A 43,771-nucleotide genomic window follows, 5' to 3' on the forward strand; every position below is an offset into this window, starting at 1 on the left:
ACCACCCTCCACATCGGCTACTTCGACCAGCGGGTGCAAGCCGTCGTCACCGAGGAACCCCTCTTCGACCCCACCATGTCCCGCCTGCGCGGCTAGGGCCTGTCCGGCGGATCATGTCGGAGACGCGGGGCTTGGCACGCCTGCCTGCGGCGTTGTCGTCGGTTGCCGACTCCCCCCCGCTCGGCTGCGCTCGAGCGGGGGGACCCCCATCGCGTCGACGCCCTCCTCCGCCTTGCAGTCAGACGCTCCCCCACGCTCGAACGAGCTCGCGCGGGGGCACCCCCATTCGCCCCGCTCACTGCGTCGATAAGGTGCCGCTGCTTTCCTCCGACCTGATCCGCCGGACAGGCCCCAGCCGCCGTGAGCGTCCACTCCGAGGGAAGGAACACCGCCGGTGACCGCACAACTGCTTGACGGCAAGGCGACCGCCGCCGAGATTCGCCGTGAACTGGCCGAGCGGGTGGCGAAGTTGACCGCCACGACCGGTCGCCCGCCGGGCCTCGGCACCGTCCTGGTCGGCGACGACCCCGGCAGCCACGCGTACGTCTCCGGGAAACACCGGGACTGCGCGCAGGTCGGCATCGCCTCCATCCGCCGCGACCTGCCCGCCGACGCCACCCAGCAGCAGGTCGACGACGTCATCGACGAACTCAACGCCGACCCGGCCTGCACCGGCTACATCGTCCAGCTCCCGCTCCCGGCCCACCTGGACGCGAACGCCGTACTGGAACGCATGGACCCGGCCAAGGACGCCGACGGGCTGCACCCGGTCAACCTCGGCCGGCTCGCCCTGGGTGTCGACGCACCGCTCCCGTGCACCCCGCGCGGCATCGTCGAACTCCTCCGCCGTCACGAGGTGCCCCTCGACGGAGCGCGGGTGTGCGTGATCGGCAGGGGCATCACCGTAGGACGTCCCATCGGTCTGCTGCTCACCCGCAGGTCCGAGAACGCCACCGTCACCCTGTGTCACACCGGCACCAAGGGCCTGGCCTGGCACGTCCGCGAGGCGGACATCGTCATTGCGGCCGCCGGCTCGCCGGGCCTGGTCACCAAGGACATGCTCCGCCCCGGAGCCGCGGTCCTGGACGTCGGCATCACCCGCACCGACCAGGGCCTGGTCGGCGACATCCACCCGGACGCCGCCACCGTGGCCGGCCGGCTCGCGCCCATGCCCGGCGGGGTCGGCCCGATGACGCGGGCCATGCTGCTCGCCAATGTCGTCGAGGCGGCCGAGAAGAACGTCGGCGCCGGACCCCTGTGACCGTCATGCCCCACCCCACCACTCCTCCCCGCCCGGGTACGCCCGAGCTCCACCCGCACGGGCTGCCGCGTCCCGGCCGGAGGATGGCGCGGGCCGGCACGCCGTACGTGGTGATGCCCTGACGCGGACACGCCGTGGGCATGGAGGCGAACGCCCGCTACGGCGACGTGGTGACCGACGTGCTCGGCGAGCTGCGTTCGAGGATCGACGCCGCGCTGGAGGCGGGGATCGCGCCCGCTTCCCTGATCGTCGACCCCGGGCTGGGCTTCGCGAAGGAGCCCGAGCACAACTGGGAGCTGCCGGGCCGCCTGGGCGAGGTCCGTGCGCTGGGGCATCCCGTGCTCGTGGGCGCGTCGCGCAAGTCGTTCCTGGGCCGTCTGCCGGCGGACCGGGCGACGGGAGCGCCCCGCCCGGCACGGGAGCGCGACGTGGCGACCACCGCCGTGTCCGTGCTCGCCGCGGCGCAGGGCGCCTGGTGTCTGCGCGTGCACGATGTCGCCTCGACGCTCGACGCGGTACGGGTGACCGCGCGCTGGGGTGTCGACGCCATGGCGTCGGCGCTGTCGGCGTCGTCGTCGCCGCCGGGCTGAGCGCGCGGCGGGCCCGCCGGCCGGGTGCGCCCGTGCTCACGGTGCGCAGAGGTCCCGCGTTCCGCGGCCGGGCGGGGCTCAGCCCAGATGGCCCATCCGGTGGCTGATTTCCTGCGCGCCCTTGACCAGCGCGGGTGCGAGCGCGTGGATGCGTTCCTCGGTGAAGCGGTACGCCGGGCCGGAGGCGCTGAGCGCGGCGATGACCTCGCCGTCGCGGGAACGGATCGGGGCCGCCATGGCGTGCAGTCCGATCTCGAGTTCCTCCAGCGTCATCGCGTATCCGCGCTCCAGCGCCTCGGTGAGGTTCTTCTCCAGCCTCGTTTTCGCCGTCAGGGTGTGCGGCGTCAGCTTGCGCAGCCCGGACGCCGCGAGGACGTCGGCGCGTGCCTGCGCCGGAAGGTGGGCGAGCAGGATCTTGCCGCTGGACGTGGCGTGCAACGGGGTGAGCTGCCCCACCCAGTTGTGCGTGCCGACCGCGCCGGGGCCGCGTACCTGATGGAGGTTGACGGCGTAGTGCTCCTGCAGGACCGCGATGTTGACGGTCTCGCCGATCTCCTCGCTGAGTCGTTCGCACACCTTCCGGCCCTGCTGGGTGATGTCGAGCCGGCCCGTCACCGCGCCGGCCAGCCGTACGAGGCCGAAACCGAGCCGGTACTTGCCCCGCTCGGACGTCTGCTCGACCAGTCCCCGCGACTCCAGCGCTCCGAGCAGGCGGAACGCGGTCGACTTGTGGACGTCGATCTCGGCGGCGACCTCGCTGACACCGGCCTCGCCGCGCTGGGCGAGGATCTCCAGGACGCTGACGGCACGGTCGACGGACTGCACGCCGTTCCCCGCGCCCGCTGTTGCGCCCTCTGCCGCGTAGTTGCTCATAGCGCAACTATACGCAAGGGGTGATGTGTGGCGAAGGGGCACAGTGACCGGACAAGGGTCCGATCGGCCCCTTGACGCTGTCCGTCTCCCCCTTCCCGCACCCTAGGGCCGACCGTTCGTCAGCGGAAGACCACGGTGCACTTCCCGTTGACGAGCACGCGGCTCTCCATCCGGCCAATGGTGGTGACCCGGTGGTCAAGAGGTCAGGGCCGGCGGAGATGGCCCAGGCGTCCCGAGATCTCCGCCGCGGCCGCCCGTACCGCGGCGCCGACCTCCGGCAGCCGCTGCTCGGTCAGCCGGAACGACGGCCCCGAGGCGCTGACCGCGGCGACCACCTGCCCGTTGAAGGTGAAGACCGGTGCGGCCACCGCGTTCAGGCCCGGTTCGAGCTCCTCGACGGTGTACGCGCAGCCGTCCGCGCGGGCGACCTTCAGCTGGGCCCGGAGGGTCCCGGGGTCGGTGACGGTGCGTGAGGTGTAGCTCTGCAGCGGCTCCGTGAACCGGTTCATGAGCTCGTGCTCGGGCAGATGTGCCAGCAGGATCTTGCCGCTGGACGTGGCGTGCAACGGTGTGCGCCGGCCCAGCCAGTTGTGCGTGGTGACCGCCGAAGGGCCGAGCACCTGGTCGATGTTGATGGCGGCGTCCCGGTCGAGGATGGCCAGGTTGATGGTCTCCGCGACCCTGCCTGCCAGCAGTTCGCACACCGGGCGGCTCTGCTGGGAGAGGTTCAGCCGGACCGTGGCGGCACCGGCCAGGCGGATCAGGCCGAGACCCAGGCGGTACTTGCCCCGCTCCTCCGTCTGCTCGATGAGCCCGCGCATCTCCAGGGCTGTGGCGAGCCGGGACGCCGTGGACTTGTGCACCCCGAGTTCGGCGGCCATGTCCGTGACGCCCGCCTCCTCGTGCCGGCCCAGGAGTTCGAGGATGCTTGCCGCCCGGTCGACCGACTGCACTGGGGACTCCAGCTGCGCCGGGACGTCCATACCGTCGCTCATTGCCTCTTCCCGCTCTTCGAATGCCGTCTCTCTATGTAGAACAGGTATCGCATTATGCAACACCCAATTCGCTCGGCCAACCCCTTGACAGTGGGTGTCCGCGAGGAGACAGTTTGGGCGTGCGTTGCCTATCGTGAAGAGAGTTGCGGTATACGCAACAACAGGGAGAGTCGGGGGGATCGACCGTGACGCACGAGGTACGCGCCGTCGTCGCCCGGAGGCCTGCGGCGTCTGCCACACCGACCTGCACTACCGCGAGGGCGGCATCGGCGACGAGTTCCCCTTCCTGCTCGGCCACGAGGCCGCGGGCGTCACCGATGTCGCGCCCATCGCAGGCTTCGGAGCGCCGCTGCTCGACGTGTTCGGCCGCGGCGGCGCCCTGAAGTCCTCCTGGTACGGCGACTGCCTGCCCTCCCGGGACTTTCCCGCCCTGATCGACCCCCGCCGCGTGCGCGTCCGACCTCTCACGAAGGTGACACGATGACCATCACGAACCTGCCGCCCAGCCTGATCCCCACGCTGACCGGCGAGTACTACACCGACCCCGAGATCTTCGCCCAGGAGCAGGAGCGGGTCTTCGAGGCCATGTGGTTCTGCGTGGCCCGCTCGTCCGAGTTGGCCAAGCCCGGCGCGTTCCGCACGTACCAGGTCGGCCGGGAGAGCGTGCTCGTCTCCCGCGCGAGGGACAACTCCATCAAGGCGTTCCTGAACATCTGCCGGCATCGCGGCGCCAAGCTGTGCACCGAGGAGTCCGGCGAGGTCAAGCGCGCCTTCCAGTGCCCGTACCACGCCTGGACGTACGGCCTGGACGGCAAGCTCGTCGCCGCCCCGAACCTGACCTCGATGCCGGACATCGACCGGACCGAGTACGGCCTGATCAACGTCCACGTCCGCGAGTGGCTCGGCTATGTATGGGTGTGCCTCGCCGACGAACCGCCGTCCTTCGAGGCGGACGTGCAGGGCGCGGTCGTCGAGCGGCTCGGCGACCTGGAGTCGATCGAGCGCTACGACGTCGACAACCTCCAGGTGGGCCGCCGTATCACCTACGACGTGAAGGCGAACTGGAAGCTCATCATCGAGAACTTCATGGAGTGCTACCACTGCGCCACCATCCACCCCGAACTCACCGAGGTCCTCCCGGAGTTCGCGGACGGCTACGCGGCCCAGTACTACGTCGGCCACGGCGCCGAGTTCGGTGAGGAGATCCAGGGCTTCACCGTCGACGGCTCCGAGGGCCTGGACCGCATCCCCGGCGTGGCCGAGGACCAGGACCGCCGCTACTACGCGATCACCGTCAAGCCGCAGGTCTTCATCAACCTCGTCCCCGACCACGTCATCTTCCACCGCATGTACCCGCTGGCGCACGATCGCACCGTCGTCGAGTGCGACTGGCTGTACCTCCCGCACGTCGTGGAGAGCGGCAAGGACGTGGACCGCTCGGTGGAGTTGTTCCACCGGGTCAACCAGCAGGACTTCGACGCCTGCGAGCGCACCCAGCCGGGGATGAGCTCACGGGCGTACACCCAGGGCGGTGTGCTGGTGCCCAGCGAGCACCACATCGGCGAGTTCCACACCTGGCTGCAGAACAAGCTCGACGTGCGTCCCGCGCACTGACCTGCCCCCGAGACCGCCCGCCCGCCCGCTGTCGTGGTCCCTCCGGCAGGCGGACGGGCCTCCACCCTCTTGACAACCCCCGCGTCCCACCCAAACCATGTTGCGCATAACGGATGTCGTTGTGCCATGTGAGACAGCCAGTCTGGAGCCCGCATGAGGAGCATCACCGTCGTCGGAGCGTCGCTGGCAGGCCTGAGCACGGTCCGCGCGCTGCGCACCGAGGGCTACGACGGCGAGATCGTCGTCGTGGGGGAGGAGCGCCACACTCCCTACGACCGCCCGCCGCTGTCCAAGGACTTCCTCAAGGGCGACCTCGGCGCCGACGCGCTCGCGCTCGGTGACGCGGCCGAGTACGAGGACCTGGACGTGCAGTGGCTGCTCGGCGAGCGCGCGGTACGGCTCGACGCCGGCGCCCGGACCGTCACCCTGGCCGGAGGACGGCATGTGCGCACCCAGGGGGTCGTCATCGCGACCGGCGCCGCTCCCCGCACGCTCCCGGGCACGGACGGCCTGGCCGGCGTCCACACCCTGCGCACCCTGGACGACGCCCTGGCCCTGCGCGCCGAACTGACGAACGGCCGGCCCCGGATCGTCGTCATCGGCGCCGGCTTCATCGGCGCCGAGGTGGCCGCCACGGCCCGCGGACTCGGCCTCGACGTCACCGTCGTCGAGGCGCTCGACGTACCGCTGGAACGCCAACTCGGGCGCGAGATGGGGCTGCTGTGCTCCTCGCTCCACACCGATCACGGGGTTCGCCTGCTGTGCGGAACCGGCGTCGCGGGACTCACCGGCGAGGACCGGGTCACGGGCGTACTGCTGGCGGACGGGCGACTGCTGCCCGCCGACGTCGTCGTGGTCGGCGTGGGCGTCAGGCCCGCCACCGACTGGCTCGCCGGATCCGGAGTGCCGGTGGACGACGGCGTGGTCTGCGACGCCGGCTGTTCGACCGGTCTCCCGGGCGTGGTCGCCGTCGGCGACGTCGCCCGGTGCCCGCACCCGTTCACCGGACGGCACGCCCGCATCGAGCACTGGAGCAACGCCGGCGAGCAGGCGAGGACCGCCGCCCGCACGCTGCTCACCGGGGTGTCCGCCCCCGCTCCGCGCACCGCGCCGTACTTCTGGTCCGACCAGTACGGGGTGCGCATCCAGCTCGCCGGGTACGTCGCTCCCGGCGCCGAGCCCGAGGTCGTCGAGGGCGACCTCGACAGCCGTTCCTTCACGACCGTCTACCGGCGCGAGGGCACCCCCGTCGCCGTGCTCTCCCTCAACCAGCCGAAGTTCTTCAACCGGCTCCGCCGCACCCTCGTCCCCGCCGTCCCGGCCGCCGCCCACTGAGCCCCCACGCGAGGAAACGTCGATGACCCTGCTCAACCAGTCCCTGCACGAGCTCGACCCGGAGATCGCCGCCGCGGTCGACGCCGAGCTGAACCGCCAGCAGTCCACGCTCGAGATGATCGCCTCGGAGAACTTCGCTCCGCTCGCGGTCATGGAGGCACAGGGCTCGGTCCTGACCAACAAGTACGCCGAGGGCTACCCGGGCCGCCGCTACTACGGCGGCTGCGAGCACGTCGACGTGGCCGAGCAGATCGCCATCGACCGGATCAAGGACCTGTTCGGCGCCGAGTACGCCAACGTCCAGCCGCACTCCGGCGCCTCCGCCAACCAGGCCGCCCTGTTCGCGCTGGCCCAGCCCGGCGACACGATCCTCGGCCTGGACCTCGCCCACGGCGGCCACCTCACCCACGGCATGCGGCTGAACTTCTCCGGAAAGCAGTTCGACGTGGTCGCCTACCACGTCGACGCGGCCACCGGGCTGGTCGACATGGCCGAGGTGGAGAAGCTCGCCCTGGAGCACCGCCCGAAGGTGATCATCGCGGGCTGGTCGGCGTACCCGCGCCGGCTGGACTTCGCCGAGTTCCGCCGGATCGCCGACGCCACCGGGGCGTACCTGTGGGTCGACATGGCGCACTTCGCCGGTCTGGTCGCCGCCGGCCTGCACCCCAACCCCGTCGAGTACGCGGACGTGGTCACCTCCACCACCCACAAGACCCTCGGCGGCCCGCGCGGCGGCATCATCCTGGCGAGGAAGGACTTCGCGAAGAAGCTGAACTCCTCCGTCTTCCCCGGCTTCCAGGGCGGCCCCCTGGAGCACGTCATCGCGGCCAAGGCGGTCTCCTTCAAGGTCGCCGCCTCGGAGGACTTCAAGGAGCGCCAGCGCCGCACGGTCGAGGGCGCGCGGATCCTGGCCGAGCGGCTGACGGCGCCGGACGCCCGCGAGGCAGGCGTCAACGTCCTGTCCGGCGGCACGGACGTGCACCTGATCCTGGTCGACCTGCGCGCCTCCGAGCTGGACGGGCAGCAGGCCGAGGACCGGCTCCACGAGGTCGGCATCACCGTCAACCGCAACGCCGTCCCGAACGACCCGCGCCCGCCGATGGTCACCTCCGGCCTGCGGATCGGCACCCCGGCCCTGGCCACCCGCGGCTTCACCGCCGAGGACTTCGCCGAGGTCGCCGACGTCATCGCCGAAGCCCTCAAGGCGCCTTCCCCCTTCGGGGAGGCCGACGCCGAAGCCCTGAAGGCCAGGGTCCAGGCCCTCGCCGACAAGCACCCGCTCTACCCCGGTCTGACCAAGTAGTTCCCTGGTGGGGGTACCCGAAGGCGTGTGCCCCCACCCTCTCGGTAAGGAATGCCCGTGGCCATCTCCGTCTTCGACCTCTTCTCGATCGGCATCGGCCCGTCCAGCTCCCACACGGTCGGCCCGATGCGCGCGGCCGGCATGTTCGCGCGGCGCCTGCGGGGCGACGCCCTGCTGGACTCCGTCGCCTCGGTCCGCTGCGAGCTGTACGGCTCGCTCGGCGCCACCGGCCACGGCCACGGCACCCCCAAGGCGGTCCTGCTCGGCCTGGAGGGCGCCTCTCCGCGCACGGTGGACGTGGAGACCGCGGACGAGCGTGTGGAGCAGATCAAGGAGTCGGGCCGGCTGCGGCTGCTCGGCAAGCGCGAGATCCCGTTCTCCTTCGACGACGACCTGGTCCTGCACCGCCGCAAGGCACTCCCGTACCACGCCAACGGCATGAGCGTCCGGGCCTACGACGCCTCGGGCGCGGAGCTGCTGACGAAGACGTACTACTCGGTGGGCGGCGGCTTCGTCGTCGACGAGGACGCGGTGGGCGCGGACCGCATCAAGCTGGACGACACGGTCCTGAAATACCCCTTCCGCACGGGCGACGAACTGCTGCGCCTGACGCGGGAGACGGGCCTGTCCATCTCGTCCCTGATGCTGGAGAACGAGCGGGCCTGGCGCACCGAGGAGGAGATCCGCGAGGGCCTCCTCGACATCTGGCGGGTCATGCGGGCCTGTGTCTCACGGGGCATGTCCCGCGAGGGCATCCTGCCGGGCGGTCTGCGCGTACGCCGCCGCGCGGCCGTGACCGCCCGTCAGCTGCGGGCCGACGGCGACCCGCTGGCGCACGCCATGGAGTGGATCACCCTCTACGCGATGGCGGTGAACGAGGAGAACGCCGCGGGCGGCCGTGTCGTCACCGCCCCCACGAACGGCGCCGCGGGCATCATCCCCGCCGTCCTGCACTACTACGTCAACTTCGTCCCCGGCGCCGACGAGGACGGCGTGGTCCGCTTCCTGCTCGCCGCCGGCGCGATCGGCATGCTGTTCAAGGAGAACGCCTCCATCTCGGGCGCCGAGGTCGGCTGCCAGGGCGAGGTCGGCTCCGCCTGCTCGATGGCGGCCGGCGCCCTCGCGGAGGTCCTCGGGGGCTCCCCGGAGCAGGTCGAGAACGCCGCCGAGATCGGCATGGAGCACAACCTCGGCCTCACCTGCGACCCCGTGGGCGGCCTGGTCCAGATCCCCTGCATCGAACGCAACGGCATGGCCGCGGTCAAGGCCGTCACCGCCGCCCGCATGGCCATGCGCGGCGACGGCTCCCACAAGGTGTCCCTCGACAAGGTCATCAAGACGATGAAGGACACAGGCGCGGACATGAGCGTGAAGTACAAGGAGACGGCCCGGGGCGGGCTCGCGGTGAACATCATCGAGTGCTAGGAGAACGGGCCCTGACAGCACGCTTGCGAGTGCCGGTGGGCGAGGACGCGGAGCGATGGATCACACGCGTGGGCTGTCGGCGCGTCCTGTTCATCGTGCACAACGTGACGTCCGCGACCCGCCTGCTGGACGTACTTCCGCTGTTCCACGGCGATGTGCGGGTGCAGATGTTCGCCACCTGCACTGGGTCGTCCCCTTTCCTTGCCGGTGTACCGGAGTTGCTGGCGCGGGCAGGGCTGCCGTTACTCCCCTGGGAACAGGCCAAGGACACAACCTTCGACCTGGCGGTGACGGCGAGCTACGGCGGTGAACTCGGGGCGATCAAGGCCAAGTTGGCCGTGCTGTCGCACGGGGTTGGCTACAATAAAAGGCTGGCTACACCGGACACCGGACACCGGACACCGGACACCGGACGTCCGGTCTTCGGGCTGTCGCCGGAGTGGCTCCTGGAGGGCGGACGTCCGCTCGCGACCGCCACGGTCCTCTCGCATCCGGAACAGCTGGAGAGGCTGCGCGCGGCCTGTCCGGAGGCGGTGCCCACCGCGGTGCTCGCGGGGGACCCGTGCTACGACCGTGTCCTCGCCGCTCTCCCCCAGCGCGAGCGCTTCCGCCGAGCTCTGGGGGTGGGGCCCGGCCGACGGCTGATCGTCGTCAGCTCGACCTGGGCCCCGCGTTCCCTCTTCGGCGGAGCCGGCGAGGGCGACACGGATGATCTGCTGCCCTGGCTGCTGTCACGTCTGGCGGCGGAGCTGCCCGCCGACGAGTACCGGACGACTGCTGTTCTGCATCCGAACATCTGGTACGGCCACGGCCCCGGGCAGGTCCGTGCGTGGCTGGACAACGCGCGGCGGGCCGGTCTTGAGGCGATCGCGCCGCTCGACGGATGGAGACAGGCCCTGATCGCCGCCGACTGCGTCGTGGGGGACCACTCCAGCGTCACCTACTACGCGGCGGCCATAGGCGTCCCCGTCGTCCTCGGCGCCTTCCCGCAGGAGGACCTCGACCCGCTCTCCCCGGTGGCCGCCCTCGGCCGTACGGCCCCCCGACTCGTGCGCCGCGGCAGCCTCCGCGCACAGATCGACCGCGCGATCGCCTCGCACGAACCCGGCCGGTACAAGGAACTGGCGGAGCAGACCAGTTCGTCACCGGGAGAGTCGGCCGTCCTCCTGCGCCGTCTGTTCTACGGCCTCATGGACCTCCCGGAGCCCGAAGGCCACCCGGCGCTGCTCGACCCGCTGCCGCTGCCGCCGTACCTCCCCGCCCGCGTCACCGCCCCGATCCGGGTTCTCGCCCGGCTGATCGGCACGGATCCGCCGGACGTCTCCGTCGTCCGGTACGCCGTCGCCGGTGACGAGCCGGACCCGTCGGAAGACCGGGGGGTGCGGGCCGACACCGCGCACACGGTGGTCGACGAGGAGACACGGGAGACCGGCCGGCTGAGCGTCGCCGACGTCGTCGTACGGCATGCGGCCGGGGACGACCCGCGGCTGGGCCCGCCGGCCGCCTGGGCGTCGGAGGCGCTCGACCGCCACCCGTACTGCGGGCTGGCCGCCTACGTCGACGGACCGGACCGGTGTGTCGTACGCACCCGTGAGGGAGACCTCCTGCGGCTGGCCGCCGCCACGGATCCCGACGGGCGGCCCGACCTGTGCGATCCCGCCGTCTACGCCTCCGCGCTCTACGCCTGGCTGGCGAGCGGCGGGTCGCTGCCGCTGCCGGGCCGTGAGATCACCGTGCGTACGGGTGCCGCGGCGCACCGCGTCGCCGTCGGGCCGCTTGCCCCCTGAGTGGGGTCCTCACGCCTGCGCTTCGGCCAGTCGCGCCCGCACCCGTGCGAGACCGGCCTGGTCACCGTTCTCCTCGAAGCACGCGGTGGCGGTGCGCAGATCCTCCGCTTCCTCCGTCGGGCGGCCCAGGACGCGATGGCACTCGGCCCTCGTCACGAGGGCGTCGGCGAGTTGCAGCCCCGCGCCCGCGTCGGTCATGGCCTTGACGGCCTCGTCCAGGCATACGCGCGCGAGCTCGGCGTCGCCCGCCTCCAGGTGTGCGTCGCCCAGGCTCATGTAGACACGGCCCTCGTTGTAGGAGTCGCCGCCCGGCAGGGCACGGAAGCGCGCGAGGGCGTCGTTCAGCCGGGCGACGGCGGCGGGGAAGTGCCGCTGCCTGGTCCGGGCGCGGCCGATGTGGTGCTCCAGCAGGGCGCCGGCACGGGGCACGTCCTCCCAGCCGTCCTCACCCCGGCCGATACGGCCCAGAATCTCCTGCGCCTCCTCGAAGCACCGCTCGGCCGCCGCGAACTCCCACTGCCTGAGGTGCAGCAGCCCCAGCGCCTCGACCGCGGTCGCCTCCCCCCGATGATGGCCGCAGGCCCGATCCGCCGCCCGGGCCCGCACGAGGGCGGACTCGGCCTCGGCTGCCTGGCCGAGCCCCATATGGCCGAAGGCGAGCTGCGTCCCCATACGGCCCACGGCACGCGGGTCGCCGAACTCCGCCGCGCTACGCCGGGCGGCCTCGACTCCGAGCAGGTGCGTGTCGATCCACTGGGCGTGGAAGCCGAGCAGCAGATGCAGGCCCCACATTGCCTCGCACAGCTGCCAGACGAGGTCGTCGAAGCCGTGGTGCGCGGCGGCCCGGACGACGGCCGCGAGGTTCTCCCGCTCGCGGCGCAGCTCCGCCAGCGCGCGCCTGCCGTCCGCCGGGTCACGGTTGTCCGGGAGCGTGAGCCCCTGATAGGCGGGGCCGAGCCGCCAGCGCAGCGGCATGACGCGGAAGTCGGCGCCCGCCGCGAAGCGCAGCTGTGCGACGGCCACCCGGCGGACCGCGGCGGCCATGCGGCCGTGGCCGTCCTCGGAGGCCGCCAGTTCGCGGGCGTGCGCCCGGGTCAGGTCGTGGAACCGGTAGCGCTCCTCCCCGACCTCCTCCAGCAGGTGCGCTCGGGCCAGCTCCTCCAGGAGCGTGCGGGCTTCGGCCTCACCGACGCCTGCGGCCTGCGCGGCGCAGCCGACGGTCACGGTCGGCCACGCCCACACCGCGATCGCGCGGTAGAGGGAGGCACCGGCGGGGGTCAGTTCGCGGTAGGAGACGTCCTGGGCTAGACGGACGGGGTCGGCCGGGGTTCCCGACGCGTCGGGGCTTCCCTCTGGCACGGCGGTGCCTTCCTGGTCGTGGGCGTGGATCCGGTCGGACAGCCGGCGCGCGACGCGCTCCCAGGTCAGGTGCTCCCGTACGGCCAGGCCGGCGCCCGTGGTGCACACCGCGAGGGGGATCCCACCCGTGCCTTCCGCCACGGCCCGGACGACCGCGTCCGGGGCGGGCGGGCGGTCGCCTCCGACGACACGTCTGATCAGGCTGACGGAGTCCTCGGTCGACAGCGGCCCGAGGGGGAACGGCCGGGCCCCGTGACCGGCCACGAGGCGCCCCAGCCGGTGCCGGCTCGTCACCAGGACGAGACACCCCGGCGAGGCGGGGAGCAACGGAACGACCTGGGCGTCGTCGTGGGCGTTGTCCAGGACGACGATCATGCGCCGGTCGGCCATGCAGTCCCGGTACAGATCGCGCTGCCGCGCTTCGTCGCCCGGCATTGCGGCGGGTGGTACCCCGAGCCGTTCGAGGAACCGCGCGAGCGCGTCGGAGGGGTCGAGAGCGGTGGCGGCCGACGCGCCTTCCAGGTCCACGTACAGGGAGCCGTCGGGAAACCGCTCCCCCAGTTCGAACGCGCAGTGGACGGCGGCGGCGGTCTTGCCGATGCCACCGGGCCCGGTGAGGGCGGCGATCACCGGCGCACCGGGCGGGCGGTCGTCCTCGTCCAGCAGCGCCGTGATCCACGCGAGCACATCCGTGCGGTCGGTGAACACCGCGGTCGTCGGCGGCAGCATCCGTGGGCGGGAGGCGTCGTGCGCCACGGCGGCCACGGCCCGCGGCGCCAGCCAGGATGCCTCGCGCACCCACTCCGTCACCTCGCGCGCGAACTCCGGTGAGCTGTCGGCGAGTTCCATCAGCCGCGCCGCGGCCGCCGTCCGCTCGTGCTCGGTGACCGGCAGTGTGGGCGGACCCGGGTCTCCGCTTCCGGCCCCGGAGTCCGCCTCCCCGTCTCCGGCGCGGCCCCGCCTCAGCAGGTCGAAGAGCTTCTCGGAGGTCCGCCGACCCATCTCGCCGCCCGCTCCGGAAAGAGCACCCGAGGCGACCGTACCGACAGCGGCGACCACCATGCCCAACAACGGTTCCACTCCGGACTCCCCCAACTCGCCGTTCCCGCAATGGTATCGACGAGCCTAAAGGGGGCGTCCCCGTACGGGACGCCCCCCTTCCCTGGCCTACTTGCCCAGGTACGCCCAGAACTCGTCGAACGACAGGACCTTGTCGCCGTTCAGGTCGCGGGTCTTGATGATGGCCTCGGCGACCGACTCGGTGACGTTCCAGTCGCCCTCCTGGGCGAGGGCGGTCTTGAACTCGGCGGCGGTGATGAACCCGTCGCCGTCCGTGTCGATGCGCTGGAACTGCGTGCGTGCTTCTTCGATGTCGGCCACCGATCCGCCCCTTTTTTCGTCTCTTACGTCGTACTGACGCAGGTCAGATTAGCTGCCCGTGTGTGCCTCCAGTGCGGCGACCACCCAGGCGAACTCCTCCCGGTGGGCCGCCTCGGGCGCCTGCCCCTTCACGGTCACCAGCAACTCGCGGTAGCGGGCGACCTGGTTGTTCGACGGGGACGTCAGGCGTTCGAGAACCTGGGCCGGGTCCGCGTCACCGAGCAGTTCCCGCATCACCTCGGCCGCCTCCGGGGAGTCGGGGGCGACGCCGCGCTCGCGCGCCTGTGCCGCCAGCAGCACCATCCGCCGGGCGAACCACATCGACGCCCCGGCCGGCACGTCGGGCCCCCGGTCCGCCGCGTTGGACTCGGCGACCTGGCGCATCTGCGCCCGGAACCCCGGATCCTGGAGCAGCTCGGCCAGCTCCACCCAGGCGTCCACCTGCAAGGCCGAGGGCCCAGCTCGCGCAAGGCGCGGATCAGCTCCAAACGGGCGGCGGACTCGGCGTCGTAGAGCCGATAGCCGCCCGTGGAGCGGATGACGGGGGTCAGGACACCCTCGTCGGACCATTGACGTCCTCTCCTGCCCGAGGGCGGGAGATTCCGGCCCGCACCCTCCGGGGTGCCACCTTGGGTTCCTGTTTCACGGGCCACTGCCGACCGGTGAGAGTCGGTCTTACACGGCCTCCGCAGGCCTGACTTCCCGCCCGTCCGGCGGTAGGTCCGACAACTCCGCCCTGAAGGGTGGATCACTATGCAAGCGTTCGGTAGCGGATGGTGCGCACCGTCAGTCCGGTGGCGCGGGCCAGCTCGCCGATGGCGAAAAGGCCGGTGCCGTGGTCGATCATGTCTGCGAGTCTGGGCCTTCCAGTGGGTGGAGACTCAAGGAGCGGCGCGGTGGAGACCTTGCGGGACATTCTCGACGGGGTCGCGCACGGTGTCTTCCCGCCGGAGGACGGCCGCACGACGGTCGTACCGCAGCTGTCCCCGCGCGACGCGGGCGTCCTCGCCTTCACCGCGCACTCGGTGGTCTTCACCGACGAGGACCCGGCGTGGGTGTACGACGCATTGCGCGCCGTGGACTGCGACGCGCTCTCCGCCTCGATGAACCCGCGCTTCCTCGCGGCGCTCATGGACCGCACGGGGCGTACGGCCGAGACGATCGACGCGATGCTGGTGGGCTCCCCGCTGCCGGGCGGGCCGCCGCTGCCGCTGACGGAGATCGAGGACCGGGACCATCCCCGCATCCGCTACGCCCTGCGCCGGCGGCACGACGTGCGGGCGTGGTCGGCGGACGGCGGGGTGCTGGTGACGGGGCGCGGGATCGGCGGGCGGCTGGAGGTGTCGGTCGAGGTGGACGAGCCGCTACGGCACCGGGGCCTCGGGCGGCTGCTGGTGACCGCCGCCCGGCATCTGGCCGACGAGCCGGTGTGGGCCCAGGTCGCCCCGGGGAACGCCCGCAGCGTACGGGCGTTCCAGGCGGCGGGGTATGCGGCGGTGGGCGCGGAGCTGCTGCTGACCGCCAGGCTCTGACTACCTGAAGATGCCGGTGTGGCCGAGGGAGTAGCGGCCGGGCTGCGGGTACACGGCGAGGCCGTGCGGGCCGCTGCCGACGGGGATGCGGGCGAGTTGCCTGCCGGTGCGGGTGTCGACGGCGTACACCTCGGCGTCGTAGCGCCCGGAGAGCCACAGGACGTTGCCGTCCGCCGAGACGCCGCCCATGTCGGGGCTGCCGCCCTGGGGCAGCCGCCACTTCCTGGTGACCTCGCCCTTCGCGAAGTCGAAGACGGAGATCGTGCCCTCGCCCCGGTTGGAGACGTACATCTCGCGGGAGTCGCGGCTGACGTACAGGCCGTGGGTGCCCTTGCCGGTGGGGAGGAAGGACGGCTCGGTGAAGGTGTCGCCGTCGAGGATCCACATGCCGTCGGCCTTCATGTCCGCGATGTAGAACCGCCTGCCGTCGGGTGAGATCTTGACGTCCTGGGGCATGGCGCCCTTGAAGGGAAGTCTCTGCTGCCCGATCACCTTCATCTTCGCGGTGTCGACCTTCAGCAGCTCACCGCTGAACTCGCAGGACACGATGAAGTACCGCCCGTCGGGAGAGAAGTCGGCGTGGTTGACGCCGTAGCAGGTGACCGGTTCGGTCCTGATCCGCTTCATGGTGTGCGGGTCGCGGAAGACGAGTTCGCGGTCGAGGGAGGCCATGACGACGGCGTACTTGCCGTCGGGCGTGAAGTAGAGGTTGTACGGGTCGTGCACCTCGACCGGCTTGCCCGCCTTCCCGGTCCGTGGATCGACGGGGGTGAGGGTGTGGCCGCGGTTGTTGTTGACCCAGAGCGTCTTCAGGTCCCAGGAGGGCACGACGTGCTGCGGCTGCCGGCCCACGTGCAGGGTCCTGATCACCCGGTACGTCTTCGGGTCGATGACGGAGACGGTGTCGGACTCGGTGTTGGGGACGTAGACGCGGGACGGGAAGTCCTTGACGACCGGGGAGAGCTTGTTCGGGCGGTCGGCGGCGTAGACGTCCTTCGGGTCGAGGACGGGCGGCATGCCGGGCAGCCCGCTCGCGACCGGCTTCTTCTTCACCGGGGCGGGGACGGCGGCCTTGGTGGTGGCCCGGTCGGAGGCGTCCTGGGCCTGGCCACCGCAGGCGGCGACGGCGGTCAGGGCCGCGAGTGCGGTGCCGGTGAGCAGGGCGCGGGTGAGGAGTGTGGGTCGCATCAGCCGATCAGCTCCGTGGTGGTGACCGCGCGCAGTCCGCGGCGGGCGAGTTCGTCCAGTACGGCGGGGAGCGCGGCGAGGGTGTCCGCGTACCCGAAGTGCAGGCTCACGACGGATCCGTCGCGGACCTCGCGCAGGACGTTGGCCGTGACGGCGGGGGCGCCGGGTGAGGTGAAGTCGAGGGAGTCGACGTCGTAGGACAGGACGTGGGGATAGCCGGCAGCGCGGGCCAGCCGCTCGACGAGCGGGGAGGCCAGCGCGGTGCGGGAGGGCCGGAACCAGGTTCCGACCGACCCGGTGAGCCGTTTGAGCCGTAGCGCGCACTCGGCGATCTCGGCGCGCGCCTCCGCCTCGGCCATGGCGTTGATGTCGAGGTGCCGGTGGGTGTGGTTGCCGAGGTCGTGGCCGCCGTCGAGGATCCGGCGGGCAAGGCCCGGGTGCTCGTCGAGCCAGGTCCCGACGGCGAGGACGGTGACCCGCGCCCCGTGCCGCTCGGCCTCCGCCAGGAGGGCCTCGGCGAGGGCCGGTTCACCCTGCCCGTGGAAGGTGAGGGCGACCCGGGGCCGGCCGCGGGGGCCGTGGGTGATCTGGGCGGGCTGTCCGGGGAAGGCGCGGGGGGCCGGGGCGGGCCGGGGTCCGGCGGGGGAGGTGGCGGAGGCCGGTGCGGGTGACGGGGGCGAGGGCGGGCCGGGGGACGCGCCGGACGAGGGCCGGGAGGCGGAGCCGGACGTGGAGCACGCACCGGCGAACGCACCCCCGGCGACCAGCCCGGCACCCACCCGCAGCGCGGCACGGCGGTCGGTCGAAGTCACCCGCACCATTTAAGGGGCAAACAGCAAGAAACAGGCTCATTCCCCCGCGTGGCGGCCGGAGACGGCGTCGGCCGTGCCTCCCCGCGCCGCCCGGGGCGCGCATCCCCCTGCACCCCGCCCGGCCCGGCATGCCACCCTGGAGCCCCTCAGCGAACGGTGGTCCTCTTGAACTCCTCCGCTCCCCGCGCCGCGCAGAGCTCCGCACGGGGGTTCCGGCTCGGACTCGCGCAGCGCGTCCTCCCCGGCGCCCTCGGTTTCCTGACCGCCTCGGTGGTGCTGTACGTCGGCCTCCTCTTCACCGACGATCCGATGAGCGCGGGCGAGTTGGGGCGGATGGTCGGCTGGTCCCTCTTCGGCGTCGCCGTCCTGGCGCTGACGGGGCGAGGCCGCGGGGTGATCCTCACCGAGGACGCCCTGGTCGTGGTGCACGGAGAGCGCCGCACCTTCCCCTGGGCCGGCATCGAGCATCTGGTGGTCCGCCGCACCTTCGGGGTGAGCCAGGTCGTCGCGTACCTCAAGGACGGCCGCCGCGTGACCCTGCCCGCGCCGACGTCGTTCGCCGACGCGCGGTTCGAGGAGAAGGCCCGGGAGCTGACGGAGTGCTGGGAGGAGCGACGGCTCACCCCGCCACCCGCAGCAGCACCACCGCCCGCGCCGGCACCGTGACCGCCTCCCCCGCCCGGTGGACGACGCCCGGGGCCTCGCTCTGGTCCTCCCTGGACGTGTCGACGACCACCTCGTAGCGCTCCGCCCACGGCGGCCCCGGCAGGACGAAGCTCACCGGTCGGTCACCGGCGTGCAGCACCGCGAGGAAGCTGTCGTCGGTGATCGGGGCGCCCCGGTCGTCGCGGCCCGGGATGTCCCGCCCGGAGAGGTACATGCCGAGGGTCGCGGCGGGGGCGTACCAGTCGTCCTCGGTCATCTCCGCGCCCCGTGCCGTGAACCAGGCCAGGTCGCGCAGTCCGTCGGCCGAGTGGGCCCGGCCGGAGAAGAACGCGCGCCGCCGCAGCACGGGATGCCGGTGCCGCAGCGCGATCAGCCGGGAGGTCAGCTCGAAGAGCGCGCGCCACCCCGGCTCCTGAAGCAGGCTCCAGTCCACCCAGCCGGTCTCGTTGTCCTGGCAGTAGGCGTTGTTGTTGCCGCCCTGGGTGCGGCCCAGCTCGTCGCCCGCGACCAGCATCGGCACGCCGGTCGACAGCAGCAGGGTGGTGAGGAGGTTCCGCAGCTGCCGGCGCCTGAGCGCCCGTACCCGCTCGTCGTCCGTCTCCCCCTCCGCCCCGCAGTTCCAGGCCCGGTTGTCGTCGGTGCCGTCCCGGTTGCCCTCGCCGTTGGCCTCGTTGTGCTTGCGGTCGTAGGACACGAGGTCGCGGAGGGTGAAGCCGTCGTGGGCGGTCACGAAGTTGACCGAGGCGTACGGGCGGCGCCCGCCCCAGGCGTAGAGGTCGCTGGAGCCCGACAGGCGGTAGCCCATCTCCCGTACGTCCGGCAGCGCGTGCCGCCAGAAGTCGCGCACGGCATTGCGGTAGCGGTCGTTCCACTCGGTCCACAGGGGAGGGAAGGCGCCCACCTGGTAGCCGCCCGAGCCCACGTCCCAGGGCTCCGCGATCAGCTTCACCCGGCGCAGCACCGGGTCCTGGGCGATGACCGCGAGGAACGGGGAGAGCATGTCGACGTCGTGCATGGAGCGGGCGAGGGCGGCGGCGAGGTCGAAGCGGAAGCCGTCCACGCCCATCTCGGTGACCCAGTAGCGCAGGGAGTCGGTGATCAGCCTGAGCACGTGCGGCTGCACCACGTGCAGGGTGTTGCCGCAGCCGGTGTAGTCGGCGTAGCGGCGGGCGTCGGACTGGAGGCGGTAGTAGCCGCGGTTGTCGATGCCCTTCAGGGAGAGCGTGGGGCCGAGTTCGCCGGCCTCCGCGGTGTGGTTGTAGACGACGTCGAGGATCACCTCGATGCCGGCGGCGTGCAGGGCGCGCACCATCCGCTTGAACTCGCCGACCTGCTGTCCCGTCGTACCGGAGGAGGCGTAGCCCGCGTGCGGGGCGAAGTAGCCGATGGAGTTGTAGCCCCAGTAGTTGCGCAGGCCGCGGCGGAGCAGATGGTCCTCGTGGGCGAACTGGTGGACCGGGAGCAGTTCCACCGCCGTCACGCCCAGCCTCACCAGGTGCTCGACCGCCGCCGGGTGGGCGAGACCGGCGTAGGTGCCGCGCAGTCGCTCGGGGATGCCGGGGTGCCGCTGGGTGAAGCCCTTGACGTGCAGTTCGTAGATGACCGAGTCGGCCCAGGGCGTCTTGGGGCGGCGGTCGTCGGCCCAGTCGTCGTCATCGTGGACGACGACGCCCTTCGGGACGTACGGCGCCGAGTCGCGTTCGTCGCGCACGGTGTCCGCGACCTGCTGCTGGGGCCAGTCCCTGACATGCCCGTACACCTCGGGGGGAAGGTCGAACTCCCCGTCGACCGCGCGGGCGTAGGGGTCGAGGAGCAGCTTCGCCGGGTTCCAGCGGCCGCCGGTCCACGGGTCCCAGCGGCCGTGCACCCGGAAGCCGTAGCGCTGGCCCGGCATCACACCCGGGACGAAGCCGTGCCAGATCTCGTGCGTGAGTTCGGTCAGCGCGGCGCGTGTCTCACGGCCGGCCTCGTCGAACAGGCAGAGCTCGACCGCCTCCGCCCCGCCCGCCCACAGCGCGAAGTTGGTGCCCGCGACCCCGTCCGGGCCGACCCGGAAGCGGGCGCCGAGCGGGGTGGACGCGCCCGGGCGCACGGGCACGCCGGGCACCTTCTGGGACACCCCGTTCAGTCGGGTGTCCGGCGTGGCGCGTTCCTCCGCCACCGCCTCCTGCTCGGCTGCGCTGGACACCGTTCAGCCTCCCGCGGCTCGTGGGTACGACGTACGGGGGGGGGTGTACGGCGTCCCGGCCGCCGCCGCCTCGCGCTGTCGTCCTCCCCCTGTTCTGCCCAGAGCGCGCCTCGCACTCACGTTTCCCCGGGGCGCACCCGGTCGTTGGACATGCCGTGAGGCACGTACATGGGCGCGCACGGCGCGCGGGCGTCGCAGTGGCCGCCGTAGTGACCTGGGCCGGACTTCTGGCCGGGGCGGCGGGCTGCACGGGCGACGGCAGAAGCGGGGCCGACCGGATGCTCGGCAGACCGGCGGCCCCCGAGGACGTCATCCGGGTGATCCCCGACGACCGCGCGAAGGGCGTGCGCCCGGAGACGGGGCTGCTGGTCCGGGTGCCGGACGGACGGCTGGAGTCGGTGAAGGTGGTGCGGTCGCAGGACGCCCAGGAGACGAGGGTGCCTGGGCGGATCTCCGCCGACGGGCGCAGCTGGCGACCGGACGGCGACCGGCTGGCGCTGGCCGCGCGCTACACGGTCGACGTCGTGGCCCTGGACGGCGACGGCGACCGCTCGGCCCGCCACACCACCTTCACCACCCACGTGCCCGAGGAACGCTTCATCGGGTACGTCACCCCGGAGAACCGCTCCACCGTCGGCACCGGGATGATCGTCTCCCTGGACTTCAGCCGGGAGATCGAGAACCGGGCCGCCGTGGAGCGGGCGGTCGAGGTCACCGCCGAGCCGGCCGTGGAGATCCGGCCGCACTGGTTCGGCGGCGGCCGCCTCGACTTCCGCCCCGAGGACTACTGGAAGCCCGGCACCAAGGTCACGGTCGCGCTGAAGCTGCGGGACGTGGAGGGCGCGCCCGGGGTCTACGGGCTGCAGTACAAGACGTACTCCTTCACCGTCGGCCGCAACCAGGTCTCCCTCGTCGACGCGGAGAAGCACACGATGAAGGTGTGGCGCGAGGACGACCTGATCGCCACCGTGCCCATCACGGCAGGGGCGCCGAAGACGACGACGTACAACGGCAAGATGGTCGTCACCGAGATGCTCGAACTGACCCGGATGAACGGGGCCACGGTCGGCTTCAAGAAGAAGGACGGCAAGGGCGAGTACGACATCCCCGACGTGCCGCACGCCATGCGGCTCACCGAGTCCGGGACCTTCCTGCACGGCAACTACTGGGCGGAGCCGGACGTGTTCGGCACCGCCAACGTCAGTCACGGCTGCGTGGGCCTGAGGGACGTCAGGGGCGGCGGCTCGGACACGCCCGCCGGCTGGTTCTTCGACCGCTCGCTGATCGGGGACGTCGTCGAGGTCGTCCGCAGCAAGGACAAGGAGGTGTCGCCGGACAACGGGCTCGGCGGCTGGAACATGAGCTGGGAGGAGTGGACGGCGGACAGCGCCGAATAGCCTCCGGCAGTCCCCTGCGGCGGGCGTCCGGCAGCCGCTGACGATCCGCCCGGCAATCCCCCCGGTATTCCGCCCGGCATTCCGCCCCGAACGGCCTCTCCCCGCCGCGCAACCATCCTTCCGCGACCATGGTCCAAGTTGCGACGGAACGGTGACATTCACCTGACACGCCGCTCAAAACCGTGCGGTTTAGTATGCCCAAATGATCGCGCGGGATGCGCGGGGGTGGGGGCCTGACCAGGCCCTGGGAGGGGAGAACGACTTGAACGTGCGACCGATATCGGGGGCATCGATCGCGGGCCGCTCACGCGGCCGCAACAAGCGCCTTGCGTTGATCGTCGGCGGGATGCTGCTCGCCGTCACGGCGTGCGGCGGGGGCGGCTCGGACTCCGGGTCCGACGCCAAGGACAAGGACGGCAAGGGCAGCACGGCTGCCGCGAGCAAGCAGTCGGAGGCGGTCGTCACGATCGCCCCGAAGACCGGCGCCCAGGACGTCGACACGAGCGGCGTCCTGAAGGTGAGCGCCAGTAACGGCAAGCTGACCGAGGTCACCGTCAAGGACGACGACGGCACGGCGATCAAGGGCACGATCTCGGCCGACGGCACCGGCTGGACTCCCGCGACGCACCTCGCGGCCTCGACGAAGTACCAGGTGCACGCGGTCGCGAAGGACTCCGAGGGCCGTACGTCCGCCGAGGACTCCTCCTTCACCACGCTCAGCCCGCAGAACACCTTCATCGGCAACTTCACGCCCGAGGACGGCTCCACCGTCGGCGTCGGCATGCCGTTCTCGGTGCGCTTCACGCGCGGCATCACGAAGCCGGACGACGTGAAGAAGGCCATCGAGATCACGACCGAGCCGGCCGTCGACGTCCAGGGCCACTGGTTCGGCAACGACCGGCTGGACTTCCGCCCCGAGAAATACTGGAAGGCCGGCACCAAGGTCACCGTCAAGCTCAACCTGGACGGCGTCGAGGGCCGCAAGGGCGTCTACGGCGAGCAGTCCAAGACCATCTCCTTCACCATCGGCCGCAGCCAGGTGTCGATCGTGGACGCCAAGAAGCTCACGATGAAGGTCATGCGGGACGGCAAGCTCTACAAGACCATCCCGGTCACCACCGGCAAGGCCGGCTACGCCACCTGGAACGGCCAGATGGTCATCAGTGAGAAGTTCACGGTGACCCGGATGAACGGCGACACCGTCGGCTACGACGGCGAGTACGACATCAAGGACGTCCCGCACGCCATGCGGCTGACCAACTCCGGCACCTTCGTGCACGGCAACTACTGGGGCGGCGACGCCTTCGGCAACTACAACGCCAGCCACGGCTGCATCGGCCTGCGCGACGTGCGCGGCGGCTACGACAGCACCGTGTCCGCCGCGTGGTTCTTCAACAACTCGATCGTCGGCGACGTGGTGGACGTGAAGAACTCCACCGACCCGGTGGTCGACCCGGCCAACGGCCTCAACGGCTGGAACCTCTCCTGGGCGGAGTGGACCAAGTAGGCCCCCTTCGCCTCGGGCCCGGTGCTGTGACCAACGGCACCGGGCCCGCTGCCGTTAGTGATGGTTAACCTGCTGCCATGACCGTTCATCTCGAAGTCGCCGAAGGCGTCGGCACGATCCGCCTCGACCGCCCGCCCATGAACGCCCTCGACGTCGCCACGCAGGACCGGCTCAAGGAGCTGGCCGAGGAGGCGACCCGCCGGGACGACGTCCGCGCCGTCGTGGTGTACGGCGGGGAGAAGGTGTTCGCGGCGGGCGCGGACATCAAGGAGATGCAGGACATGGACCACACGGCGATGGTCCTGCGCTCCCGCGCCCTGCAGGACTCCTTCACCGCGGTGGCCCGGATCCCCAAGCCGGTCGTGGCGGCCGTGACGGGCTACGCGCTGGGCGGCGGCTGCGAGCTCGCCCTCTGCGCCGACTTCCGGATCGCCGCCGACAACGCGAAGCTGGGCCAGCCGGAGATCCTGCTCGGGCTGATCCCCGGCGCGGGCGGCACCCAGCGCCTCGCCCGGCTGGTCGGCCCCTCCAAGGCGAAGGACCTCATCTTCACCGGCCGGATGGTGAAGGCGGACGAGGCGCTGACCCTGGGCCTGGTGGACCGGGTGGTCCCGGCGGCCGAGGTGTACACGGAGGCGCACGCGTGGGCCGCGAAGCTGGCGCAGGGCCCGGCGCTCGCACTCCGCGCGGCGAAGGAGTCGATCGACACCGGCCTGGAGACGGACATCGACACCGGCCTCGCGGTCGAACGCAACTGGTTCGCGGGTCTGTTCGCCACCGCCGACCGCGAGATCGGCATGCGCAGCTTCGTCGAGGAGGGACCGGGCAAGGCCAAGTTCCTCTGACACCCGCCCTCTCGGCCATGTGAGGCAGATCTCTTTGAACACGGCCGTGTTCGGTTGCAATTGACGGGATGTCTCATCCGGGATGTCCCGTCCGGGTCCCTCGAAGGGGCGGTTCATGGGAACCTTGGGTCGACCCTGAGCCGCCTTGTCGAGGGAGACCGGCGATTGCCCGCACAGGATCCGTCACCGCAGGTCAACGCGGCTTTTCTGGACTCCGGCATGCCCCCGGCATATGCCGGGCGCACTCCGTGGAACGGGGTCGCCCAGGGGGCGTATTCCGCCGGAACGGCCCCCAAGGAGGCTCCGGGCGGCCATGATGGGGGCATGGCGGGGCTGGAGGGTATCGAACAGCCGCGGGGGCACGGGCGCGTGGCCGCGGCACGCTGGTCGCCTGCGGTCGAGGACGAACGGGCGCTCAAGGCGCTGGAGTTGTTCGGCAACCCCACGGAGGGCGAGATTCCGCTCCCCTCCCGCCCCGAGTCCGCCGCCACGGCCCGCCGCCTCACCCAGGTCGTCGTGCTCCGCCAGTGGGGACTGTCCCCCAAGATGACCGAGGACACGGTCCTCCTCGTCTCCGAACTCGTCGGCAACGCCGTACGCCACACCGGCGCCCGCGTCTTCGGCCTCCGACTGCGCCGGCGCCGCGGCTGGATCCGCGTCGAGGTCCGCGACCCCTCCCGCGGTCTGCCCTGCCTGATGCCGGTCCAGGAAATGGACGTCAGCGGCCGCGGCCTCTTCCTCGTCGACAAACTCTCCGACCGCTGGGGCGTGGACCTGCTGCCACGCGGCAAGACGACGTGGTTCGAGATGCGCGTCGCGGACCGCTGACGAAGCCCACGCGCACCCTCCTCAGATTCACCCGCAAGGGGCCACAACCCCCTCGAACGCGCAGGTCGTAGGTCCAGCGCCCGAGGGGGGACCGGTCGAAACTCGGTGGGCGATGTCAGTGGCGATCCGTAGGCTCGCTCCTGATGTCGACGACACGTGCAACCACCAAGGACCGGTCCGCGGTGCGGACGTTGCTGCGTTTGTGGCCGTATGTGCGGCCGGTGCGGATGCGGCTGTTCAGCGCCGCGTTCGTGGCCGTCGTCGCCTCCCTCGTGGGGCTGGTGATCCCGCTCGTCCTGAAGTGGATGGTGGACGGGCCGGTCGCCGACCGTGACCCGGCGGGCGTCTGGCTCGGGGCGCTGTACCTGCTGCTGCTCGGGCTCGTGGAGGCCGGGCTGTTCGGGCTGCGGCGCTGGCTGGTGGCGCGCCCGCTCTCGCATGTCGAGGCCGAGATGCGGGCGGAGCTGTACCGGCACCTCCAGCGGCTGCCGGTGGCCTTCCACGACCGGTGGGCCTCGGGACAGCTGCTGTCCCGGGCGACCACCGATCTGATGCTGCTGCGGATGTTCCTCGCCTTCCCGCTGACGTTCCTCCTGGTCAACGGCGTGACGATCCTCGTCGGCGTGATCATCATGCTGCTCCAGGACTGGTCCCTGGGGCTGGTGATCCTGGGGCCCGCCCTCCCCGTCATGGTGATGTGCGTGATCTTCGAGCACCGCTACGCGGTCGTGGCGCGGCGCGCCCAGGACCAGGTCGGCGATCTGACGACGGTCGTCGAGGAGAGCGTGCTCGGGATCCGGATCATCAAGGGGTTCGGCCGCCACCGCAGCCAGGCGCGGGCCTTCCGCGAGCTGTCGTCGACCCTGCGCGGGACCGAGCTGCGCAAGGCCCGGCTGCTGGCGACGATCTGGGCCGTCATCGTGACCCTGCCCGAGGTGGCGATCGGGGCGGCGCTGGTGCTGGGCACCGTCCAGGTGGCGGACGGCGAGCTGTCCGCGGGCACCCTGGTCGCCTTCCTGTCGACGGCCCTCGCGCTGCGCTGGCCCGTCGACTCCATCGGCTTCCTGCTGGCGATGAGCCAGGAGGCGGCGACGGCCACCGAGCGGTACTTCGAGGTGATGGACGAGGAGCCGGAGTCGGAGACGGTCGTCGAGAACCCCGGAAACGTGGACGCGGGCGACGGACTCCGGTTCGACGGAGTCGTCTTCCGCTACCCCGACGCCGACCCCGCCTCGCCCCCCACCCTGGACCGCGTCGACCTGCACATCCGCCCCGGGGAGTCCATGGCGCTCGTCGGGGCCACCGGCAGCGGCAAGACCACGCTCACCGCGCTCGTCCCCCGGCTGCACGAGGTGACCGCCGGGCGGATCACGCTCGACGGCGAGGCCGTCACCGCGATGACCCGCGAGGAGCTGCGCGCGAAGGTCGCCGTCGCGTTCGAGGAGCCGACGCTGTTCTCCGCGAGCGTCGGGGAGAACGTGCTGATGGGGGCGGACGACACGGCCGGGGCCGCCGAGTTGGAGCGGGCGCTCGGGGTCGCCCAGGCCGACTTCGCGCACGCGCTGCCGCAGGGCACCGGCACCCAGGTGGGCGAGCAGGGGCTCAGCCTCTCCGGCGGGCAGCGGCAGCGGCTGGCGCTGGCCAGAGCCGTCGTGGGGCAGCCGCGGTTCCTGGTGCTCGACGACCCGCTGTCCGCGCTCGACGTCCACACGGAGGCCGCCGTGGAGGCCGCGCTGCGCCAGGTCCTCGCCGACACCACCGCGCTGATCGTGGCCCACCGCCCGTCCACCGTGCTCCTCGCCGACCGGGTCGCCCTGCTCTCCGGGGGCCGGATCACCGCCGTCGGCACCCACCAGGAACTGCTGCGCGCCAACGCCGAGTACGCCCACCTCATGTCAGGAAACGGCCGCCAGGAGGACGACCGATGAGTGCCCCCGCCACCTCGTCCCCCACCACCGACGACCAACCCGAGGACCTGCCCGTCCGGGCCGCCGACGACCCCTTCGACAAGGACGTCCTGCCCACCCCGCCCGGCGCCACCGGCACCCTGCTGCGCTCCCTGCTCGCCCCCATGAAGGCACGGGTCGCCCTGACCACGCTCCTGCTGCTGCTCCAGCAGGCTGCCGTGCAGGCGGGCCCGCTGCTGGTGGCGTACGCCATCGACCGCGCGGTGCCGGCCTTCCGCGACGGCGACAACGGTCCGCTGGTCGCGGTGGCCGTCGGCTATCTGGTGTGCGCGCTGGCCTCAGGCGCCCTGCAGTACGCGTTCCTGATCGCGGCCGCCCGGGTCAACCAGGACGTGCTGCTCGATCTGCGCGGCCGTATCTTCCGCCACGCCCAGGCCCTCAGCGTCGACTTCCACGAGCGCTACACCTCGGGCCGGCTCATCTCCCGCTCCACCGCGGACGTGGAGTCCCTGCGCGAGCTCCTCAACGAGGGTCTGCAGGAGCTGGTGACCGTGGTGCTGTCGTTCCTGTACATCTCGGCGATGCTGCTCTGGCTGGACCTCGGGCTCGGCGCGGTGGCGGTCGCCTCCTTCGTGCCGCTGTACCTGCTGGTCCGGCTCTACCAGCGGCGCGCGCGGCGGGTGTTCACCGCCCGCTCCACCGCGATCGCCGCCGTGATCGTGAAGTTCGTGGAGACGATGAACGGCATCCGGCCGGTGCGCGCCTTCCGCCGCGAGGCCGTCAACGACGCCGACTTCCGGGTCCTCAACCGGCGGCACGAGCGGACGAACGGCGACGCCCTGCTGGAGATGGCCCGGTACGTCATCGGCTCGCGGATCGTCGCCAACACGGCCGTCGCCCTGATCGTCCTGTGGGGCGCCTACCGGGTGGCGGGCGGCACACTGGCGCTGGGGGTGCTCGCGGCGGCGGTGCTGTACCTGCGGCGGCTGTACGACCCGATCGACCGGCTCGGCATGTTCCTCAACTCGTACCAGTCGGCGGCGGCCTCGCTGGAGAAGATCGCGGGCCTGCTCGCGCAGACGCCGTCCGTGCCCGAGCCGTCGGTGCCGAAGGAGCTGCCCGCCCTCCGGGGTGAACTGCCCGGCCGCGAGGTCGTGTTCGACGAGGTGTCCTTCGGCTACCGCACCGGCGGCGAGGTCCTGCCCCGCTTCGGCCTCACCCTGCCCGCCGGGCAGACGGTCGCCGTCGTCGGCTCCACCGGCGCGGGCAAGTCCACCCTGGCCAAGCTGCTGGCCCGCTTCTACGACCCCTCCCAGGGGCGGGTGCTGCTCGACGGCGTCGATCTGCGCGACCTCGCCGTGCCCGAGCTGCGGCGCGGGGTGGTCATGGTGACGCAGGAGGCGTTCCTGTTCTCCGGTACGGTCGCCGAGAACATCGCCATCGGGCGGCCGGACGCGACCCGGGAGGAGATCGAGCGGGCGGCGAAGGCGATCGGCGCACACGAGTTCATCAGCGCCCTGCCCGACGGCTACGACACGGACGTCCGCAAGCGGGGCGGCCGTATCTCCGCCGGTCAGCGGCAACTCGTGGCGTTCGCACGGGCGTTGCTCGCGGATCCGGCGGTGCTGATCCTGGACGAGGCGACCAGTTCGCTGGACATCCCCGGGGAGCGGGCCGTGCAGCGCGCGATGTCGACGGTCCTGGAGGGCCGTACGGCGGTGGTGATCGCGCACCGGCTGTCCACCGTGGAGATCGCCGACCGGGTCCTGGTGATGGAGCAGGGCCGGATCGTCGAGGACGGCGCACCCGCGGATCTCATCGCGGGCAGGGGCCGTTTCGCGGACCTGCACCGGGCCTGGCGGGACAGTCTGGTCTGAGCCGTGTCCGGCGAGCAGCGAGGGGGCGTCACGCGGCGCCCCTTCTTTTTGTCCGTATATCGAACATGAATCCCCGGACAACGGACTGTTTCCGGCCAAATTTCTGACGCGCTCCTGACAGACAGCGCAATCCACTGCCACTCTTCCCACTGCTACTTCACAGCAACCCCACAGCCACACCGTTCTGCGTACCGCCTTTGTCGTGCCCGGACGGCCCACCCGCCGACCGGTCTCCCCTGGCCGCGTGATCCGCGGCCGCGCAGAAGGAGTCAGTGTTGAGAAGCAGTTCCTCTCGCAGACGCACCTCCCACACCCTGTCCCGCAAGGCCGCGGCCGTCGCCCTCGTCGGCGTCTCCGCGCTCATCGCCGCCGCCGTGCAGTCCGGCGCGGCCACCGCCGCCCCGGAGGGGGCACCGGCGGCCGGCCAGGCCCGCCCGGGCGCCGAGTCGGTCCGGCTCACCCCCGCCCAGCGCGCCGAGCTGATCAGCAAGGCCGACGCCGGCAAGGCGGCCACCGCCAAGAAGCTGGGTCTCGGCGCCAAGGAGGCGCTCGTCGTCCGCGACGTGGTCAAGGACGCGAACGGCACCCTGCACACGCGCTACGAGCGCACCTACGCCGGTCTGCCCGTCCTCGGCGGCGACCTGGTCGTCGAGACCGCGAAGTCCGGCGCGACGGAGGCCGTCACCAAGGCCACCCGCGCCACCGTCGAGGTCGCCTCGCTCACGCCCACCGTCACCGCGGCGAAGGCGGAGAAGCAGGCGCTGACCCTGGCGAAGGCCGACGGCGCGGAGAAGGCGGCCACGAACCGCGCGCCGCGCAAGGTGATCTGGGCGGCGAACGGCACCCCGGTCCTGGCGTACGAGACGGTCGTCGGCGGCCTCCAGGAGGACGGCACCCCGAACGAGCTCCACGTCATCACCGACGCGGCCACCGGCAGCAAGCTCTACGAGTACCAGGGCATCGAGACCGGCACCGGCAACACCATGTACAGCGGCACGGTGACGCTCGGCACCACGCAGTCCGGGTCGACGTACAACCTGACCGACGGGGCGCGCGGCAGCCACAAGACGTACAACCTCAACCGGGGCACCTCCGGCACCGGCACGCTGTTCTCCGGCTCCGACGACGTCTGGGGCACCGGTGCGGCGTCCAACACGGAGACCGCGGGCGCCGACGCCCACTACGGAGCGGCCCTGACCTGGGACTACTACAAGAACGTGCAGGGGCGCAGCGGTATCCGCGGCGACGGTGTGGCCGCGTACTCCCGGGTCCACTACGGCAACGCGTACGTCAACGCGTTCTGGTCGGACAGCTGCTTCTGCATGACGTACGGCGACGGCGCGAGCAACACCCACCCGCTGACGTCCATCGACGTGGCCGGCCACGAGATGACGCACGGCGTCACCTCCAACACCGCGGGCCTGAACTACTCGGGCGAGTCCGGCGGCCTCAACGAGGCGACCTCGGACATCTTCGGCACGGCGGTCGAGTTCTACGCGGCGAACTCCTCGGACATCGGTGACTACCTCATCGGCGAGGAGATCGACATCAACGGCGACGGCACGCCTCTGCGGTACATGGACCAGCCGAGCAAGGACGGTTCGTCGTACAACAACTGGACGTCCAGCATCGGCAACGCCGATGTGCACTACTCGTCCGGCCCGGCGAACCACTTCTTCTACCTCCTCTCCGAGGGCAGCGGCGCCAAGACGATCAACGGCGTCAGCTACAACTCGCCGACCGCGGACGGCCTCGCGGTCACCGGCATCGGCCGGGACAAGGCGGAGAAGATCTGGTTCCGCGCGCTGACCACGAAGTTCACGACCACCACCAACTACGCGGCGGCCCGCACCGGCACCCTCGCGGCGGCCGGTGAGCTGTACGGCACGACGAGCGCCGAGTACACGGCGGTGGCGAACGCGTGGGCGGGCGTCGCGGTGGGCACGCGGCCCGGCGGCGGAGGCGGTGGCGGCGGCACCTCCTTCGAGAACACCGCCGACGTATCGATTCCGGACAACGGGGCGGCGGTCACCTCGTCGATCACCGTCTCCGGCCGGACGGGCAACGCGCCCTCGAACCTCCAGGTGGGTGTCGAGATCGTCCACACCTACATCGGTGACCTCCAGGTGCAGCTGGTCGCCCCCGACGGCACGGCGTACACGCTGAAGGCGTACGGCACCGGCGGCAGCACGGACAACCTCTCCACCACGTACACCGTGAACGCCTCCTCCGAGGTCGCCAACGGGGTCTGGCAGTTGAGGGTCCAGGACAACGCGGCCATCGACACCGGCTACATCAACAGCTGGAAGGTGACCTTCCCGTAGGTCGCCGACAGGCTGCTCACAGAGTGCCGCCCCGGAGGACGCGTTTCTCCGGGGCGGCACCGTCTTTTTGCCAGCCGATTGCCCGCGACCTGTTGGCCCTTTACCGAGGTCAACTCGGTTTACATTCCGGCAATGTTCATTCGCCCGTCGATTTTCAGTCAACATCACAAGAGGGTCCTGACATGTACGCGACCTTGATGCGAGGCTTCGGGACAACCGCCGCACAACTTCACAACACTCCGGGCAGCATCCCCACGCCGCCCGGGCACCCCCCACTCCCAAGGAGCTTGTGTGACCTCCCTCTACGCGCGTCACAAGCGCACCACCCTGGCGATCGCCACCGCTGTCGCGGCCGGAGCCCTCGTCACCACCGGTCTGACCTCCGGTGCCGTGGCCGCCCCGACCGCCGTGGACTCCGCCGCCAAGCCGCTGGCCGTGCCGACCGCGCTGTCTGCGTCCGCCCGCACCGCGCTGATCCAGGACAAGCAGGCCGACGCGACCGCGACCGCGACGGAGATAGGCCTTGGCGCCAAGGAGAAGCTGGTCGTCCGGGACGTCGTCAAGGACGCGGACGGCACGGTCCACACACGCTACGAGCGGACCTACGCGGGCCTGCCGGTGCTCGGCGGCGACCTGGTCGTCCACGAGTCGGCCGCCGGCGTGAACAAGGGCGTCACCAAGGCGACGAAGGCCACCATCAAGGTCGCCTCCGTCAAGCCGGTCATCGCCGCCGCCAAGGCGGAGAAGCAGGCGCTGACCCTCGCCAAGGCCGCGGGCTCCGCGAAGACCGAGGCCTCCGAGGCGCCCCGCAAGGTGGTCTGGGCGGGCAACGGCAGCAAGCCGGTCCTCGCCTACGAGACGGTCGTCGGCGGCTTCCAGGAGGACGGCACCCCGAACGAGCTGCACGTCATCACCGACGCGGCCACCGGCAAGAAGCTCTACGAGTACCAGGGCATCGAGACCGGCACCGGCAAGAGCCTGTACTCCGGCACGGTGACACTGGGCACGACCCTGTCCGGTTCGACGTACCAGCTGTACGACACCACGCGCGGCGGCCACAAGACGTACAACAAGTCGCACACCTCGTCCTCGTCGGCGGGCACGCTGTTCACCGACGCCGACGACACGTGGGGCACCGGCGCCGCCTCCAGCTCCACCACGGACCAGACGGCCGCCGTCGACGCCGCGTACGGCGCGCAGACCACCTGGGACTTCTACAAGAACACCTTCGGCCGCAGCGGCATCAAGAACAACGGCGTGGCCGCGTACTCCCGCGTCCACTACGGCAACGCGTACGTCAACGCCTTCTGGGACGACAGCTGCTTCTGCATGACGTATGGCGACGGCTCGAGCAACACCCACCCGCTCACCTCGCTGGACGTGGCCGGCCACGAGATGACCCACGGCGTCACCTCCAACACCGCGGGCCTGAACTACTCCGGCGAGTCCGGCGGCCTCAACGAGGCCACCTCGGACATCTTCGGCACGGCGGTCGAGTTCTACGCGGCGAACTCCTCCGACGTCGGTGACTACCTCATCGGCGAGGAGATCGACATCAACGGCGACGGCACCCCGCTGCGCTACATGGACCAGCCGAGCAAGGACGGCGCCTCGGCCAACTACTGGTCGTCCTCGCTGAAGAACCTGGACGTGCACTACTCGTCCGGCCCGGCGAACCACTTCTTCTACCTCCTCTCCGAGGGCAGCGGTTCGAAGACGATCAACGGGGTGTCCTACAACTCCCCGACCTACAACAGCTCCACCATCACCGGCATCGGCCGCGCCAAGGCCGTGCAGATCTGGTACAAGGCGCTGACCGAGTACATGACGTCGACCACCACGTACTCGGGCGCCCGCACGGCGACCCTGAGCGCGGCGTCGGCGCTGTACGGCTCCAGCAGCACCGAGTACGCGACGGTGAAGGCGGCCTGGACGGCGATCAACGTCAGCTAGTCCTGTTTCAGGTGATGGGGCGGTACCCGGGACGAAGGCATCCCCGGGTACCGCCCTACCCTTGTCTCCCATGCCGTCCAAGGACTTCACATACGACGACGTCGGCGCGACCCGCGACCGCCCCGGCTTCTGCCCGCCCGGCTTCCACGCCCTGCACGTCCGCACCCGCCTGGGCGAGGGCCACGACCTCTTCCGGCGCGCGGCCGAGGCCGTCATGACCTGGGAGATGCACCGCGCGATGGGCGTCGGCGTCGACGCCTCGGCCGACCGCGCGGCCCCCGACGTGGACGTCACCATCACCCTGGCCGGCCTGATCAAGGCCCCCTGCCGTGTCATATGGACGGCCGACGAACACCGGCGCGCGGGCTGGGCCTACGGCACCCTCCCCGGCCACCCCGAACGCGGCGAGGAATCCTTCCTCGTCGACCGCACCGGCGACGGCACGGTCTGGCTCACGGTCTCGGCCTTCAGCCGCGCGGCCAAGTGGTACGCGCGGGCGGGTGGTCCGGCGGTGAGGGGGTTGCAGCAGGCATACGCCCGCAAGTGCGGAACGGTCCTGCGCGGCTTGTGCGAGCAGGGCCCGAAGGTCTGAACGGAGCCCCGACTCACCACCGGGGCTCACCCACCGACCGCGAACCACAACAGCTTCCCACGGCCTCCGCCGAGCGGCCAGCCGCCCCACGAGTCCGCGTACTCCTGCACGAGATACAGCCCACGCCCGCCTTCCCTGTCGGCCGGAGCGGGCGCCAGCCGGTCTCCGGGAGGTTCGCCGAACGGCGCGGGAATGTGCGGGTCGCTGTCCCACACACCCACCCTGAGCCGCCCGTCCCCCACAGCGGTGAGCCGCAGCGAGGCCGGCCCCTGGGTGTGCAGATAGGCGTTGGCGACCAACTCGGACGTCAACAACTCGACGGCTTCCAGCACTTCCTGTCTGCCGTGCCCACCGAGCACCGCACGCACGGTCATACGTGCGACACGTGCGGCTCTGGGGTCATGCGGCAGACGGAGGGCGTACGTCCAGGTGTCGGGCGGGGCTACGGTGACCATGAGGACCTCCGGAGGATGGGGAATCCTTGGAGGAACCACGCTAGAGGGCCGCCAGGAGATACATCTCCCAATCCATAGAGATGCACCTGCAGTTACCTCGTGTGGGGTACAAGAGCCACCGCGATGCCGTACGGAAGGAGGCGTCTTGCCGCCCACCGGCAACCCCACCCTGCGCCAGCGACGCCTGGGCTCCGAGCTGCGCAGACTGCGCGAACAGGCCGGCTTCAGCGTCACCGGCGCCGCCGGACTGCTCGGCGTCAACCAGGGGCGCGTCAGCATGATCGAGACCGGACGCAGTTCCGTCAGCGCCGACCGGGTGCGCACCATGGCGTCCGCATACGCCTGTTCCGACGAGGCACTCGTGGACGCCCTGGCCGACTTCACAGGGCGGCGAGCTCCCGGCTGGTGGGAGCCGTATCGCGAACACCTGCCCGCCGCGCTGGTCGACCTCGCCGAACTGGAACACCACGCGACCGGGCTGCGAGTGGCTCTCGTGATCCACATCCCCGCGCTGCTCCAGACCACGGACCACGCCCGCGCCCTCTTCCGGGCAGTGGTGCCGCCCATGCGTCAGTACGAGATCGAACACCGCCTCACCCACCGGATCAAACGACAGGGCGTCCTACACCGGGAAACGCCTCCCCCGTACTCGGCGTTCATCCACGAGTCGGCCCTGCGCATGGGCTTCGGCGGCCCGGACGTCGCCTCCGGACAGCTCAAGCACCTGATCGAAATGAGCGAGTTGCCGCATGTCACGGTCAGGGTGATCCCGTTCGGCACGGAGAACTTCCCGAGCACCGGCCAGTCCTTCGACTACGTCGAGGGTCCAGTACGTCAACTCGACACCGTGCAGTTGGACACCCACCACGGCGGTTGCGGGTTTCTCGACTCCGATGCGCAGTTGGCCAAGTACCGTGCCGTTCTGGACCACTTGGAAACCTGCGCACTGCCCCCAGCCAGGTCACGCGACTTCATCAACAACCTCGCCCAGGACACCTGAAAGGCACCGACGTGCAGACCCTCCACTGGCAGAAGTCCTCGTACAGTGGCGACAGTTCGAACTGCGTCACCATCGCCGCCTCCCCCACCGGCTCCCTCCACCTCCGCGAGAGCGACGAGCCGGACGTCGTCCTCACCACGACGACGCCCGGCCTGCGCGCCCTGATACGCGGCATCAAGGGTGCCCCGGGACAGCTGTAGAGAGGTCAGGTGCGGGACACCACGCCGCAGCTTTCCTCGCTGTCCTCCGCTAGGTCCTGACTGCGGTCGTAGGGGTCCGTCGTCGGCCCGGTCGGGGTCGCGCCCTCGGTCTCGCCCGTCGAGAACTGAGGGTGCAGGAAACCGTCGTAGACGTCGCAGGCGGAGTTGCCGATGTTCTGGTCGTACTTCAGAACGGTGATCTTCCCTGGTGTGACGACGTACTTGGCGGGATCGGAGAGCTCGACGTCCAGGACGCGACGGACGATGGTGCGGGACACCTCGGTGGCACCCTCACCGGTCTGCACCAGCGGATAGACGAAGGTGTAGTCGGCGTGTACGACGACGGAGGCATTCTCACCCGCCTTGAACGTCATCCGTCCCCGGGTCTTGACCACGTCGCCGGCCAGGCGCAGTTCGTCGGGATCGAAGCGGCTGAACATCAACAGGGGGTCGTGGTTCTTGTCCGGCTTGCTCAGCGCGGTGTTCAGCAGTTCGAGCAGGTCCGTCTGCCGCGGTTCGAGCACGGCGAGCGCGGTCTCGGGACGTTCACCACGCAGGGTGGCCGGATCGAGGTTCGCGTCAACCAGAAGTTTCCTGGTCTGCGTCAGCGCCTGCTCCACCTGGGCCTTGGACAGCGATCCGACCGGGGTCGCCTCGGGAACGACGATGCCGGCCGCGCCGTCGGCCCACCGCAGGGCCGGTGATCCCGCGAAGGGTCGGTCGATCGTGGGGGTATCAGGATCCACCGAGTCGGGCGCTCCGGTCGGGGCAGCGGTCTCCGGCGCAAGGGGTGACTCCGAGACGGCCTCCGGCTCCCCGGCCCCGAAGGGATCACCGGGCAGCAGCGACGGCCGCATCGCCACCACGGCAAGAGCGATCACGACGGGCACACCGAGAACCACCCAGAGTCTGCGCTTCCGGGCCGCTCTCCGGTCCATCTCCCCCAGGCCCGGACCCGCACGCCAGCCCGGGGGCAACTCACCGCGCGCATCCTGCTGCCGCAGCCGCTCCGAGACCATACGGGCCCGCGCGGACGGCTCCTTCGGGACATCGGCAGCGGCCCCGCGTTCGCTCTCCTGGAGAAAGGCCTGCAGCTCGTCATCGGATATGGACGAGCCGTCTTCGGGTTCTTCCGGGGATCTGCCAGCCACGGCGGCGTGTACCTTCCTTGTTGTCGTCTCTCGGACTGCAGGGGGACTGCTACCACCCACGGCCCTGTGGGAGCCCATGGCACACACATGTCAGTCCGATCGGCCCCCAAGTCCAGACCGCCGTCTCAACCAGATCGCCGGGCTGCCACTCCACCGAGGTCAACTCGCATGTGAGAGAAGGCGGTTCGCGACGGGAAGAGAACTCCCCCACGCTTGGGATTCTACGGAAACGCTCCTGCCCCGGCCGCCCCACCGCCACTTGTCCCGGAACCAGTCGAGGATCCGGAGCCCCCGCCCGTCCGTGACGCCGTCATACCGAAGGGCTCGAAGTGGGACTCGGCACGGGAGCACCGCTCGCCGTCCAGGACACGAAACTCGTCGGCGACCGCTCCCCTCGCACCAACTCCTCGGCTCTGGTGCCCCGCACATGCACCGAGCATCGGACCCAGCGCGATGCTGGGGCCCGAACAGTCCGTCTTCTGCGCTCGTTCACATTCCGCGAGGCGGCCCGTATCGCGTCGCCGGTCGCTCGTCCGGGGTCATGGGAAGATCCTGCAAAGCCACAGGCCCTGGGTAAAAGGCAGAACTACCAGGGCCGGCCACCTCTTCACCAATGAGCCAGAGGTAGAGCCATTCCGCGAACGAGAACGAGTACTCGAAGAACTCGCCCTCGCCGTTCTCTATGAAGAGTGACCCCGCCCCCAGCGCTCCCCGAGGAGCGTAGAAGATCGTTTCCCCGCGGTCGGTCGAAGCAATCGGAATCAGACCGTCGGGAGTGCCGAAGACGAGATCGGGGACGCGGAGTGAGACACGTGGGTCACCCTCGGGCTCCCCGTCGTCCCATTCGATCTGCGACCAGGCGTCGGCGGTACTGCGAATCCGCTCGCCCAGGTTCCACCGTTCGGTAGCCGGGTGGCTCAAGTACAAGTGACCGTTGATCTGCACAGGGGCGTATCCATCGACGATCTCCTTGTAGTCCGCCGGGAGCCCCACCGCCAACTCGGTTTCCAGCTTGAGCCATGCCTCGGTATCCCGGTACCGCCCTGGCGGCTCACCGAGCATCTCCAGCACCCGCTCCAGATAGCTGTCCTGCATCACTCTTCACCGCCTCGGGCAGTCAGCGCTACCACAGGTGGTTCCACCCGTGGGCGACTGAGTGTTCGTGTGCGGCCGAACCGCTGGTTCGAGCAGCGACAGGGTCCGCTGCCGCGCATCGAGGCCGACACGAATGCCGACCGGCATCGGCAGGTTCGGGCCGGCATGTCCGAATTCGACGTTGCCCAGGACCGGGATGTCACGGTCGCCGAGGACGTCGAGGACGATCTCGGCCAGGGTCGGGGACGCGTCGGGCGCTCCGGGCGCGCCGAGCCCGTCTATCGCGTCCGGAACGCCCACGACCATGCCGGAGATCCGATCGAGAATGCCAGAGTGCCGCAGTACCTGTAGATAGCTCCACACATACGATGCCTGGCCGCCCGCCTCCTCCCAGAACAGCACCGCGCCGTCGAACCGTTCGAGCGGCAGCGCGAGAGGCGTCGCCTGCACCAGCGCGATACGGTTGATCACCCCGCCGATCAGCCGGCCTTCGGTCCGACCGGCACGCCAGCACTCCCACGACGGCGTGGCCGGCAGCGGACCGATCGCCTCGCCGTCGGTCAGCAGCCTCGAGTAGAGCTTTTCAAGTTCCGCTCTGCGTGCCGCGGGCGCGGCCTGCCAGTACCCGCCCAGTCCACGGGTGGCGAGGTCGGCATGGAATCCGACCAGCCCCGTACGCGCGTAGAGCACCAGATGCAGCAGCGAGATGTCGCTGTAGCCGAGGATCGGCTTGGGGTCGGCGGTGATCGCCTCGAAGTCGATCAGATCGAGGTACCCGAGCGCCGTCTGGCCGCCGTCATGCGCGATGATCGCGCGCACCTCAGGGTCACGCAGTAGTCCATTGAACTCCTCGGCGATCTCCGTCGGCCGAGCCGCGCTCCACCAACGGTGCCGCCCCGCTTCGAGCAGCGGTGCCCGACGCACGCGGAATCCCATCCGCTCGAGCACGACCACCGCCTGCTCGAGGTCGGGCTCGTAAGCGGCATGGAGCGGCCCGGACAACGATGCGATGACGATGAGATCTCCGGGCCTCAGGGCACGAGGTCGAAGCAGTTGAGGCAGTGCAGAACCGGTCACCGGCGCAGTGTCCCGACACGTGCACCGACACGCTACTCATTTCCCGATCGACCACCCGGCAGGTCCAGCCCGCATATCCAGGCTGCGGTGCCGTACGGAGAACGAGGCGGTCGCCGCCAGGCCGGTGTGGCCGACGGCGACCTTCCGTCAGCATGTCAGCGCAAAAGCACCCCCGCCCCCTTCCCCCCGTCCTCCCCCGGCACCGCCAGCACCCCCAGCTCCGCGCCGGACGCGAGGAGTCGGTGGGACGGGAGGATGCGGACCGTGTAGCCGTAGGGGCCGGTGCGGTCGAGGGAGAGGGGGCCCTCGTAGAGCCAGCGGCCCTCCAGGTCGGGGCCGGAGGCGGCCTTGAGGGGGACGGTGGCCGCGTCGGTGATGCGGTCCTCCTCGTCGACGCGGCCGGAGACCGCCTGGACCTCGACGTCCTCGGGGGCGAGTTCGCCGAGGCCCACCCGGACCCGTAGGGCGAGGGTGGTGCCGAGTTCGGCGGTGGTGGTGGCGACCGAGGTCTCGACGTGGTCGACCGTCACCGCGTGCCAGGCGGCGCGCACCCGTGCCTTCCAGACGGCCAGTGCGCGGGCGGTGTCCGGGGTCATCGCGCGGTGCGCCTGGGCGGCGGGTGTGTAGAGGCGGTCGACGTACTCACGGACCATCCGGCCGGCCAGGACCTTCGGGCCGAGCAGGGTGAGGGTCTGGCGGACCATCTCGATCCAGCGTTCGGGCAGGCCCGCCCGGCCCCGCTCGTAGAAACGGGGGGTGATGCGCTGCTCCAGGAGGTCGTACAGCGCCGCCGCCTCGATGTCGTCGCGGTGGTCGGGGTCGGTGCCGGCGCCGTCCGCGGTGGGGATCGCCCAGCCGAAGTCGGGCTGGAACCATTCGTCCCACCAGCCGTCCAGGACGGAGAGGTTGAGGCAGCCGTTGAGCGCCGCCTTCATGCCGGACGTACCGCAGGCCTCCAGGGGACGCAGGGGGTTGTTGAGCCAGATGTCGCAGCCCGGGTACAGCTTCTGCGCCATCGCCATGCCGTAGTCGGGGAGGAAGACGATGCGGTGGCGGACCCGGGGGTCGTCCGAGAACCGGACCAGTTCCTGGACCAGGCGTTTGCCTCCGTCGTCCGCCGGGTGTGCCTTGCCCGCGACCACGATCTGGATCGGACGCTCAGGGTGCAGCAGAAGCTCCATCAGGCGGTCTCGGTCCCGCAGCATCAGCGTCAAACGTTTGTACGATGGCACCCTGCGCGCGAATCCGATGGTGAGGACGTCCGGGTCCAGGACGCCGTCGATCCAGCCCAGCTCGGCGGTACCCGCGCCGCGCTGCCGCCAGGAGGCCCGCAGCCGCTTGCGTACCTCCACCACCAGCTGCTCGCGCAGGTCGCGCCGCAGGTCCCAGATGCTCTGGTCGGAGACACGGGTGACGACGTCCCAGCGGTCGCCGTCGCCGACGGCCAGCGCGTCCTCGGCGCGCTGGGCGCCCACCTGGCGGGCGCCGAGCCGCAACACCTCGGGGGCGACCCAGGTCGGGGCGTGCACCCCGTTGGTGACAGAGGTGATCGGCACCTCGTCGGGGTCGAAGCCGGGCCACAGGCCGGAGAACATCTCGCGGCTGACATGACCGTGCAGCAAAGACACTCCGTTGGCCCGCTGGGCGAGCCGCAGGCCCATCACGGCCATGTTGAAGAGGTTCGACTCGCCGCCCGGGTAGGTCTCCATGCCGAGGCGCAGGATGCGGTCGACGTCCATGCGCGGGAGTTCGGCGTCGGGGCCGAAGTGGCGGGCGACCAGCTCGCGGTCGAAGCGGTCGATGCCGGCCGGGACGGGGGTGTGGGTGGTGAAGACCGTGCCCGCGCGGACCGCCTCCAGTCCCGAGTCGAAGTCCAGTCCGTCGTCGCCGAGTTCGGCGATCCGCTCCAGGCCCAGGAAGCCCGCGTGCCCCTCGTTGGTGTGAAAGACCTCGGGTGGGGCGTGGCCGGTCAGACGGCAGTACGTCCGTACCGCCCGGACACCTCCTATGCCGAGCAGCATCTCCTGCAGCAGCCGGTGTTCACTGCCGCCGCCGTAGAGGCGGTCGGTCACGCCGCGTTCGCCGAGGTCGTTCTCCTCGATGTCGGAGTCGAGCATCAGCAGGGGCACCCGGCCGACGCGGGCCAGCCAGATCCGGGCGTGCAGTTGCCGGCCGGCGGGCAGGGCGAGGGAGACCTGGGCGGGGGTGCCGTCGTCCTCCCGCAGCAGGGACAGCGGCAGTTCGTTGGGGTCGAGGACCGGATAGTGCTCCTGCTGCCAGCCGTCGCGGGAGAGGGTCTGGCGGAAGTAGCCGTGCCGGTAGAGCAGTCCCACGCCGATCAGTGGGACGCCGAGATCGCTGGCCGCCTTGAGATGGTCCCCGGCGAGGATGCCGAGGCCGCCGGAGTACTGGGGCAGGGCGGCCGTGATGCCGAACTCGGGTGAGAAGTAGGCGACGGCGGCGGGGAGTTCGGCGACGGCGGGCTGGGTCTGGTACCAGCGGTCGCCGGTCAGATAGTCGTGCAGATCGCCGACGGCGGCGGTCAGCCGGCGCAGGAACCGGCGGTCCTCGGCCAGTTCGGCGAGGCGTTCCGGCCGTACACCGCCGAGCAGGCGTACCGGGTCCCCGTCCGAGGCGGCCCAGCGTTCGGGATCGACGGACTGGAAGAGTTCACGGGTGTCCGCGTGCCATGACCAGCGCAGATTGCGGGCCAGGTCACTGAGCGGCCGGAGGGGTTCGGGGAGAAGGGGTCGGACGGTGAATCGACGGATCGCCTTCACATTCCACCTCGGCGTGGCGCGTTCGCTGGATGGACGTACGGCTGTGTACGCCCGGTCACCCAGCACGGTACCGGTGTTGCCCTCGCCCCTGCCGGAGGCCAGGCCCTGCCGGATCACGCAAACGGCGATATGGCCGATTCACCCCCCTAGGCCACCTTGTGACCCTTCAGCCCGCACGAGAGGCTGCCCAGAGGCGCGCCCGGTTTGCCGCACCCGGTCCGGCGTGCGCCGAGTCGAGGAGGGGAACGCGAACCATGGCACGGACGCGCACCCGGCGTCTGCGCAGGGCGGGGGGCCTGACCGCGGTCGTCACGACCATGGTCCTGTCGGCCGCGAGTCCGCCCGCGCACGCCGCATCGGAGGGGAAGACCGTCGTAGCGGAAGGGAAGACGGTCGTACCGGAGGGGGAGATCGTCGGCGCCGGCCTGCCCGGATCCGTCGGCGGCAGCTATCTCGTGACGCTGAAGGGGGACACCCGGGCGTCCTCGGACGCCGGGCGGCGCCTCGCCACCGCCTACGGGGTGAGAATCAGCCACACCTACGGCACGGTCCTCAACGGCTACGCCGTGCGGGCGAGCGCGAGACAGGCCCGGCGGCTCGCGGCCGACCCCCGGGTCGCCTCGGTCGTCCAGGACACCCGGGTGACGGTGGACTCGGCCGCGAAGAGCCCGCCGTCCTGGGGGCTGGACCGGGTCGACCAGCCGAGCCTGCCGCTGGACGGCGACTATCGTGCCCCGGCCTCGGGGGGTGCCGGGGTGACGGTGTACGTCATCGACACCGGGATCCGGATCAGCCACGACGACTTCGGGGGCCGCGCCAGCTACGGCTGGGACTTCGTCGGCGGCGACCGCACCGCCTCCGACGGCAACGGCCACGGCACCCATGTCGCCGGCATCGTCGCGGGCAGGACGCTCGGGGTCGCCAAGAAGGCGAAGGTCGTCGCCGTACGGGTCCTGGACGACGCGGGCGCCGGCACCACTGCCCAGGCCATCGCCGGCATCGAGTGGGTCACCCGGCACGCCCGCAAACCGGCCGTCGCCAACCTCAGCCTGGGCGGCTCGTACAGCGCCCAGCTCGACGCCGCCGTCCGCGCCTCCATCAGATCCGGGGTCACCTACGTCGTCGCGGCGGGCAACGGGGGCCGTGCGGCCGCCCTGGAGTCCCCCGCCGACGTCCGGGAGGCCGTCACCGTCGGCGCCACCGACCGCGGGGACGCCCGGGCCGCCTTCTCCAACTACGGTTCGGCCCTCGACCTGTTCGCCCCGGGGGTGTCGATCACCTCCGCGTCGTCCACCGGCGACAGGGGCCGCGTCACCCAGTCGGGTACGTCGATGGCGGCGCCGCACGCGGCGGGCGCGGCCGCGCTGTATCTCGCCGGGCATCCGAAGGCCACCCCGGCACAGGTGGCCCGGGCGCTCGTCGCGGGCGCCGTGAACGGCAAGGTCTCCGGCCGAGGGGCCGGTTCGCCGAACAAACTGTTGCAGGTGACCCCAGCCAAGTGACGGACCACCACGACCGGCTCCCTTCCGCGCCGACCGGACAGCTCCTCGGCCGCGAACGGGGCCGGTCTTGTGCGTAGACATACGCGCGAGTAGTTAACACAGTGCCGGAATGCGCACCCGATCAGGGTGGGAAGGCTCCCCCGGTACTCGACCCCACATCCCTCCGCCCACCCTCGTTGATGCGGACAGGAGCGGTCATGCCCGCCAAGCACCACTCGTCATCACCCCCGACACCCGGTACGCCCCGTACCCCGCGTACCCCGCGTACCCCCCGCGCCGAGGCCACCCTTGCCTCCGAAGAAGCGCCGCCCGTGGCACCGTCCGTTGCGCCGCCCGTGGCCACCGCCGTCGGGCGCATACCGGTCCTCGACGTCCGGCCCCTGGTCCAGCAGGGGCGCCGGCCCGCGAAGGCCGTCACCGGTGAGACCTTCGAGATCTCGGCGACCGTGTTCCGCGAGGGCCACGACGCCGTCGCCGCCAACGTCGTCCTGAAGGACCCCGACGGCCGGCCCGGCCCCTGGACCCCGATGCGTGAACTCGCCCCCGGCACCGACCGCTGGGGCGCCGACGTCACCCCGGACGCGCCGGGCCGCTGGACGTACCAGGTGGAGGCCTGGAGCGATCCGGTCGCCACCTGGCGGCACCACGCCCAGATCAAGATCCCGGCGGGGATGGACACCGAACTGGTCCTGGAGGAGGGCGCACGGCTGTACGAACGTGCCGTCGCCGGTGTGCCCAAGGGGGGTGGGAAGCGCCGCGCTCTGCGCGCCGCCGTCGCCGCCCTGCGCGACGAGAGCCGCCCGCCTGCCTCCCGGCTGGCGGCGGCGCTGACACCGGAGGTGGACACGGTCCTGTCCGCCCATCCCCTGCGGGAACTCCTCACCGTCTCCGAGCCGTTGCCGCTGCTGGTCGAGCGCGAGCGCGCCCTGTACGGCTCCTGGTACGAGTTCTTCCCCCGCTCCGAGGGCACTCC

The 43,771-nt window shown here is 71.1% G+C and carries 35 protein-coding genes and 2 pseudogenes; 23 read left to right on the top strand and 14 right to left on the bottom strand.

All coding sequences use genetic code 11. The features are described from left to right. Nucleotides 1-394 precede the first annotated feature (394 nt). Both ACLZN2_RS45060 and ACLZN2_RS45065 read left to right on the top strand, forming a co-directional pair. Entirely contained in the window at nt 395-1,261 is an 867-nt protein-coding gene (locus tag ACLZN2_RS45060) for a bifunctional methylenetetrahydrofolate dehydrogenase/methenyltetrahydrofolate cyclohydrolase (protein WP_416985707.1), read from the top strand. Between the two features lie 140 nt (nt 1,262-1,401). Then, nucleotides 1,402-1,851: a dihydropteroate synthase gene (locus ACLZN2_RS45065; RefSeq protein WP_416985708.1), complete on the top strand. Its 450-nt coding sequence runs from the start codon at nt 1,402-1,404 to the stop codon at nt 1,849-1,851. A 78-nt stretch (nt 1,852-1,929) separates the two neighbouring features. Here the strand turns inward: ACLZN2_RS45065 and ACLZN2_RS45070 are convergent, their stop codons facing one another. Both ACLZN2_RS45070 and ACLZN2_RS45075 read right to left on the bottom strand, forming a co-directional pair. Beyond that, complete coding sequence (locus tag ACLZN2_RS45070; RefSeq protein WP_416985709.1) at nt 1,930-2,724, bottom strand: IclR family transcriptional regulator; 795 nt, start codon at nt 2,722-2,724, stop codon at nt 1,930-1,932. A gap of 203 nt (nt 2,725-2,927) precedes the next feature. Continuing rightward, nucleotides 2,928-3,719, bottom strand: a complete 792-nt coding sequence (locus tag ACLZN2_RS45075; RefSeq protein ID WP_416985710.1) for an IclR family transcriptional regulator — start codon at nt 3,717-3,719, stop codon at nt 2,928-2,930. Nucleotides 3,720-3,936: 217 nt separating this feature from the next. On the opposite strand from ACLZN2_RS45075, the pseudogene ACLZN2_RS45080 reads away from it, so the two are divergent. The 6 genes and pseudogenes from ACLZN2_RS45080 to ACLZN2_RS45105 all read left to right on the top strand — a co-directional run. After that, a pseudogene (locus ACLZN2_RS45080) lies at nt 3,937-4,047 on the top strand (alcohol dehydrogenase catalytic domain-containing protein); the annotation flags it as partial. 152 nt (nt 4,048-4,199) lie between these two features. Next, complete coding sequence (locus ACLZN2_RS45085; protein ID WP_416985711.1) at nt 4,200-5,333, top strand: aromatic ring-hydroxylating oxygenase subunit alpha; 1,134 nt, start codon at nt 4,200-4,202, stop codon at nt 5,331-5,333. 153 nt (nt 5,334-5,486) lie between these two features. Next, nucleotides 5,487-6,668: an NAD(P)/FAD-dependent oxidoreductase gene (locus tag ACLZN2_RS45090; protein ID WP_416985713.1), complete on the top strand. Its 1,182-nt coding sequence runs from the start codon at nt 5,487-5,489 to the stop codon at nt 6,666-6,668. Between the two features lie 22 nt (nt 6,669-6,690). Beyond that, nucleotides 6,691-7,971: a serine hydroxymethyltransferase gene (gene glyA, locus ACLZN2_RS45095; RefSeq protein ID WP_416985715.1), complete on the top strand. Its 1,281-nt coding sequence runs from the start codon at nt 6,691-6,693 to the stop codon at nt 7,969-7,971. A gap of 57 nt (nt 7,972-8,028) precedes the next feature. Then, entirely contained in the window at nt 8,029-9,396 is a 1,368-nt protein-coding gene (locus tag ACLZN2_RS45100) for an L-serine ammonia-lyase (RefSeq protein ID WP_416985716.1), read from the top strand. Then, complete coding sequence (locus tag ACLZN2_RS45105; RefSeq protein ID WP_416985717.1) at nt 9,390-11,183, top strand: hypothetical protein; 1,794 nt, start codon at nt 9,390-9,392, stop codon at nt 11,181-11,183. Before ACLZN2_RS45100 ends, ACLZN2_RS45105 begins: the two co-directional genes overlap by 7 nt. A 9-nt stretch (nt 11,184-11,192) precedes the next feature. Here the strand turns inward: ACLZN2_RS45105 and ACLZN2_RS45110 are convergent, their stop codons facing one another. The 4 genes and pseudogenes from ACLZN2_RS45110 to ACLZN2_RS45125 form a co-directional block, all read right to left on the bottom strand. Next, nucleotides 11,193-13,622, bottom strand: a complete 2,430-nt coding sequence (locus ACLZN2_RS45110) for a tetratricopeptide repeat protein (RefSeq protein ID WP_416985718.1) — start codon at nt 13,620-13,622, stop codon at nt 11,193-11,195. Between the two features lie 87 nt (nt 13,623-13,709). Beyond that, the gene (locus ACLZN2_RS45115) at nt 13,710-13,922 is read right to left on the bottom strand and encodes an EF-hand domain-containing protein (RefSeq protein WP_416985719.1); all 213 of its coding nucleotides are present in this window, start codon (nt 13,920-13,922) and stop codon (nt 13,710-13,712) included. A gap of 48 nt (nt 13,923-13,970) precedes the next feature. Beyond that, the gene (locus ACLZN2_RS45120) at nt 13,971-14,363 is read right to left on the bottom strand and encodes a hypothetical protein (RefSeq protein WP_416985762.1); all 393 of its coding nucleotides are present in this window, start codon (nt 14,361-14,363) and stop codon (nt 13,971-13,973) included. Nucleotides 14,364-14,431: 68 nt separating this feature from the next. Then, nucleotides 14,432-14,674 (bottom strand): annotated as a pseudogene (locus ACLZN2_RS45125) (hypothetical protein); the annotation flags it as partial. Nucleotides 14,675-14,818: 144 nt separating this feature from the next. Here ACLZN2_RS45125 and ACLZN2_RS45130 point away from each other — a divergent pair. Continuing rightward, nucleotides 14,819-15,454: a GNAT family N-acetyltransferase gene (locus tag ACLZN2_RS45130; protein WP_416985720.1), complete on the top strand. Its 636-nt coding sequence runs from the start codon at nt 14,819-14,821 to the stop codon at nt 15,452-15,454. Here ACLZN2_RS45130 and ACLZN2_RS45135 read toward each other — a convergent pair whose 3' ends face one another. Both ACLZN2_RS45135 and ACLZN2_RS45140 read right to left on the bottom strand, forming a co-directional pair. Then, on the bottom strand, nt 15,455-16,642 hold the full coding sequence (locus ACLZN2_RS45135) for a YncE family protein (RefSeq protein ID WP_416985722.1): 1,188 nt from the start codon (nt 16,640-16,642) through the stop codon (nt 15,455-15,457). After that, the gene (locus ACLZN2_RS45140) at nt 16,642-17,463 is read right to left on the bottom strand and encodes a polysaccharide deacetylase family protein (protein WP_416985724.1); all 822 of its coding nucleotides are present in this window, start codon (nt 17,461-17,463) and stop codon (nt 16,642-16,644) included. Before ACLZN2_RS45140 ends, ACLZN2_RS45135 begins: the two co-directional genes overlap by 1 nt. Nucleotides 17,464-17,619: 156 nt before the next feature. On the opposite strand from ACLZN2_RS45140, the gene ACLZN2_RS45145 reads away from it, so the two are divergent. Then, the gene (locus ACLZN2_RS45145) at nt 17,620-18,120 is read left to right on the top strand and encodes a hypothetical protein (protein WP_416985725.1); all 501 of its coding nucleotides are present in this window, start codon (nt 17,620-17,622) and stop codon (nt 18,118-18,120) included. Here ACLZN2_RS45145 and glgX read toward each other — a convergent pair. Then, complete coding sequence (glgX, locus tag ACLZN2_RS45150; protein WP_416985727.1) at nt 18,074-20,308, bottom strand: glycogen debranching protein GlgX; 2,235 nt, start codon at nt 20,306-20,308, stop codon at nt 18,074-18,076. The two genes, ACLZN2_RS45145 and glgX, sit on opposite strands and share 47 nt — an antisense overlap. Before the next feature lie 155 nt (nt 20,309-20,463). Between glgX and ACLZN2_RS45155 the strand changes: the two genes are divergently transcribed. From ACLZN2_RS45155 to ACLZN2_RS45195, 9 genes are all read left to right on the top strand, one after another. After that, nucleotides 20,464-21,705 carry a L,D-transpeptidase gene (locus ACLZN2_RS45155; RefSeq protein ID WP_416985728.1) on the top strand — a complete coding sequence of 414 codons (1,242 nt, stop codon included), beginning with the start codon at nt 20,464-20,466 and terminating at the stop codon, nt 21,703-21,705. A 262-nt stretch (nt 21,706-21,967) separates the two neighbouring features. Then, nucleotides 21,968-23,212 (top strand): L,D-transpeptidase, encoded by a 1,245-nt coding sequence (locus tag ACLZN2_RS45160; RefSeq protein WP_416985730.1) that lies wholly within the window; start codon nt 21,968-21,970, stop codon nt 23,210-23,212. A gap of 77 nt (nt 23,213-23,289) precedes the next feature. Continuing rightward, nucleotides 23,290-24,057 carry an enoyl-CoA hydratase/isomerase family protein gene (locus ACLZN2_RS45165; RefSeq protein WP_359288662.1) on the top strand — a complete coding sequence of 256 codons (768 nt, stop codon included), beginning with the start codon at nt 23,290-23,292 and terminating at the stop codon, nt 24,055-24,057. 324 nt (nt 24,058-24,381) lie between these two features. Continuing rightward, nucleotides 24,382-24,885, top strand: coding sequence for an ATP-binding protein (locus ACLZN2_RS45170; protein ID WP_416985732.1), 504 nt, complete (start codon nt 24,382-24,384; stop codon nt 24,883-24,885). A gap of 143 nt (nt 24,886-25,028) precedes the next feature. Next, a complete protein-coding gene (locus ACLZN2_RS45175; protein WP_416985734.1) occupies nt 25,029-26,813 on the top strand; it encodes an ABC transporter ATP-binding protein in 1,785 nt (594 codons plus the stop codon). Beyond that, nucleotides 26,810-28,669: an ABC transporter ATP-binding protein gene (locus tag ACLZN2_RS45180; RefSeq protein WP_416985736.1), complete on the top strand. Its 1,860-nt coding sequence runs from the start codon at nt 26,810-26,812 to the stop codon at nt 28,667-28,669. The genes ACLZN2_RS45175 and ACLZN2_RS45180 overlap by 4 nt, the downstream gene beginning before the upstream one ends. A gap of 275 nt (nt 28,670-28,944) precedes the next feature. After that, nucleotides 28,945-30,993 (top strand): M4 family metallopeptidase, encoded by a 2,049-nt coding sequence (locus ACLZN2_RS45185; protein ID WP_416985738.1) that lies wholly within the window; start codon nt 28,945-28,947, stop codon nt 30,991-30,993. A gap of 291 nt (nt 30,994-31,284) precedes the next feature. Continuing rightward, a complete protein-coding gene (locus ACLZN2_RS45190) occupies nt 31,285-32,946 on the top strand; it encodes a M4 family metallopeptidase (protein WP_416985740.1) in 1,662 nt (553 codons plus the stop codon). A 70-nt stretch (nt 32,947-33,016) separates the two neighbouring features. Next, nucleotides 33,017-33,538 (top strand): DUF1990 domain-containing protein, encoded by a 522-nt coding sequence (locus ACLZN2_RS45195; RefSeq protein ID WP_416985742.1) that lies wholly within the window; start codon nt 33,017-33,019, stop codon nt 33,536-33,538. A gap of 26 nt (nt 33,539-33,564) precedes the next feature. Here the strand turns inward: ACLZN2_RS45195 and ACLZN2_RS45200 are convergent, their stop codons facing one another. After that, entirely contained in the window at nt 33,565-33,993 is a 429-nt protein-coding gene (locus ACLZN2_RS45200; RefSeq protein WP_416985744.1) for an ATP-binding protein, read from the bottom strand. 145 nt (nt 33,994-34,138) lie between these two features. On the opposite strand from ACLZN2_RS45200, the gene ACLZN2_RS45205 reads away from it, so the two are divergent. After that, nucleotides 34,139-34,993: a helix-turn-helix domain-containing protein gene (locus ACLZN2_RS45205; RefSeq protein ID WP_416985746.1), complete on the top strand. Its 855-nt coding sequence runs from the start codon at nt 34,139-34,141 to the stop codon at nt 34,991-34,993. Between the two features lie 11 nt (nt 34,994-35,004). Then, entirely contained in the window at nt 35,005-35,193 is a 189-nt protein-coding gene (locus ACLZN2_RS45210) for a DUF397 domain-containing protein (RefSeq protein WP_416985748.1), read from the top strand. Nucleotides 35,194-35,198: 5 nt separating this feature from the next. Here ACLZN2_RS45210 and ACLZN2_RS45215 read toward each other — a convergent pair whose 3' ends face one another. The 4 genes from ACLZN2_RS45215 to ACLZN2_RS45230 form a co-directional block, all read right to left on the bottom strand. Further along, nucleotides 35,199-36,344, bottom strand: a complete 1,146-nt coding sequence (locus ACLZN2_RS45215) for a hypothetical protein (protein ID WP_416985750.1) — start codon at nt 36,342-36,344, stop codon at nt 35,199-35,201. 489 nt (nt 36,345-36,833) lie between these two features. Continuing rightward, nucleotides 36,834-37,439: an SMI1/KNR4 family protein gene (locus tag ACLZN2_RS45220; RefSeq protein ID WP_416985752.1), complete on the bottom strand. Its 606-nt coding sequence runs from the start codon at nt 37,437-37,439 to the stop codon at nt 36,834-36,836. A 6-nt stretch (nt 37,440-37,445) separates the two neighbouring features. Continuing rightward, nucleotides 37,446-38,516: a S66 peptidase family protein gene (locus ACLZN2_RS45225; RefSeq protein WP_416985754.1), complete on the bottom strand. Its 1,071-nt coding sequence runs from the start codon at nt 38,514-38,516 to the stop codon at nt 37,446-37,448. A 155-nt stretch (nt 38,517-38,671) separates the two neighbouring features. Further along, nucleotides 38,672-41,296, bottom strand: coding sequence for a glycosyltransferase family 1 protein (locus tag ACLZN2_RS45230; protein ID WP_416985760.1), 2,625 nt, complete (start codon nt 41,294-41,296; stop codon nt 38,672-38,674). Nucleotides 41,297-41,550: 254 nt separating this feature from the next. Here ACLZN2_RS45230 and ACLZN2_RS45235 point away from each other — a divergent pair, with 254 nt between their 5' ends. Together ACLZN2_RS45235 and ACLZN2_RS45240 are read left to right on the top strand one after the other, a co-directional pair. After that, entirely contained in the window at nt 41,551-42,798 is a 1,248-nt protein-coding gene (locus ACLZN2_RS45235; RefSeq protein WP_416985756.1) for a S8 family peptidase, read from the top strand. Between the two features lie 197 nt (nt 42,799-42,995). Next, nucleotides 42,996-43,771 (top strand): maltotransferase domain-containing protein (locus ACLZN2_RS45240; protein WP_416985758.1); only part of this gene is annotated, 776 nt, incomplete at its 3' end.

Source organism: Streptomyces sp. T028, assembly GCF_048159505.1.
Taxonomy (GTDB): Bacteria; Actinomycetota; Actinomycetes; order Streptomycetales; family Streptomycetaceae; genus Streptomyces.

Excerpts from the sequence above, each read along its gene's own strand:
- ACLZN2_RS45090 (WP_416985713.1), top strand. The coding sequence starts at position 5,487 with ATGAGGAGCATCACCGTCGTCGGAGCGTCGCTGGCAGGCCTGAGCACG.
- ACLZN2_RS45200 (WP_416985744.1), bottom strand. The coding sequence starts at position 33,993 with ATGGTCACCGTAGCCCCGCCCGACACCTGGACGTACGCCCTCCGTCTG.
- glyA (WP_416985715.1), top strand. The coding sequence starts at position 6,691 with ATGACCCTGCTCAACCAGTCCCTGCACGAGCTCGACCCGGAGATCGCC.
- ACLZN2_RS45195 (WP_416985742.1), top strand. The coding sequence starts at position 33,017 with ATGCCGTCCAAGGACTTCACATACGACGACGTCGGCGCGACCCGCGAC.
- ACLZN2_RS45085 (WP_416985711.1), top strand. The coding sequence starts at position 4,200 with ATGACCATCACGAACCTGCCGCCCAGCCTGATCCCCACGCTGACCGGC.
- ACLZN2_RS45180 (WP_416985736.1), top strand. The coding sequence starts at position 26,810 with ATGAGTGCCCCCGCCACCTCGTCCCCCACCACCGACGACCAACCCGAG.
- ACLZN2_RS45165 (WP_359288662.1), top strand. The coding sequence starts at position 23,290 with ATGACCGTTCATCTCGAAGTCGCCGAAGGCGTCGGCACGATCCGCCTC.
- ACLZN2_RS45140 (WP_416985724.1), bottom strand. The coding sequence starts at position 17,463 with ATGGTGCGGGTGACTTCGACCGACCGCCGTGCCGCGCTGCGGGTGGGT.
- ACLZN2_RS45220 (WP_416985752.1), bottom strand. The coding sequence starts at position 37,439 with ATGCAGGACAGCTATCTGGAGCGGGTGCTGGAGATGCTCGGTGAGCCG.
- ACLZN2_RS45070 (WP_416985709.1), bottom strand. The coding sequence starts at position 2,724 with ATGAGCAACTACGCGGCAGAGGGCGCAACAGCGGGCGCGGGGAACGGC.
- ACLZN2_RS45175 (WP_416985734.1), top strand. The coding sequence starts at position 25,029 with ATGTCGACGACACGTGCAACCACCAAGGACCGGTCCGCGGTGCGGACG.
- ACLZN2_RS45170 (WP_416985732.1), top strand. The coding sequence starts at position 24,382 with ATGGCGGGGCTGGAGGGTATCGAACAGCCGCGGGGGCACGGGCGCGTG.
- ACLZN2_RS45135 (WP_416985722.1), bottom strand. The coding sequence starts at position 16,642 with ATGCGACCCACACTCCTCACCCGCGCCCTGCTCACCGGCACCGCACTC.
- ACLZN2_RS45065 (WP_416985708.1), top strand. The coding sequence starts at position 1,402 with ATGGAGGCGAACGCCCGCTACGGCGACGTGGTGACCGACGTGCTCGGC.
- ACLZN2_RS45075 (WP_416985710.1), bottom strand. The coding sequence starts at position 3,719 with ATGAGCGACGGTATGGACGTCCCGGCGCAGCTGGAGTCCCCAGTGCAG.
- ACLZN2_RS45235 (WP_416985756.1), top strand. The coding sequence starts at position 41,551 with ATGGCACGGACGCGCACCCGGCGTCTGCGCAGGGCGGGGGGCCTGACC.